Raw genomic sequence first — 57,671 nt, forward strand, 5'->3', positions numbered from 1 at the left:
ACAGGCCAGACTGGTGCGACCGGCTCGAACAGGCCAGACTGGTGCGACCGGCTCGACCGGAGCGACAGGAGAGACAGGAGCGACAGGTGAGACCGGAGCAACCGGACAGACCGGAGCGACAGGCCAGACTGGTGCGACCGGCCAGACCGGAGCGACAGGCSAGACTGGWGCRACCGGCCAGACCGGAGCGACAGGCCAGACTGGTGCGACCGGCCAGACCGGAGCAACCGGCCAGACCGGAGCGACAGGCCAGACCGGAGCGACAGGCCAGACTGGTGCGACCGGCTCGACCGGAGCAACTGGCCAGACTGGTGCGACTGGTGCGACTGGCGAGACTGGTGCGACCGGCCAGACCGGAGCAACTGGGTCGACCGGAGCAACCGGCCAGACCGGGGCAACCGGCCAGACCGGAGCGACCGGCCAGACCGGAGCAACCGGCGAGACTGGTGCGACTGGCGATACCGGAGCAACTGGCTCGACCGGAGCAACTGGCGAGACCGGAGCAACCGGCCAGACCGGGGCAACCGGCCAGACTGGCGAGACTGGTGCGACCGGCCAGACCGGAGCGACCGGTGCGACAGGCTCGACCGGAGCCACAGGTGCAACTGGCGATACGGGAGCAACCGGTTCGACCGGAGCAACCGGCCAGACTGGTGCGACCGGCGATACTGGTGCCACCGGAGCGACTGGCTCGACCGGAGCGACCGGCGATACCGGTGCGACTGGCGATACCGGAGCCACAGGTGCAACTGGCGATACGGGAGCAACCGGAGCAACCGGCTCGACCGGCGATACCGGAGCGACCGGCGATACCGGGGCCACAGGTGCAACTGGCGATACGGGAGCAACCGGCTCAACCGGGGCAACTGGCGATACCGGAGCGACCGGCGATACCGGGGCCACAGGTGCAACTGGCGATACGGGAGCAACCGGCTCAACCGGGGCAACTGGCTCGACCGGAGCAACCGGCTCGACAGGCGCAACGGGCTCGACAGGTGCGACAGGAGCTACCGGCTCGGACAGTGGGACCGGTGACCGCGACCATGGCAACAACGGCTTTGGCAATGGAGATCAGGATGCACCTGGTGGTTCCGGGAACAATAACAATGCCGAAAACGGCCCTGGTCACAAAGCCAACGTCACGGCCAATACGCTCGGACTCAAGGACTCCAAGCAGTTCCTGCAATCCGGCCCGACCAGTAGCGACACTCACGGCCATGCCTCGTTCCAGCAGCTCGTCGGCCTGGCTGGAGGTTCGGTGACGACCGATCTCTTGAACGTTCTCACCACGATCAAGGGCTTTGGTCAGAACCAGCACAAGACATCCGGCGCAACGTCCGACTTGACTTCGGACAAGGGCAAGCAAGGTGCCGGATACGCCAGCACCGACGACACGCTGAAGAAGGCAATGAAGGATATTCTGAAGCCGAATGACTGAGTGCAGGTTGAATAAAGAACGCGCGGACCTTGCGGGAACGCAAGGCCCGCGCGTTCACTATTTCCAGGCGGGCAAAGGGCTCGTACGGCCGGCCTGTTCGGAATATAGTGGGTTTTGCCGGAAGTCCCGGCTGGGACGGCTTGCGCGGCGAATACTTGAACCCTTGCTTGTGGGCCGGAGGGCAAGTGCATGGTGAACGTACCTCTGAACGCTGAAGCCGGGCCAATCCCGATCCGCGCAGACGTGGACGCGACTGGCAAGGTTGGCGGCGAGAGCGAGGCGGGGAGGATTCCCGGCGGACCCGCCGAGTTCGACCGGATCGCGCCGCGCCTCAAGGCGATGCTACGGGTGGCGCGCTATCATGGCGTCGAACTCGACCCGAACGAGTTCAGGGTGGCGAGCGCCAGCCCAATTCCAAACGCGGCTGATCTCTCGCAATGGGCCCAGAACGGCGGCATGTGGTCGCGCGCTCTTCGCATCCGCTGGTCGCATCTCCTGCGCTTCGAGCACACGGGGCCGGTCGTCCTGCTGTTCAATGACGGTGGCGCAGGTCTCCTCACCGGGGCCAGCCCGGAGCGGAATGTCGTCTTCCTCAAAAGCGCGGACGCGCCCGACGACGCCGAGCCCATCGCCATCGACGAGTTGAGGTTGTCGCAGGTGTGGGCGGGTGAGGCGGTGCTGTTGCGTCCGGCGCGATCCTACATCGCGGCCGATGCGCCTTTCACCCTCCGCTGGTTGATCGACCTGGTACGGTTCGAAAGCCGTTCCATGCGTGACATCGGCATCGCCTCGTTCACTCTCAGCATCCTTACCGTTCTGCCGCCTCTTATCGTCATGACGCTGGTCAACAAGGTGCTGCAGTTCAACAGCGTTTCGACCCTCGTGCTGTTGTCAGCCATAATTGCCGTCTTGTTCGTTTACGAGACGCTGCTCGGTCACGCCCGACGGCTGATCATCAACGTCGTCGGCGCCCGGTTGGACACCAAACTGAACTTGCATGTCTTCAGCAGGCTCCTGCGTCTGCCGCTCGACTATTTCGAGCGTCATCCGGCCGGCGAGACGATGTACCACCTCGCACAGATCTATCGCATCCGCGAGTTCCTGACCGGAAAACTCCTCTCCACGTTCCTGGATCTGATCACGCTCTGCGTGCTGATCCCGGTAATGTTCTACATCAACGCGACGCTCGGCTGGATGGTGCTTGCCTGTGCCGGCCTGATCATGTTGATCATCTTCGCCTATCTCGCGCCACTGCGCCGCAGGTACCAGCAGGTGGTCGACGCGGAGACCTGGAAGGCGGCGGCGCTCGGCGAAACCGTCGTCGGTATCAAGACGGTGAAGGCGCTCGGTCTCGAACCGCAACGCAAGGCGCTTTGGGACGAGCGGGTGGCGGATGCGGGCAGGGCGCGCCTTGCCTTCGGGCAGCTCGCCAACTGGCCGCAGACGCTTGTCACGCCGATCGAGCGTGCGATGGTCCTCGGCACGATGCTGATCGGAGCTTATCTCGCGATGAGCGACACGTCCGGCTACATGGTCGGCAGCCTGTTCGCATTCATGATGATCGCCCAACGCGTCGCGCAACCTCTCGTCGGCCTTGCGCGACTGGTCGAGGACTTCGAAGAGGTCGGCGCGGCAATCAGCGAAGCAGGATCCGTCCTCAACCGACCGCTGGAAAGCAGTTCGAATTCCACCGGCCTGAGGCCGAAGCTCGTCGGCGAGATCAGTTTCCGTGACCTGACCTTCACCTACATCGGCACCAAGACGCCTGCGCTTGACCGGGTCAGCTTCGACATTCCGGCAGGGACGATGTTCGGTATCGTCGGGCGCAGCGGATCAGGAAAATCGACAATTGCGCGGCTGCTGCAGGGGATCAATCGCGATTACAGCGGTTTTCTCAAATTGGACGGCGTCGACCTCAAGGAAATCAACCTGCGTCACCTTCGCCAGGGGCTCGGCGTGGTCCTCCAGGACAATTTCCTTTTCCGCGGGTCGATTCGTGACAACATCATCGCCGGGCGCCCCGGCTTGACTCTGTCCGACGCCATGCGAGCCGCTCACCTTGCCGGCGCCGAAGAATTCATCGAACGCATGCCGAACGGTTATGACACCTATATTGAGGAAGGATCGCCCAACCTGTCGGGGGGCCAAAAGCAACGGCTGGCGATCGCGCGCGCGCTCATCCACGATCCAACGGTCATGATCCTCGACGAGGCGACCAGCGCGCTTGACCCGGAGAGCGAGGCGGTGGTCAGCGCCAATCTCATGCGCATCGCCAAGGGGCGCACGATGATCATTGTTTCGCACCGGCTTTCCTCGCTCACCGAGTGCGACCAGATCCTGGTCATGGATCAGGGCAAGGTCCTTGATGTCGCGCCGCATGTAACCCTGCTCGAACGATGCGCGCTTTACCGCCAGCTTTGGTTGCAGCAGAACCGGCATCTCGACAGCCGTCACGGTCGTCTGGCGGCTGTGCCGCCGCGACTTGTTTGAGCATCGGCTTCGGGGCGCCCATGACCATTATCACCCATTCCAGCCTTCCCGCCCGACGGCGCCGGACAGAACCGAGCGATCCGACGATGCCCGTCATCCTGGAATTCCAGTGGCCGTCGACGGCTATCGCCAATGCGCCCGTTCCGCGGATGGCGCGCGGCATCGTCTGGATCATCACGAGCATGGTCGTCGCCCTGATAACACTTGCAGGGCTAATACCGGTTGATCAGGTCGTCACCACAAGAGGGCTCGTGGTCTCGCAAACGCCAAACATCGTGGTGCAGCCGCTCGAGACAGCGATCGTCCGCTCGATCGAGGTGCGCGAAGGACAGCGCGTGCGAGCCGGTCAGACGCTTGCTCGCCTCGATGCGACTTTCGCCTCGGCTGACCTCACTGCGCTGGCGACCCAGGTTTCGACGCTTGAAGCCGAAGTGGCGCGGTTGAAAGCAGAGGCCGACGGCAGACCCTTCAACTATGATGGCCTGGACCCGAGTTGGACCCTGCAGGCGTCGATCTTCGATCGCCGCAAAGCCGTCTACGACGCCAAGCTGGCGAGTTTTGACCGGCAGAGCGACGAACTCAGTTCGGTGATCTCGCGTTCCCAGTCCGATGCCGACGGCTACCGCCAGCGGCTGGCCGTCGCGGGCTCGATTGAACAGATGCGCAAGCAACTGGAAGCAAGACAGGTGGGGAGCCGCCTGAACACGCTCCTGGCCGAGGACAACTCGGCGGAAATGTCCCGAGCGCTCGGCAACGCCGAGCAGACATCGGAAGCCGCCAAGCGGCAGCAGGCGACGGTGGCCGCCGACCGCGATGGCTACATCCAGAGCTGGCGCGCGGAAGTCTCGCAGGGCCTGTCGGAGGCGGGCTCGCGTATGTCCGACGCCCGTGAGCTTCTCAACAAGGCGAAGCTGCGTAAACAGTTGGTCGAGCTGAAAAGCGAGGCAGACGCCATCGTTCAGTCGGTAGCGAAGGTCTCCGTCGGCTCGATACTGCAGTCCGGCGACCGATTGATCACACTGGTGCCGGACGACGCGGTGCTTGAGATCGAGACGAACATTGTCGGTCGGAGCAGTGGGTTCGTCCACGTCGGCGATCCGGTGGCCATCAAGTTCGACACCTTTCCATATTCGCAGTATGGCATCGCTCATGGGACTGTGCGCGCGGTCAGCCCGGATTCCTTCTCGGCGCGGGAACAAGCGCGCGACCCGAACAGCTCGTTGGCCATGCTGCCCCCGGACGCTGACCTGTTCTATCGCACGCAGATTTCCATCGATGAAATCGCCCTCCATGGCGTGCCCGCCAGTTTCACGATCAGCCCTGGCATGCCGGTGACCGCTGACGTCAAGGTCGGCCGCCGCACCGTGCTCAAGTACATTCTCGGCGCCATGCTCCCGGTAGGCCAGGAAGCGATGAGGGAGCCATAGGCTTGGGCAACCGTGCGCGACAAACGGAGGTATGAGTTCTCGCATCGATGGCAATCCTTGACCGGCTGACCGCCCTTGCCTCTCCAGCGCTGGCATTGCGCCGGGCGAACCAGCTTTCTGACAGTGGCAAGCCTTCAGAAGCCTTTCCGCTCATGGCAATTGCGGCACGCGCCGGGATCGCCGAGGCCGAATACCGGGTGGCTCGTTGCTATCTCGAGGGTTTGGGTGTGCCGCCAAGCCGGTCGGAAGGCGCGCGTTGGCTGCGGCGAGCGGCCGATCATGGCAACCCCGAGGCCCAGTCGCTTCTCGCCGCGCTTTACGTGGCTGGACTGGTGGCGCAGGAGCCCGACGGCAATCGCATCGGATCGGAAAGCTTGTTCGAACGGGATTCCTCGCGGGAACCGGAATTCGCGGCAGCGCTCGGTCTGGCGAAAAAAGCAGCCGAAGCCGGCTCCGCGACCGGGCAGGCAATCCTCGCCTATATCCTTAGCAGAGGCCCCGAAGCGCTGCGCGACCTCGATGCGGCGCATGGTTGGTATGAGAAGTCTGCGGCGGCCGGCTGCCCTGAGGGATGCCTGGGCCTTGCTCTTTCCCTCGCCCAGCGCAGGCAACCTGCGCAGACGGTCAAGGTTGCCACTGAGATTCGACGCGCTGCCGACGCCGGCCTGCCGACCGCAATCTACCTCCTTGGGGTCCTGACCGAGCATGGGCGCGGCGTGCCGGTTGATCGGGCGGCAGCCGCGCGACTGTATCAGCTTGCCGCGGAGAAAGGCCTTCCCTCGGCCCAGTTCCGGTTGGGATTGGGGCTCATCGATGGTGGCCTTGCAGATCAAGATATCGCAGCCGGCGAGGCGTGGATGCGGCGCGCCGCATTGGCAGGAAATATCGAGGCAGCCTATCGTCTCGGCGATCGGCATGTGAAGAGTTCGCAGCCGGACTATGCGGAGGCCGCAACGTGGTATCGGCGGGCGGCCGATGCAGGCCATCAGGCCTCCGCCCGTGCCTTGGCATCGCTCTATCTCTCGGGAAATGGTGTCGCCCAGGACGTCGAAGAGGGAGCGCGCTGGCTGCGCACTGCCGCAAATGGCGGAAATCAGGAAGCGCAGGTCGACTTTGCCAATCTGGTCCTCGGAGGAGCAGGCGAGCCGGACGACCGTACCAGCATTGCCGGATGGTTCGAGGCGACGGCCTCATCGGGCGATCTGATTGCAGCGTTCAACCTCGGGCTCTGTTTTGCCCAGGGTGTCGGCGTGCGAAAGGACGAGGAGCAGGCGGCGCAATGGGTGAGGCGCGCGGCCGAAGGCGTGGTCGAGGCGCAATATGCGTACGCGCGAATGCTTCAGGATGGGCGCGGCGTGGCTGCCGACCAGAAGCAGGCCCGTTTCTGGTTTGAGCGGGCGGCCGACGCTGGCATGGTCGACGCGCAAGTGGCGCTTGCCGAAATGCTCCTCAACGGGCGCGGCGGCGCATGCTTGCCCGTGGCTGCCGCGCAGTTGTTCAAACGGGCAGCCGCGGCCGGCCACGCCGGGGCTATGTTTGCGATCGGCGCGCAGTTCGGGAGCGGCCAGGGTCTGTCGCTCGACCCGGCGGCAGCGCAGAAATGGTTCACCGCCGCCGCCGAGCGGGGACATGGCCATGCCCAACTCATGCTCGGGCGCTATCTCTCCAATGGCCTTGCCGGGGAACAGAACCCGGTAGCGGGTCGCCTTTGGCTGGAGCGAGCGGCTGCACAGGGTATTCAGGAAGCCGCCGACGAACTCTCCGAGTTCGCCTCGGGTTGAGGCCGGCCCTGCTGCTGGTTGTCCAGGCTCCACTGTGGTGGCCCAACCGGTTCCGCTTGTCGGGCAGCATGCTATGGGGTATTCATTAAAGTGAAAATTGCGTCAACTTACTAGCCGAGGCGGCCTGCGATGGGTCGTTTGGAGCGGCTTGTTTTCGTCCGCAACACTCAACCGAGATCTGTCGAATTGGCTGGGGTGACGCTGGCTGCGAATCGCCGAAAAAGGGTTCAATCAATGAAGGCCAATAGCCGGGGCGCAAAGCAGAGCAGGGCCATGACCGACCAATCCGCGACCATAGCCGAGGCTGTCTCGACCAATGCCGTCTCTCTGGGCGAGCGGGTTCGCAGCCTCAGGATTGCAAGCAACCTCACGATTGCGGAACTTGCCGAGCGGGCCGGTTTGTCATCAGGCATAATCAGTCAGATCGAGCGGGGCCGATCCAATCCGTCAATCCGCACGCTGCAGAGCCTGCGCGCGGCGCTTGGCATGAACTTGTGGGAATTCCTGCAGTCGTCCGATCTCCCTGCGGCGAGCAGTGCCGAACGGGAAATTCCGGACTTCATTTGCCGCAAATCTCAGCGCCAGACGCTGATTGTGGGACAAACCAAGCTGGTCAAGGAGTTACTGTCACCGCGCAATGATCAGAATTTGCGCTTCATGATCGTAACGCTGCCACCGGGCAGCGAGAGCGAGGATGTCCTCCAGAGCCAGGGCCAAAAGGGTGGCTATATGCTCTCGGGGCGCGCTCGTCTGCAGGTCGGCGACAGGTCCGGCGACCTGGAAGAAGGCGACAGCTTTCAGTTCCCCGCCGACATTCCCCACAAGATCGTGAACCCGTACGGCGAACCCGCTCGTGTGGTGTGGATCATGAGCATCATGGATGCGCATCTCTGAAAAAGGCGTGCTCCTTCCGAGGCGCCTCTGCGAATCGAGCCGTTGCGTGCTTCTTCATTTTGTGCAATAAAATGAATACAACAATAATTTAATGAACAAGAGGGTTAGAATGCACAAGATCGGGACACAACTATCTCGGCGCTGTCTGCTTCAGCGGACCGCCATCGTGGGAGTGGGCATGATGGCCGCGCCTCTGCTCGGCCGGGCCGCCCTGGCGGCTGCCTCCAAGTTCAAGACGGTCGAAGACGGCGTCATTACCATCGCCATGAGCGGTGCCATGCCGATGACGGGCTATGAGGACGGGAAGATCATGGGTAGCGACGCCCAGATGATCGCCGCCATCGCCAACAAGCTTGGCCTCGGCGTGAAGCCGGCGATCATGCAGTGGTCCGCCACAATCGAGGCGATCCGGAGCGGCCGGGCCGACGTCATGGTCGGCAATATGTCATGGACGCCGAAGCGGGCGGACGCCATGCTGCTGACCGACGCAATCTATTATGCCGGTAACCTCGCAACCATGCGGCAGGATATGCCTTTCAAGGACTCGATCGGCATCGAGGACTTCAAGGGCTACAGCCTGGGCACCAGTGTCGGTTACAATTTCGTCCCCGATCTCAAGAAAATCCCCGACGCCAAGGAAGTGAAGCTCTATGACACCGACGACGCGGCGATCCGCGACGTGCAGGCGGGTCGGCTTGACTTCGCGTTCCTCGACGGTCCCGAGGTCGATTACATGGTGCTGAAAAATCCCGACCTCAAGCTGAAGCAGGTCCCGCTCCGGTCGACCGAAGGTTATCCGCTCCTGACCGACAAGGGCATCGCCGTGATGGGAATGAGTCTGGAAAACCCGGACCTGCTAGATGCTTTCAACGCCGGCATCAAGTGGCTCTGGTCGTCAAAGACCAATGCCGATATCCTTGCCAAGAACGGCATGACGAGCCCGGACTACCTCGTGGCGCCGGCTAAAAATCCCCGCGTTGGGGTGGACCGGGATGGCGGCGGCAATATCCTCGGACCAGCGGCGCATACGCCGAAAGACTTCACTTCACTGTTTGCGTGAGCTCGGTTGCCGGCGCCGGAGGGCCAGGTGAGCCCGCCGGCGTATCCACATCGATAGGCAACGGACGGCGCAGAAACCCGATATGCGCCAGTGCGGCCGAAGACGGAATTTGCGCTGATGCACGACCCAGTCCAGTCGATAGAAACCAACAATGCCGCAACGGACGGGGCTGCGGCGGATCAACCGATCGTCCGGATCCGAGGCCTTCGCAAGAGCTATAGCAGCCTCGATGTCCTGAAGGGGATCGATCTTGACGTGCGCCGCGGCGAAAAGGTCTCGATCATCGGGCCGAGCGGTTCCGGCAAAACGACGCTGCTTCGCTGTATCAACAGAATTGAGAAGCCGAGTGGGGGCCATGTCTACGTGGACGGCCAGCTCATTGGCGAGAAGCTCGTCGGCGACCGCTATATCGACATGGAAGACCGTGAGCTTGCTCGTCTCCGAGCGGGCATGGGGATGGTGTTTCAGCGCTTCAATCTGTTCCCGCATCTGACCGCGCTGCAGAACATCACGATCGGGCCGATGAAAGTCCTCAGGATGCCGGCAACGGAGGCGGAGGCAGCAGCCCTTGCGCTGCTGGAAAAGGTTGGGCTCGCGAACAAGCGGGACGCCTACCCGGAAATGCTGTCTGGCGGCCAGCAGCAGCGCGTCGCGATAGCCCGCGCACTGGCGATGCGCCCCAAGGTCATGCTTTTCGACGAGGCCACTTCGGCGCTCGACCCGGAACTCGTCGGTGAAGTGTTGAGCGTCATGAAGCAGCTTGCTTCGGAAGGCATGACCATGATCATCGTCACCCACGAGATGAAGTTTTCCGAAGAGATCTCGGACCGCGTGATCTTCATGGACCACGGTGCGGTGGTTGAGCAGGGATCGCCGGGGGAGATTTTCCGAACGCCCTCGCATCTGCGGACCCAGACTTTTCTGCGCGCAGTGCTAGGCCGGCAGGCATATCAATGACGGCGGCGGACTGGCCGGCCTGGATCACGCATCTGCCCCATTTCTTGGATGCGCTGCTGAGCGGGGCGGTCATAACTGTCATCGTGACGGTCGGCGGGTTCGTCGGGTCGGTTGTCTTGGGCATCCTGTTCGGCGCATTCTCGACGTCGCAGTCGTTGCTGCTGCGCACCATCGCCCATATTTACGTCGAGATATTCCGCGGTCTGCCTCTGCTCACAGTGCTCTTCATCATCTTCTTCGGCCTTGCGACCATCGGGATCCGGCTCGACCCCATCTCCGCGGCGATCACCGGCTTCAGCATAAATGGCGGCGCTTACCTTTCGGAAGTATTCCGCGCCGGCATCCAATCAATCCACAAAGGACAATCCGAGGCGGCGCTGTCCATCGGCATGACCCGGATGGTGGCATTCCGCTACATCATCCTCCCGCAATCGATCCGCGTCGTCCTGCCACCACTCGCCAATTTCGCGATCGGTCTTCTCAAGGATACCTCGCTGGCCTCGGCGGTGGCCGCGCCCGAGATGATGTTCAACGCCGGCAGGCTGGTATCCGAGACATTCTTTGCCACCGAGATCTACCTGCTGGTGGCGGCACTTTATCTCTGCATGAGCCTGCCGCTGTCATTGGCAACGCGGCTACTCGAGCGCCGCATGGCACGGGCGCACGCACAATGACCCTGGTCGAAGCCGAAACCCTCGCAACTGAGTGGATGCCTCAGCTCCTCGTGGCCGCCGGTTACACCTTGAAGATGGCAGCGGCAGCCTACATTCTCGGTGCTGTCGCGGGTTTGTTCCTGGCGCTCGCCAGACGATCTGAGCGGCGGATCGTCTCGATCCCGGCCTTGGTCTACATCGAGTTCGTTCGCGCAACGCCGACCCTGACACAGATCTTTCTGATCTATTTCAGCCTGGCGCTCGTCGGGATCGTGCTTCCGGCTTTCGAAGCCGCGGTGATAGCCCTCGGCCTTCACTATGCCGCTTACATGGCCGAGACCTACCGCGCGGGAATAGAGGCCATCCACCGCGGGCAGCACGAAGCCGCGCAGGCCATCGGCATGACCCGCGGGGAGACGATGCGCTACATCATCCTGCCCCAGTCCTGGCGGATCATTCTTCCGCCAATGGGCAACTCCGCCATATCGCTGCTGAAAGACACGTCGGTCGCCTCCCTGATCTCGGCGCCCGAGCTGATGCTGCGGGCCCATGACCTGACGAGCGAGTACTACATGCCGATGGAGCTCTATCTCACCGTCGGCGCCATGTACCTGATCATGACCTACCCGCTTTCGCTCCTGGTTCGTCGTCTGGAGCGGATGGCGGCGAAGGATCACAGGGCGTCGGGAAACTGACGCGTGCAGACACGATCCGACCGACGGGCTGCCAATCACACAGACGAGTAACGGCTACCGCACATGTCTCCAACAGTCCTGCGCATTTCGTGTGATGAGGTCTTGCCTGCCGCCATGGACGTCGTCGTGATCGGCGGCGGCATCGTCGGTTCGGCGGCCGCCTATTTTCTGGCCAAGCGCGGGATCTCGGTTGTGCTGGTGGAGAAGGGCTATATCGGTGCCGAGCAGTCGTCGCGGAACTGGGGCTGGTGTCGCCAGCAGAATCGCGATGAACGTGAGCTGCCTCTGGCCGGCTATGCCCTGCAACTCTGGAACCAGCTGCAGCAGGAGACCGGCCGCGATCTCGGTTTCCGACGGTGCGGGCTGACCTATGTGACCAACGACCCGCGGCAACTGGCGGACTGGGAGCGGTGGCGCGAGACCGCCCGCAGATTCGACGTCAATACACGGATGCTGAGTGCTACCGAGGCAACCGCCGCGACGGCGGGAACCGGTCGAAACTGGCTGGGCGGCGTGCACTCGATCGACGACGGCAAGGCCGAACCGGCGCTCGCCGCGCCCACTCTGGCGGAGGCTGCCCGCAGCCATGGTGCGAAAATCATCCAGCAATGCGCAGCCCGCGGGCTCGATGTCAGCAACGGTCAGGTGACGGGGGTGGTCACGGAGCGAGGCCTGATCAAGGCCGGTGCGGTGCTCTGCGCCGGTGGCGCCTGGGCTTCCACATTTTGCCGCCAGCAAGGCATTGCTTTCCCGCAGGCAAGCGTGCGTCAGAGCATTCTGCGAACGAAACCGGGGCCGCAGCTGCCGGAAGCGATCTATACCCCGGATTGCGCTCTCACCCGGCATCTCGATGGCGGCTACACCGTCGCGATCAGTGGGAAGGCAACCCTCGAGATCACACCGCAAGGCCTGCGCTACGCGCGCTCATTTCTGCCGATGTTCAAGCAGCGCCTGAAGTCCATCGAGATCGGCATCGGGCGCTCGTTCCTTACCGGGCCAGAGGCGCTCGCTAGCTGGCGGCTCGACGAGGTCTCACCTTTCGAGCGCATTCGCGTCCTCGATCCGGCACCCAACCCGCGCACGATCTCGAGGATTCTGGCCAGAGCCAGAGCCCTCTATCCCGGCCTTGCCAATGTCGAGATGGCCGAAAGCTGGGGCGCCTATGTCGACTGCACGCCAGATGCTGTGCCCGTCATCTCTCCAGTCGCCGCGCTGAAGGGGTTCTTTTTGGCGGCGGGGTTCAGCGGTCATGGATTCGGGATCGGACCAGCATCGGGGCGGTTGGCGGCCGACCTAATCGCCAACGACACACCCGTCGTCGATCCTGGTCCATATCGTCTGTCGCGGCTGTTGGACGGCTCCAAGGTCGAGGTTGGCGGCATCTGATGTCTGGAGTGCCCACTTCCACAGTCAGTTGGCGAATCATTCCGTATTGGAACGTACCCATTGCAGGACAGCGACCGGTCGAAAACAGGCGCCGACGAAGCCCCTAGCCCAGAAGTGGCCCGCAATGGGTCAATAGGCTTGGCACCGCAATTGCATTGAAACGTGTGGGGTGGGGTAAGAACCCGTCGCTTCGCAAATGGGGCGGCGGGCTTTCGATCAGTGAGCGATTTGGTTGGAGCGGCCCGGCACCCCTTGTTGGGATGGGCTAGGACGCCGGGCCTGACCGATGGGATGCTTGTGAGGACATGCCGCCGGCTGGAGAATTTATGCGCCTCTGCTAATGTAAAGTGAAGCATGGAATGAACGAGCGCAAAGGTCTGGCGACGACCGACAAACGATAACGACCTGCATCGTGAGCATGTTCGAGAAACCGCTCTGCCTCACCGCGCTGACGACCAGGGAAAAGGAAAGGCGCAAGCGCTCGCCAAGGAGATCGATGACCAAAGTCAGGATCCAGAAGATCACCCCAAGTAAGCGCTAGTTGCCCCCTGCTTGGCTGAATACAACCGTCCCGTCGTCTTTGCGAACTTCCACTGCGACGATGCCTTCATGCTGCTTTCGACCAGGAAACGTCGCCAGCGCATGATCTCTTGCGGCTTTCTCGGCATCGAAGGGCGTCTTTTCAACGATCCCCTGTTTCCCGTACCAGATCACTGTATAGGGCACCGCTGACACGCTCCTGCAAATCGACAGAATGCGCGCCGATGCCAGCACGTGCAAGCCTCGCCCCCGCAAGGGCGCACGTTTGACGTTTCAGCAGGAAGATAGCCGGCGCCGCTCGCTTGAGGTTGCTCGGCAAAAAGCTGCAGATCTGATGGGGCCGTTCAGTCGACTGCATGACGTGCCGCCGGCATGCCGATCTCGAGATTCAGGCGCTCGTTGCCGCCTGGGCGAAGACTACGGCTGCATGCATTGGGATCTGATCACGGTGCTGTACTGCCAGCCATGCCGCGAAGCCGGAGAACTTCGGGGCCTTGGCGTCGGACTCCGATAGGCCTTAGCTTTCGATATACTCGTGCTCGAATCCAGAAAATTTCGTCAAGGCCGGTTGATCGAGCACGTGAACATGGCCTTGGCGGAATTCTAGAAGCTTGCGCTCGCGCAGTTCCCGCAGCATTCGATTGACATGAATCGGAGTGAGGCCGAGAGCGTCCGCGAGATCGTACTGGGTGAGAGGGCATTCATAGCTGTTGCGGGTAACCGAGCCAATTCGTTCCAGGCGCGCCCTCAGTTCGAGGAAGAGATGCGCTGTCCGCGCCAGGGCGCTGCGTCGTCCTACATTGGTGAGATGTTGAGCAATGACCGCTCCGTTGTGCACGAGGGTTTCGAGAACAAGGGAGAAGAGATGGGGCGACTGCATTGCAGCAAGGGTAAACGTCTTGGTCGAAGCCACCAACACCGTAAGTTCGGTTTGAGCCACAAACGTTTCAAGAGCGCTGCCCGAGTACGACTGAGGCAGGACGATATCGCCTCTCAGTGCAAAATCCAGAATTTGTCGCTGCCCGCCCGCGAGTTCATGAGAAATGCACCCCCAGCCCGACTCGACTATGAACACGCGATCGCTGTCCTCGCCCTGATTGACGATGACCGTCTCCGCCAGATAGCGCTTTGGCGTGAATCCCAGCGTCTTGATAAGCGCCGTATCGTCGTCGTTAAGTCCGACATACGATGGACGATTTTCATTTCCGCGCAAAAATGGATGTGAAGCGTACGTCATCTACAACCCCGCCCGATATCTACCCCAAAATACCTCCCTCGGATAGAACATACATCAAATTTGATGTGATGAGTATCCGTTCAGTGGCCACTATCGATTGGTGTAGCGACGGCACTTTTCGTTGAAAATGTACAGGTTCCACCGGCTCGCCGACGCCACGATTCGAAATCGGCACAGGGCGGCACGGCTAAGTTTTGTTTCTCTTGAAATTTTCCCGCATGGACTCGACTATTTCGCTGGCAATGAGACAGCTGCGATTGTCCACTTGATCGGCGGCATTTCGTAACGTCGTCGACGCGTCCCTGAGCAATCCTCTGATCTCTGCTGCTGACAAAAGCTCGGATGCTTCGAGTTCCAGCAGCACGGATTCACTCACGTGCAGCGCAGCAAGCGCCACCGCTCTCGGCCTGGTAGCAAGCAGTTTTAGAAGGTCACCGCTGGGCTTGGTACGCGCTTTTTTTTTTGCCATCGTTGCGTCTCAACCGTTCGGAAGAAGATTCATAGGCTCAAAATTACAACGCCCCGACGAGTTAACCGCAGTTCCAAGATCGGAAGATGTCGTTCAATGCTTCTCTTTGGGCATATCCTACGAGCATACTATCCCGCTTTGCAGCCGCGACACAGAGGTATGGGATACCGAATTCGCCGTAGCTACTACTCCCTACCACCTCGGCCCCATGGCGACCGCCAGCACGAAAGCGACCGCTGCCGGCGCGCACGCCAAGGCCGCCACCTGGCGGCCATAAGGTGCCAGGAGCCCACTTTTTGCGGCCCACGGCAGCACGACCATCGTATCCCAAGATCGGCGCATTAGCGGCGACTCCGTACCTGCTTCAAACCTGTCTTGCTCACATCCAACGCTGGAAGCGGGAAAGGTTCGACCTGTCCTCCAGTCTTGTCCAGATACTGCATCAACGCCGTCACCAGGTGGTAGAAGATGCTCGCGGGGACCTCCGTCGCCTGTGACCTTCCGCGCTCGTCAATCCTGTCGACCCACAAGCCAAGCGGTGCGGGGTCGATATGCCATCTGAACAGGCGGGCGACACGAGCTTCGATCTCGGGTTTCAGATCAGGCCCGCCAATGCCGTCCAGGGCGACGGCTGCCTTGACGGCTTCGCATTGCGGCCAGCTGCGGGAGAGCCGGTCGAGAGGCATTCCCTGCCGCGATACGGCAGCGTAAGCCAAACCTGTGGCCCGGTTCAATCCGCTGGCGACAGCCGACGAATAGAGCTTCCTTGCGTAGGCGACCAGGTCCTTTTGCCCGCTCGCCCGCGCGAAGTCGACTAGCAGCGAAGCCCATTCGAAATGATGCCCTGGTTCGGTCCACTGTCCTTTGTCTCCCGGCAACGGCAGCCAATCGACGTCGAAATGTTCCCCGAGCGTCCAGCTTTCCTGGTCGAAGAAATGGCACCGGAAGAGATCGATGACGCGCGCCGCCCGACGCAGATATGCGCGGTCGCCGGTGACGCTGTGCCAGGCAAGAAAGGATTCCAGCATGTGCATGTGTGGGTTCGAAGACCGCACCCCGTTCCAGCCAGGGCTCTCGAGGAACCCGCTCAGACTGTCGTCCTCAAGATGGGTGTCGACGAAATGAAATGTCTGTTGTGCAAGCCGCAGGGCATCCTGATGGCCGCATCGATGAGCATGAGCCAGCGCCAGGAGTACGCAGGAATGGTCGTATGCGTCCTCGGTCGGGTCCGCCACGCTGCCGTTGGGATTAAGAGTGCGCACCCAGCCGCCACGGTCGGTGCGGCCGTATTTCGCGATGAAGTCGATCCCGTGGTCGATGAGTTTGTCGGCCGGTCCAGCCCAGCCGCGTTCCTTGGCGACGGCGAAAGCGTAAATCTGGCGAGCCATCGTGCGCATGCGCTTGGGTTTGCCCAACGGCCTTGCATCGAAGCCGAGAGCCTCGTGGAAGCCGCCATATACATCGTCGACACCTGCAGTGGACCACAGCGGCAGGGTTTCTTCGAAGAGCCAGTGTTCGACGCGCTTGCGCCATGAGCCACTGATGACGACCCGGTCTTCCGAGGCGGTGAATTTCGTTTCGAGGCGTCCGCTCTTCTCGAGCTGTTCGACGACTTTTTTCACGTTCTGGCTGTGGCTGACGGGGGCGACGAATACCGCGTCCGGCGTCGCCACTATCGCCACATCCTTCATCCCGACGACGGTCAGCAGTCTGCCCTGGCTTCTGAAGTAGGAGTTGTTGCAATCCATGGCGACGATGTCACCCATTACGACGTTGCCGTCGCAGTCCGTCGGGCTGGCTTCCAGCAGCGATTGCCACGATCCAAGGTCGTTCCAGCGGAAGGAAGCGGTGACCATCGCGATGTCGCGCGCATGCTCCATGACCGCGTAGTCGATCGACGTCGAGGGGACAGCCGAGTAGAAGCCCTGTGGCAGGTATAGGCCCGAGACGTCGGCCCGCGCGGCCTTATAGGCCCGTTCCGCCGCGTCCCAGATGTCTGGCTGGAAGTCGAGAAAAGCCTTCCGCATGGTGTCGGCACGAAACAGGAAAATGCCGGCGTTCCAGTAGAATCTTCCTGAAGACAGGTATTGGCAGGCCGTCTTGGCGTCTGGCTTTTCGACAAAGCGCGAAACTGAGGCTACTCCGTCGTCATTTGCCGTGGCCTCGATGTAGCCATATCCGGTTTCGGGATGCGTCGGCTTGATGCCGAATACGATGATACTTCCTGAGTCGGCGGCAGGTACGCCCGCCTCGACGGTTTCCCAGAATTGCGTTTCGGTCGTTATCTGATGGTCTGAGGGGACCACGAGCACAAGCGCGTCGGCGCCATGTTCGGAGATCGTTTGCAGGGTGGCTATGGCGACCGCGGCGGCGGTATTGCGGCCGACCGGCTCGAAGATGGGTCTGCCGCCGTTCAGGCCGAGCGGAACTATGTCCGAGATGAGGCGGTCGGCATGCCGTTCGGAGGCTATCAGGTAAACCGGCGTCTCGCCGTCCGGCCGCGCCTTGAGGCGCCGAACAGTCTTGGCAAGCATGGAGCCATCACCCGAGAGGTCATGGAATTGCTTGGGATTGTCTTCGCGCGAGAGCGGCCACAGCCGTGAGCCGACGCCCCCACTCATGACAAAACTTACGATCCGATCCGGCATGGTCCAATTCCTCTCAGCCAATTCCTCTCAGAATGTCTGGTTGTAGGCTCCGACCTCTGGATTGTGGCGCAGCACGGCATCGAGAGCCTCGAACATCTCGCGACGTCGCTCCGGCGAGACGGGGCTTTCCACCACCACGACGATTTCCGGTTTGTTAGACGAAGCCCTGACCAGACCCCATGTGCCGTCTTCGGCAACGACACGCACCCCATTCACCGTGACGAGATTGGCCAGCGGCTGGCCAGCGAACTCGATCCCGTCCCCCTTCATTTTCGTGAATTCCCCGACAACTTTCGCGACCACGCCGTATTTCACCTCGTCCGGGCAGTGGGGCGACATCGTCGGGGTACCGAAGGTCAACGGCAGATCACGGTAAAGGTCTGCGAGTGTCTTGCCTGGGTTGCGGTCGAGCATCTCGCAAACGGCGATCGCGGTGAGGAGCCCGTCGTCGTAGCCGCGTCCGATCGGCGGGTTGAAGAAGAAATGTCCCGACTTCTCGAAGCCAGCGATGGCGTTGAGTTCGGCAACGCGCCTCTTGATGTAGGAGTGCCCGGTCTTCCAGTAATCAGTCCTTGCACCGTTTCGCACGAGAACGGGATCTGTCATGAAAAGCCCCGTCGATTTGACGTCCACGACGAAGACGGATTTCGGATGCAGTCCGGAGATGTCTCGCGCCAGCATGACGCCGACCTTGTCTGCGAAAATCTCATTGCCCTCGTTGTCGACCACGCCACAGCGGTCGCCGTCGCCGTCGAAGCCGAGCCCGACATCGGCACCCGTCTCCAGAACCTTGTCCCGGATCGCGTGCAGCATCTGCATGTCTTCGGGATTGGGATTGTAGCGCGGAAACGTGTGGTTCAGCTCTACGTCCAGTGGGATGACTTCGCAGCCGATGCCTTCCAGCGCCTGCGGTGCAAAAGCGCCCGCTGTGCCGTTGCCGCACGCCGCCACCACCTTCAGCTTTCGGCCGAGGTTCCTTCCGGCTGTCAGGTCTTCGATGTATCTCTCGCGAAATCCGGGCACGAATTCATAGCTTCCCCCGCCTATGAGATCGAAATCGCCGTCCAGCACGAGCGCCTTCAAAGCGGTCATCTCCTCGGGCCCGAATGTCAGAGGCCGTTGCGCTCCCATCTTCACTCCGGTCCAGCCATTCTCGTTGTGGGAGGCCGTAACCATGGCCACCGACGGAGCGTCGAGCGCGAACTGGGCGAAATAGGCCGTGGGAGAAAGTGCCAGGCCGATGTCCTTGACGCGTGCGCCAGCCGCCATCAAGCCGGAGACCAGCGCCATCTTGATCGCCATGGAATAGCTGCGGAAATCATGGCCGGTAACGATGTCCGGCCCGACACCCATTCGGCGGATCAAGGTGCCGAGCCCCATGCCGATCGCCTGCACGCCCATTAGATTGAGTTCGGGTTCTTTGTCCGAGCCTGGCTGCCCGAACCACCAGCGCGCATCGTATTCCCGGAAGCCAGTGGCTTTGATCAGAGCACTGGTTTCGAAGGCAAATGTGTTTGGCCTGGCTTGGCCGACTATGGTCACGGTCACTGTTTCCGCTCTGCAGTTACAGGGAACAGTCGTAGCATGCTGTCGGACGCAGTCCCCTTCATGAATTCGAGTAGCCCTAACGCCCTGGTTTGCGCGCCCTCATCCAATAGGAGCATGCCCGCCGATGGCCGAAAGGATGTCTCGTCCAAGCACGGGGGTCTTGTATTCTGGAAGGTGCGTCCTGCTCGGGCGCTGACGAAAAAGGGTGGGCTGCAAGATGCCGCTGACCGCATTCAGGTTCCCGTTCCGCGAGGATGTCGACGAAAGGCGGTTCGGTCGCCTGGCTCGCCTTCTCGAGGTCATTCAAGTGGAAATCGAAAGGGAATCCGCGGCACTGCGTCCGTCCGTAGAAAGGATGACGGACTGCGCCGCGTTCGCTTTGGAGGCGATGGAAAATGGCGAGAGCCCCGAACGCATATCCGCGCGGATCGATGTCCTCGCGCGGAACCTGGCACTCAACCGCGGACGGCAGGCGTTGCTGGAACAGCAGATGTCATTTGTCGACAGGACGAGAGCAGGGCTGCCGCGCGTTCTCCCTTCCCATAGGGCGTAGGGTCCATACGCCAATTGGCGGCGTTTACCTTCCGGGGCGCAGGCGTAATCTTTCGCGGCAGTCTGGGATCGCGGGGCCTCGGCTTTCAATGAAAACATCGGCCGAATGCCATGGACCGCCTGCATGGGGACGGCGTGCGCGCAGGATTTCCCGGCACGCCTGCAGGAGAGTTGAATGAACCGCATGTTCCCCAATCAATGGCCCCCGACAACGGACCAGCAGGCTTCCGCCGGTCAGGAGTTTATTAGCCTCTCCGACATAACCGAATTTCTGCGGCACTACGTTGGAACCATCATCGCCTGCCTTGCTGCGGCTCTTCTGGTGGCCGGGTTCTACAATTCGACCACCGACCCAACTTACATCGCCAGCGCACAGATTCTGATCGAACCGAAATTGCCACAACACCTGCAGGAGGGTGGCGAAGTAGATTTGTCATTGGATACCGCCCAGGTGGAAAGCCAGATAGCAGTGATGCAGTCGGAAAAGATCGCCAATATGGTCCTCGACCAGTTGAAACTCGTCAACGATCCCCAGTTCAACCGTCCGCAGACTCCGATTTTTCTAGAAAGATTCAAGAGGATAGGAGCAATCCTGCTCGACGCTTTCGGGCTCAGGAAAGACGCCTGGTTCACGTCGCTTGGAGAGCATTTCGGCCTCGACGTGCCTGAAACACCTGCGAAGCTGACCGATTACCAAAAGTCCCGGCGCAGCATGCTGATTTTCCGCAACGGCCTCGACGTCCGCAGAGTCGGCGTTTCCTACGCGATAGACATATCCTTCACCTCTCTCGATCCCGAAGGTGCAGCCAGGGTTGCGAACGCCACGGCCGATGCCTTCGTGCGTGAACAGATCGAAACCAAGGCCGACGCGGCAAGGGAAGGCGGCGCGTGGCTCGAGATGCGCCTCAAACAGCTGCGCACCCAGATGAACGGGGCCATGGCGAAGGCGCAAGAGTTCCGGTCACGGCACGATTACAGCGTCGGCAATGAAGCCAACGAGGAAGGTGGGGCGAACGCGGTGCCGACGCTCGAAGAACTTGAGGTGACTGCTGAAACCTACCAGAAGATGTACGAGAGCTTCCTGCAAGCCTACACCAACTCGGTAAGCCAGCAGTCATACCCGGTCGCCGACGCAAGGGTGATCACAGCTGCGACGGCGCCGCTCTATCCGAGCACTCCAAGGCCGAAGTTGATGCTAGCCTTCGCGGCGGTCGCCGGGCTCATTCTCGGCATCGGACTTTCGTTTGCGAGGCATACGTTCGACTGGACCATAAGGTCGCCACGACACATCCGGGACAACCTGGATGTCGAATGTATCGGCGAACTGCCGCCCATCAGTTGGAGAAGCGAATCCGGCCACCTCGACGAAGTGGCAAAATATCCGCACTCCCGATACAGCCACAGTCTCAGAAAAGCGCGAACCGAAATCAGCCTTGCCGAAACCAGCCGCCCGATCAAGTTGCTTGGGTTGACGGCTGCATCCAACGACAGTTCGAAGAGTTCGGTCGCCAGCAATCTTGCCACGCTTTATTCGATGTCTGGCCTGAAGACGTTGGTAATTGACGCCGACGTCAGGCGACCGATCATGACCCACCGGCTGCTCGGCCCATCGAGCGCCCTCGATAAACCGGTCCAGGACCCTGTCCGGCTCAACATCGTCCGCGCTCCTGGGCGGCCCTTCGACTTGCTTCCAAGTTCGGTGGTGGACGCCGGGCACCTGCTGGCACCAGGCAACATGGAGGCGTTCCTCTCGGATCTGACCGCTCGCGACCTTGCCGGCTACGAACTTGCCGCCTACGACATCGTCATCCTGGACCTGCCGACGCTTGCCTCGGGAGCTGACGAACTGATTGTCGGATCCGTCCTGGATGGCGTCGTCGTCGTTGCCGAGTGGGGCAAGACACATGTCCAAACGCTGCGGGAATTCGTCAGGACGCTGCAGGCCAGCAGGACAACCATCCTGGGCGTGCTCCTGACGAAGGCCCGCGCGATGAAGTCCGAGCACCGCAGAGCATGAAACTAGTGGCGAGATATTCCTCCTTCGGAAGTCGCAAAAGCGTGAAGGGGGATCATTCCTTGGGATTAGGGGGATAGCCCCGGAGCGTCACGCTACCTCCTTTGCCTTTCTTGCCGACAAGCCCCGACCTTGGAAGACTGACTAGAACAATTCAAACAGCAACCGTCCCATGACAACAAACGCCTTCGAGTCGCATCAGGGAACCCCGATCTGGGTTCAGCCACCTCTATCCGTGGCGGCTGACAGCCGAACGGCAGTCATGCACGTTCTTCCTGCACCCGACCACAACAGTGCCGGGGCAGTGTTGACAGACCTGTCGCCCACCATCAGGGCGGGAACGACGAACCCTCCTATCGGAGGTCTCCTGAAGCGGATCATGGACCTGGTCATAGCGGGCACGGCCCTTATCATGGCAGCGCCAGTGATGATCGTCGTTGCCCTGCTGATCAGGATGACCGCAGGAGGCCCGGCAGTGTTCTCGCACCGCCGTATCGGGTTCGGCGGAAAGCCGTTCGATTGCTACAAGTTTCGCTCGATGGTTGCCAATTCGGAAGAAGTTCTGAAAGCATATCTCGATGCCAACCCTGATGTCTGCAAGGAGTGGGAGGAGACCCACAAGATCAGGAACGACCCGCGCGTCACCCTCCTTGGGTGGATGCTCCGCAAGTCGAGCCTCGACGAACTCCCCCAGCTCTTCAACATCATCCGCGGCGACATGAGCTGCGTCGGTCCAAGGCCCATCGTGAAGGACGAACTCAAACGCTACGGCGACCACCTGGGCGAATACCTTCGGACGAGGCCGGGACTCACCGGTCTCTGGCAGGTGAGCGGAAGAAGCAATATGGACTACGCCAACCGCGTGGCGCTGGACAGCCAGTATGTGCGGAACTGGTCTGTTTGGCTCGACATCGTGATCTTGTTCAGGACGGTTTTCGCAGTGATGCGCTTCGACAGGGCTTCCTGAAGTCCCGACCCGGTCACCCTTCCTTCCGCCTCCAGTGGGCGGACAGGGACAGGCCGATGAGATAGGCGCAAGCCAGCACGAATGCCAGGATCAGGAATTTGGTGACGGTCACATGACCTGGCAACCCAAGGCCATTCCAGGCAAAGCTTCCGATCACAAGCAGCGCAGTCGCCGCGATCAGGGCGGGAGCCTTGAACCGTAGTCCCATCAGAACGCCTGCCGCCGATACAGCCATTGCACTCATGAGCACCGACATCTCCAGTGATACCCGCAGGACTGATTGCCTCACTACGGCAGGGAAGGTTTCGTCAGCGTGTGCCCACTGATATGCGGCCTCAAAGTGCATGGCAAGTGCCAGGGTATTGCGTAGACGATCCGGTTAAGCGTCGCCCCCAGTTTTCTTGCGCCCTTGTGTTCTTCGTACTCCCAGGCGGCTTCCGGCCGGTTTCAGCCTCCGAAGTCCATGCCAATGGGGACAGCGAACTGCCGCCCTCGCTGAATCAATACAAGCTTGATCAGTTGGTGCCCTGAACCGGGATCGTCTCCGCCTGCACGCTGCCGCCTGCAGGTAGGGCAGCCAAGCCGGATTGCGGCGGCGGGATCTCGATCTTCACGGTATCGCCTGGCTCGATCGGCGTCGTTTCCTCGGCCGCGAGCTCCTCCGAGCCGCTGTCCGTCGTCCTCACGATCTTGAAGATCGGCTTGGCCCTTTGGGCGCGCTCTCTAAGGGCGAGCAGAGCAGGGGCCGTGACCTCGGTTTCGTGCAGCAACTGCACTGCGGTGTCGGCCTTGCTGGTTACTTCATTGAGCTGCAGCTGCGTCTCGCGCAAGGACGCGGCGACTTCGCTGGCTTGGGTGTTGCCGAGGTTGAGGATCTCGATGTCGGTCTTGCTTATCTCCTGCCTGACTCGCAAGACCGAGGTCTCGGCAGCCAACCTGTCGCTCTGCATCTGTGCGACCGTTCCCTGCAGAGAGAGTTCCCGCGGTGCAACCGCCAGCCCCTTCTGGACAAGGGCCGAAACACCCGCGAGTTCCTTCTGGATAAGTTCAATCTGTTGATCATGGAAGGCCAGCTGCTGGCCGAGCGAGGTCAGTTCCTTTTCCAGGAAATCCCTGAGTTCGCGGAGGGAACGGAGTTGCGTCGTCATCGCTTCCTTGCGGACGGCGAAGATCTTGCGCTCCTGGTCCATCGCCACCGCGACCGTCTCGTTCGAAGCCCTGTCTTTCAGTTGCACAGGGAAAGCGATGTCGTCGCTGCCAGCCAGTTCCGATTCCAGCCGCGCTTTGCGGGCGAGCAGACCGACGCTGCTCAGCGCCAACAGACCCACGTCGCCCTGGCCCGCGATGACTTCACGCTCGAGCCTCGACATGTCTTCCTCGCGTGTTCGCAGGCCGCCGGCGATTCCCAGCGCCTGCAAAACCGTCAGTCCGGGCCTGAAGGGAAACTCGCCAGGCTGCGTGACGTAGCCGACTATGTAGAACGGCCTGTACTGGACAATCTCGACGGCGACATCAGGCTGGCGGCCGAGGCCCATGTGCTGCATCAGGCGGTCGCCGATCGCGCGGGCGAGATCCCCGGGGGCGGTGCCCTGCGCCCGTATCTGGCCGACAAACGGAAGGAAGAGCGTGCCGTCGGCACCGACAACGAAACTGTCGTTGAGAGCCGTCCATTCGAAGATCACGTCGCGTGATGCGCGCCATTCGTAAACCTTGAGCCTGACCTTGTCCTGAGGTCCGAGGAGATACTCGGCAGCCACCGTCGGCAAGGGGCAGACAGCCGCCGCCGCCAATGAAGCCGCCGCCACCGTCACAAGCCATTTCCGCATTGTCTTTCCCGCTGTCAGATTTTCAGGATGTATTCGGGTTCGATTCGTCCGATGGCGATGTGCAGGATCGCCAGCATGTTGCCCCTGAGCCTGCCCCTGCGATCGATATACGGCTCGGGCCGCAGGCTCTTTGCGAGGTTGGCCGCAATATTCCTGAACATCAGGGGAAGCGCGAAAGAGGCCGGAACGGAGCCCTTCTTGATCAGGTAGATCGCATTCGCAACCTGGGAGTAGCCGAACCGTTTTCCGCTGACCCGCCCAGTCTTGATACCGAGGTGGACGCCCGTGATTGCAGTCACGCAGACGACGCGACCTTTGGATCTCATTTGGCTGGTGAAGTCGATGTCTTCCTGCCAGCCGTACAGGACCAGGCGCTCGTCGAAGCGCAAATCGCCCACAAATGAGGAACGGAAGGACATGTTGCATCCGTATGCACCGACATGGTCGACCACCGATGGTCCATCATGTTCCTTGCTCTTGGTTTCCCGCAAGGCGGCTTCGGCATCTTCCCAGGTGAGGCCGGCATTCGTGGCCCCGTCCCTGACGACCATGCCCATCACCACCGCCCATCCGTCATTTTCCACGAAAGCTTTCTCGACCTGCTCCAGGTATGCGGCGGACGGAACGAAATCGTCGTCGAAGAATGTGATGATGTCGAAGCGCCCCAGGGAAGGTACGAGAGCCCTGTTCCGCTGGGCAGCCAGTCCCTTCGGTCCGAAAACGAGCGACACCGGGAAAGGGCAGCTTTCCGGCAGTTCGACATGCGTGGCGTCGGGCGCCGACACTATGACCTCGTCAGGAAGCCTCGTCTGGCCGCCCAAATACCCAAGCAGGCGCGCGACCTGTCCGCTGCGGCCAAGGGTCGGGATGATCACTATGAGTCTCATGCTCGATCCAGTTTCGGTTCCGCCGAACCTAGACCGGCGAGTGGACCGAAACAGCCTGCATAAAAGGAGAGGGAGAAGCTTGGCCTACCGCCGGACACAGGCTTTCGGAGTATCCCCGGTCAACGACCACAGCCATAAGTATTAGACAGGCATGCGCCTGCAGCAGTCTGTAACCGATCGGACAACTTGCCGGAGCAATGACATGGAATGGAGACTGCCGGCCTGATGAGGCTAGGGGGATCCATGCTCCACGAACGCTCTTCCGATTTGGCCATCGCGGCCAAGGTCGATGTACCCATCGAGGAGTTGCCAGCGGCGACGGCGCTTGGCGTCGACAGGTACGCGAAGATAGCGATCGTTCATGACTGGTGCCCGAATTTCCGGGGAGGGGAAAGGGTTCTGGCGCAAATCTGCAAGCAGTTCCCCAATGCTGAAGTCTTCACGCTTTTCGATTTCCTGCCGCTCGAGGTGAAGGAGCAATATTTCCACGACGTGGAATTCCATACGTCCGCGGCCAACCGGATCCCGATGGTCCAGAAATTCTATCGATCCCTCTTCTTCTTTTGCCCCTTCCTGATCGAACAGTTCGATGTGACAGGCTACGATGCGGTGATCTCGTCTTCGGCCGCATTTTCGCGTGGCGTGATCACCAGGCCGGACCAGCCGCATCTCTGCTATGTGCACAGCCCCGTCCGCTACGCCTGGGACGAGCAGTTTTCCTATCTTCAGCAAGGACGGCTTGGCTTCGGCCCCAAGGGAATGCTCTATCGGTACATGCTCCATCGCCTGAGGACATGGGATACGAGAACCGCGCACGGTCCGGACCTGATGCTGGCGAATTCGAATTATGTCCGCTCCCGGATCCAGCATATTTACGGACGCGAGGCGCGCGTCGTTTTCCCACCGGTCCCACTGGCAGAACTGCCCTGTGTGGAGGACAAGGACGACTACTACGTTTCGGCGTCCTTCCTCGCCCCCTACAAGCGCACCGACCTTGTCATCCAGGCCTTCAACGAGATGCCGTCGCGGCGACTGGTCATCGTTGGCGAAGGGCAGCAGTCAGCCAGCTTGCGGGCGCTTGCTGGCCCGAACGTCACCTTCTCGGGTTACCTGCCCCGGAAAGACTATGTGGACACCCTGGCGCGAGCGAAGGCGATGGTCTTTGCGGGCTGCGAGGATTTTGGCATAGCGCTGGCCGAGGCGCAGGCCTGCGGCACGCCTCTGGTCGCCTTCGGCCGCGGCGGGGCCGTCGACATCGTACAGCGCCTGGGATCATCCCCCGAGCCGACAGGGGTATTGTTCAAGGCTCAGACCGTCGATCACCTCAAGGAGGCAGTCGAACGGTTCGAAGAGAACAGCTACGCCATCGCGCCCCGCGCTTGCGCCAAGAATGCTGGACGTTTTTCAGAAGAGAACTTCGACCGCGCGATCCTGGAATCACTCGGGGCCGTCCAGGCACTTCACGAGATCATGTGAATTCGCGCGCCCTGACGACCTTCGTTTCCGTATCGACGCCGTCTGCGGCCGCCATCGCCTCGAGATAACGCAAGGCAGTCGCCCTCCAGCTGTATGCCGAGGCTCTCCCCCGTCCCTTGCCTATCATCTGCAGTCGCAAGGCCTGAGAACCGCGAAGCTGCACGAAACTGTCGAACCATGCGTCCTGGTCGTCGGGAGGTGCAAACAGGGCTGCGCTTCCGCAGACTTCAGGCAGGCTGGCGCGGTCGGAAACCACCACAGGGCAGCCGACGGCCATCGCCTCGAGGGCTGGAAGACCGAAGCCTTCTGTGAGCGAGGGGAAAGCCAGGCATAGCGAGTCCCTGAGCAGGGCCGCCAATTCGCCATCGGAAATGCGGCCGAGCCAGTGGATGTTTTGAGCTTCGGTCCTGGCTGATCCTGACCTAAAGACGCGCGAATCCGACATGCCGACGATCGCGATTCTGAGTCCGGCTTCGCCAAGACGATCAGCCATGTTCAGGAGGAGATCCACATTCTTGTGGGGTGCGGCACTGCCGATCAGAACAACGGTTTCCCGCGAGGCCGCCAGCCGTGTCTGTGCCGAGTGTTCAGGCTTCCACGTCAAAGCATGCTCATGGCCGTTCGGCGCTACGAAAGCCCGCTCTGCCGGGATGACGCCGCGGCGAACCAGTTCATTCAACGAGTAGTTGGAAACGGTCGAGATACCGCACGCCGTCTTGCCGAGGCCGGGCAACAGGGTCCTGTAAAGAAGCTTAAAGGCAAGGGAATAGCTCTGCGGGGCATTCCAGACGTTTGCATCATGGACGCAGACGATATGCTTGCGGGAAAGCAGCGGCCCGGTGTTGCAGAGGCTGAGCAGTCCGCTGCCATCGAGGGATGAGGGGAGCTGTGCCTGCTCCCAGACATGCCCGCTCGTGCGGCCGATCTCGCGACGTTCGATGAAAGCCAGGGGGATGTCCCCGGACCCGGACGGACAGTGCAGTCTGAGCTCGAGGCCGCGGGCGAGAGGCTCCTGTTCGGCGATCAAGGCGTCGAGAGAACGCACGACCTCGCGTGCATAACGCTGGACGCCTGTTGTCGGCTGGGAAAGAAAACGGCCATTGATCGTCCAACGTCGCGCCATGCCGTCCCCCTTGAAACCTTTAGTGTGGAGCCGCGAAGAGGCCAGGTCACCATGGCCATCGGGTCATCCGGATAAGCGCGAATCATCCGGATAGGCGAGGTTGGACAGCGTGCCTACCTCAAATGTTTGAGGGCCTGAGTGCTCCCGGGAATGCTAGTCTGGCCCAGGGTGCCGAAAGGACCGGGGAAGGGTGGACATGGGCAAACTCGAGTTCGACACGACAGAGTCGCCACCACCAAGACCGGCCAGACAGGTGAATGGACACCGAGCCGACACACTCCTGGCCAGATCTGCTGCCGACGGCGCCGAATTCCTGATCGGGCATTCCGCTCGGGTGTGCGTGGACCGGGAAGCGCCGAGGCGACGCTGGACAATAAACGGAGACTTCACGACGCTTCGGCCGACCGGAGTAGCCCGTTACGCCCGCGAGGTCACCTTGGCTCTCGACGCCCTCATTTCGGAAGGGCATCCCCTCGGTCGCGACCTGGAGATCGATCTCGTGGTGCCGCGCCCGCTTTCCGAACCTTTCGGCCTCAATGCCATCTCCGTCCGGGTCGTTCCCGAGTTCAACAGGCCGCGACTTCCCCAATTCTGGGTGCAGGCGCAGTTGCCCTGGCATGTGCCCGGAGGATTGCTGAGCTTCTGCAATCTCGCTCCGGTCGTGCTGAGGCGCCAGATCGCGTGCATCCACGACATGCACACTAGGCTCATGCCGTCGAGCTACGCGCGGGGGTTCCGGTGGGCGCACCGTCTGATCCTGCCGGCACTTGGCAGGCGGGCCGCCCGCATCACCACGGTCTCGCAACTCTCGCGCAGCCATCTGGTCGAGTTCGGGATCGCGCCAGAGGAAAACATCGTCGTCACCTACAACGGCAGCGACCATGCGAAGAGATGGGATTCAGCGAGATCGTCTCTGGCCGTCGACCGGGGCAGGCCGTATGTCCTTTGCCTTGGAAGGCGGGACCAGGAATACAAGAACATGGGGCTTCTCGCCAGGCTGGCCCCACTCCTCGACGCGATGGGTCTCGACCTCTGGATGCCAGGCGATGTCGACGAGACCACGGTCCTGAGGTACGTCCCGGAAATGCCCGGAAACATCGTCCTCCCTGGCCGAATAGGCGATGACGACTTCAAGAAGGCGCTCGAAGGTGCCCTGTGCTTCCTGTTCCCGTCACGGATCGAGGGCTTCGGGCTGCCCGCTGTCGAGGCGATGGCTTCGGGCTGCCCGGTCGTGGCCTCGACGTCGCCGTGTCTTCCCGAAATCTGTGGGGATTCGGCCCTTTATGCCGATCCCGACGACGTCCAGTCGTGGGCCGAAGCCATCCGCCTGCTGGCGCTTGCTCCTGACTTGCGGGAGCGGTTGGTCACCAAGGGGCACGCGAGGGCGAGCAGTTATTCCTGGCGCTGGATCGCGTGGAAATACCTCGAACTCATGATTCAGGTCGACGCCGATTTCGGAGAGTTCGGCAATTGACCGGCAGCCAGTCTGCGGCACGAAGCCTCTGAAGGACCGACCCTGCCGAGCTATTCAAAGCAGTCGCCGGAAGCTTCGACTAACCTGAAATAAGAGGCCTCCCAAAAGCACTGGTTCAGCCAAAAGGGTGTGTTGTTCTGCCCATAAGTTGAAGCGAGGAAACGCGGACGAGATTCTATATTAGGGTGACTAGCATTCATGCAACGAGGGAGGTGTTGGCACCGTCGTCCGAGAATGAATGTGGATTTTTACTCACCGAAATTGAGAGTGAACGGTTCGTTTATGCAGTCTCAAAATGCACAAGTTGAAACCGCGCTTGAACGTCATGTCCAAGAGCAACGACGGACCAAAGGCCGCGACCTTGCGCATGCAGCGCGAAGCACAAGGCGACTGCGGATCGCCCTGATAGGGCAGTTCGGTGTCGGCAACTTCGGCAATGACGGCTCGCTTGAGGCAATGATCGCTACGCTTCGGCGGATTTGCCCCGAAGCCGAACTGGCCGTGATTTGCACATCGCCCGAATCCGTCGCGAAAGCGTTCGGCGTGGAGACCATCAAATTGACGCGGCCGGAGATCACGTCGCGTTGGTTAAAACGAGCGAACCGCATGCTCGGTCGAGTCCCATACAAGATGTTGGGACCGATCCGGGCCTTCCTCAAACTCCGCGGCTTTCATGCTGTTGTGCTACCCGGAACCGGTGCGTTCGATGATTTTGGCGACACACCATTTGGAATGCCCTACCTTTTTCTTAAGTGGCTGCTGATGGCCAGGTTACGTGGCTGTGTCGTCGCATTTGCGAGCATCGGCGCCGGGCCTGCTTACCACCCTCTCAGTCGTGTGTTCTTTGCCTGGGCTGCCCGATGTGCGTCATACCGTTCGTTTCGTGACGGAATTTCACGAGACTTCATCCGATCCCTGGGAGTCAATGTTGCAAACGATCGGACTTTCCCCGACCTTGCTTTTGGCCTTCCAATCCCAACCGTCAAGCGCGAGATTTCGGAGGCCACTGTCGTTGGCGTGGGCGTCATGAACTACCGCGGCCGCACAGGTCGAAGTGAAACAATTTATGACACTTACATTTCCAAGCTCGCGGAGTTTGTCGCACGGACTGTGATGCGAGGCTTTGCCGTTCGGCTGATCCTGGGCCAGGACAATGACGAGGTTGCGGTGGTGGATGTCATCGAACGGCTCCGCGGCCGGCTTTCCGACGCTGAATTGGCCCGGGTCGTTTTTCGTCGGTCTGCATCGCTCCACGACGTCATGGCGCAAATGCAGACGACTGACGTCGTCGTCGCCACCCGATTTCACAATGTTGTTTGCGCCCTCCGGGTGGGGCTCCCTGTCATATCTCTCGGATACCTCGAAAAGCACGACGTGCTAGCGGCCGACACGGGTCTATCGGCCTTTTGCACCAGCGTCGAAACTTTCAGCGTCGAATGGCTTGAGTCGCGGCTGGACGCGCTCCTTGCAGAGCGGGAGGTGCGAGCGCAGCAAGTGCGCGAAACCGTTTTGCGGTACAGGCAACAACTCTTGGACCAAGAAGCCCTTCTTCGAACACAGGTTTTCGCTCAGGCGGCGTCTCGTCCGAGTCAACGTGAAGCTGGGGAGACCGACATGAACGGCGCAAGGATTCGCGAAATCGACACCGAAGATCGGATCGCAATCTCGAGTAAACTGATGGATAGTCGTGTCAAAGCGTCCAACAATTGTTGCAAGGATTGATCAATGCCACTGATTGACGTCGTTATTCCAAACTACTGCTACGGGCGTTACTTGCCTCAGTGCGTCCAGAGTATCGTGCGGCAGCAGGTGGATGATATCAGGATTTTGATCGTAGACAACGCTTCAACCGATGACAGTGTCGATGTTGCAACAGAATTGGCAAGACGGGACAAGCGCATAACAGTTGTCGCACGTGAAAAAAATCTCGGTTTGCACGCATCGTGTAATGAAGGTGTGGACTGGGCCAGATCTAAGTATTTCTTGATACTTTGCGCCGACGATTTGCTTGTCGAGGGCTGTTTTCGCCGAGCCCTTTCGGTTCTTGAACGAGAACCCGATGTTTCCTTTGCGTGTGGAGCCGAGTTGGTTTGGCATGAGGACCGTCCCTTTCCGGCATTGGAGAATTCGGCCCTCAATGCTTGGCGATTTCTGTCCATGGAATCGTTCGTTTTGGAGCGGTCGCTTCCAAGCGAGGTTCTATTTGGGAGCGGCGCAGCGCTGATCAGAACCTCAGAGCTCAAACGGGTCGGCCATTTCAGGTCGGAGGTATCCTATCTTGAGGATTTGGAAATGTATTTGCGTCTCTCGCTGGATCGCAGAGTGGCGATAACAGAGGCGATCCATGGGATAAGGCGGGTACACGGCGCGAATCTATCTGCGATATTCTGGCAGGACTTCAGGCGCGACATGATCGAGAAGAAGCTCACCTTCGATAGTTTTTTTTCGCACGAAGCAGCCGGCGTACCTGGGGTAGAAAAGCTGCGGCGGAATGTGTATCGAAACCTTGGAAAGCGTGCATACTGGTCTGGCTTGTCACACATCGCGCGCGGTCAGAGGGCAGCTGGCTTTGATCTCCTCAGGTTTGCCGCTGAGCTCTCGCCCAGCCTGGCCTACATCCCGCCGGTCGACTACCTGGTCCATCTCCCCAATCCGCTAAGCCACATCCGCTCGCGCCTGGCGGAAGCATGGAGCCGGCATTGATGACGACACAACCAGCATGTGGTTGCCGGCGCACAGGCGTCGTCTCGGACAGGATGCCTTCTTTCATCCGCAGAGAGGATAATCGATGACTGAAAAGCGGATCGGTGTCGTTTACCTGACCGACGGCAGGCGCGACGACCTGACGTATACCAGCGTCGTGGCGTTGGGATTGAGCCATGCGCGGGAAATAGACATCCATATCGTTCAATCCGGATTCCGTTCTGCTCCCCCGCCGATGGTGCTGAGGGTCCTCCAGGCGAAAGGTCATCGGCTGGCGACCCACACCCTTTCGACGGTCGACCGGGGTTTTTCCGGTCATGGCCACATAACTTCGACGACATGTGAAAAAGCCGAAGCGATCGCTGCGGTTTCGGGCGAACATGATTTCGTCTGTTACATCGACAATGATACGCTTGCCATGCGGTCTCTTGATCTGGCCGCTTTCGCCCCGAAAACACAACCTCTCGCCGCCGTCCCCGATCTCTCCATATCCACAGGTTTCGACGATCCTGCATTCTTCGAAAACTGCGACAAACATGGCCTCGCGCGGCGCTACTTCAACGCCGGCCTGCTGGCCATCAATGTCTCCAGATGGATCGACTCGGGAATTCCCGAAAGGTACGATTCCGTCATCAAGACACATGCGGACTTTTGTCCCTATCGTGACGGGCCGTGCACCCATCTCGACCAATGTGTCTTCAACATCGCCGCCAATGGGGCATGGGAGACGCTTCCTCTGGAGTTCAACGTGCAGAAATCCGCGTTCCAGACAGCCCTTTGGGATCGGGCGTTGATCCGCCACTACACCGGGCCGGAGAAATTCCTTCCGGTAAAGGCGTACCGGATAGACAGGAAGGAGCGGTCCGTGCTCAGCCGCGTATCGCGTGACTGCGGGGAACTCGGTTTGGAAATTCCTCCTGCGTATCTAGGGCTGCCTTACTGGGCCAATGCGTTGCGCAGGAAAGCAGTCCGGAGCAAAATTTCGCGGCTGATTGGCCAGTTGCCTGCAGTTTGAGGCCCTCGGTCGCTGCCTGCATTCAGGCGGTTACCAGGGCTGCTTCTCCATGGAAATCTGCGAAACAAACGAGAGGCAAACGCTCGATGCCTCCGCAATGTCGCCGGTTACCTTTTCGGAGGTCTCCAGCCAGGCCGAAGATTCGTGGCGGCGCGGGCTCGCAGATGACGGGCCAAGATCAACCTGCCGAAGCCCATGCCCGCCGGAGTGCCGGCAAAATCTTGATGATCTCGTCAAGCAGGGGATGCCGGGTGATTATCAATCCGGCCGACCATCCCCCGAACGCCAACAATCCCGCTCCAGTGGCTTCCATGTTGGAGAGGCCGAAGCCGGAACCGGAAATCCCGATTGCTGCGAGGGGAGGGACCGCGCTCGCGAAGGCAACGACTGCACTTTTCCATAGCGCCGCAGCGATGTCCCTGCGTCTCAGTCCTAGCCTACGCCGGACGAAGCTCAAGGCAATATATGCCTGGAAGGGAACAGTCACCAGCATGCACCAGGCGGCCGCGTGCAATCCGCCGAAGACGACGGCTACGGAGAGGAGAATGCCGGATAGCGGGAAGACGATCAGTGCCCGGATGAACAAGTCGCGGATTGCTCCCAACGCGACCATTACGGGGTAATTGAGTTCGAAACTGAAGGAGAAAAGGAGGGCGACCCCAACGATTTGCACGAGCGGCGCAGCCTCGGTCCACTGGTGACCGAGCACGATGTCCACGATTGGGTATGCCAGAACCGACAGTACGAGGAGGGCGGGCCAGTGGAGCGCGGTGATGAGGGAAAGGGCGGATAGATAGGGACGTTTCAAATCCCTGCCTTGCCTGACCTCGGCCGAGAAGGCGGGCAGCACGACCGCCATGGCGCCTCCGATAACCAGCTTGTCGGGTATCTGGCCAATCCAGAGCGTCCTGCTGAAGAGGGCTGCAGCATTCGGCGATATGAAGCGGCCCAGCAGGAGTAGGGGCAGGGCGTCAAAGATGCGGAAAAGTATGGCCATAACGCCGTTGTATCCACCGAATGAGATCATTCCGCGCCAGTTGGCCAGGGACGGCTTGAACATCCAGAAATTGGGGCATAGGGCGAGGGCGAGGCCTGCGGCAAGCCCGCTGCCGATCAGCCATGCCCAGGCAAAGCTCATGTAGCTGAAGCCCGCCAATGCCAGCGCCATCGTTGCTGCAGAGTTTGTCACCGCTCCCGTTATGTCGATGGCGGCTACTTTGCCGAAGGACATTTCCCTCCGCAGGAGAGCGTTGATCAGGGTGAACAAGGCGTCGAGGAAGAGGCAGGCCGAGACAACCCTGAAGTAGGGAACGAGGTTCGGCTCGCTGTAGAACGAGGCCAGGAAAGGGGAAGCGACGACGAGAGCGGCGGCGACGATCCCGGTGAGGATGAACGTCACCGTGAAGGCGCCGCGGATATCCTCGCGGCTGAGTTCCCGGCGCTGGATGAGGAAGCTCGCACTTGAGAACTCCCTTAGGGACAGGGCTATCGCCATGATGGCCATGCCGATCACCGACACCCCGATCTCTTTGGGCGTCAATATCCGGGAGACCAAGGCTGCGGTGGCAAAATTCGTCACGAGCAGGACGTAGCGTTCGCCCACGCTCATCAGGAGTGCGCGTTTTACCGAAAGCATGCGTGTCCTTCCCGATCGGGGCGGCCCGGCCGCCTTGCATCCCGGACGGATAGTCCGACAAAGCGGGTAGAAGGTCATGACGTCCAATAGGCGAGGGAATGAGCACCGACTAAAGCGGTAGCAGGGAGATGGCAGCTCGAGTCATCGGACTTTCTGACCAGTTCAGGCCCTTTGGACCGGTCCCCTCCACCAGATGGATGCCTTGTACTACTACGGGACGCAATTACGGTGTGTCACCTTCTTCTCATACGGCGGCAATGGGATGAACCGGCAAAATCGCGATCTATATGGGCTTCAAATGCTTCGCGCTATCGCGGCCTTTGCTGTCATAGTTCGCCACACACTCGACATGTCGAATGGATCGGAAGCTGGGCGGTTCAGTCCTGACTGGATGACAACATCTGGTGCCGCAGGAGTAGATCTGTTCTTTGTAATCAGCGGGTTTATCATGGTCTATGTGAGCTTTCCGCCTGGTCAGCCCCCGGACTCGCCGATGCGTTTCATTGTCAAACGGGCAACGCGCATATTCCCTTTGTATTGGATTTGCAGTGCAGCCATTGCCGCAATCTGTGCAATCGGCTTCCTGAAAAGCAAGCATATAGACTTGCATACTATATTGAACTCGATATTGATACTTCCTGGAGACAAATTGATTTATGTCGCGTGGACACTTTCGTTTGAGATATATTTCTACATTGCTTTTTCAATATGCCTCAATTTTGGTAAGATGTTTATAACGTCGGTCTCGGTGATATTGCTGATGATCAGTGGAATTTTTTTCGGAAGAGAAATTCAGAATTCGACACTCGCTGATTTCGTCTCTAGTCCCCTCGTGCTGGAGTTTTGTTTCGGTGTCGTTTTGGCACTGTTGTTTTCTGCCAGCAGGAAATGGAGAGTCCCGTCAGCTCTCGGCGTGCTCGGGTTTCTTATAATAATTGTGTCCCCGATTTTCGTACCCCATCCCGATACTTTGTCCGACGCTTCGCGGGTGATCGTATGGGGTCTTCCGGCAACTTTGATAGCGGCCGCATTTCTCGAGGCTAAGCGACCGCAATCGAAAGCCGGGCGCGTAGCTGTCCTACTCGGCGATGCATCTTATGCCCTCTACTTAACACACGTCTTCGTCATGATAGCATATGGCTGGGTAATCAAGTCGACTTTTGTGGGAGGAATGTCACAAGTTGTATTCGCCCCGGCAATTATATTCTTGTGCCTTATTGTCGGAGTTCTGACGCACGTATTTGTGGAAAGGCCAGCCCTCGACTTGGTCCGGAAGGTCACAAGGCGCCAGCCGGCGCGGCGGCCGCTAGAGGCTAGCTAGAACCCTATCGAGCTGATCCGGTGCACAGCCGTCATGAACTTGCAGAACCGAGGAGCGGACCGAATGGGTTGGTCCGGCTTTCGTCCCCTCGACTACACAATGGTGCGCGCCTGTCAGGGTAGACGCCGATTAAAGGCGTGATTCCCAATGGTTAGGTAGCGCCCTCCGAAAGGGGTAGCGCCAGCACTCCGTTCACCCGTATGGGCAAATTGCTTCCAGCGGCCGTAGTCTCGACTATCCAGCCTGAATCTGAAGCCCCACTGGGAGGCCCTTGCCATGTCGTTTCGTTTCGCGGTCGCCACGGCCTGCCTGCTGGCGACAGCCCTGCCTGCGTCCGCCGATCTCCTCTGGGGCGTCAACGGCCATCCAATAACTGCCTATCCGGGCATCCCGATTGAAAGGCAGCTCGATTTCATCAAGGATCTCGGCCTGAAGTCATACAGGATCAACGTCACGGGCGAGGACAACGCAGATATGCTTGCCGACCTTGTCGGTGCCGGAAAGGCGAGAGGGATCGAGATTCTGCCGGTTCTTACGCCGGCCATCGATCTGGACAAGGACAGCCCGGACGAGCTCTATGGGAAGACCCGGAAACTGGCGATCGCCCTCGGCACCAGGTTCAAGAACGACATCCGCGTTTGGGAACTCGGCAACGAGATGGAGAACTACGCCATCATAAAGCCGTGCGAGAAGCGCGACGACGGTTCGAAATATCCGTGTGCATGGGGACCCGCGGCGGGAACGGGAGCGCTCGATTACTACGGCCCACGCTGGGTAAAGGTGAGCGCCGTCCTAAAGGGCCTGTCCGAAGGTATGACAGAGGTCGATCCAGGCATCAGGAAAGCGATCGGCACAGCCGGATGGGGTCACACCGGTGCGTTCGCGCGGATGAAGCAGGACGGGATCGTCTGGGACATCTCGGTCTGGCACATGTACGGCGATGACCCGGAATGGGCTTTCCGCGAAATCTCAGGCTACGGCAAGCCGATCTGGGTCACCGAATTCAACAATCCCTATGGAAGTCAGCGCAGCGAGCGGCTGCAGGCCGACGGCATCAAGCAGACAATGGTGCGGCTTCGCGGACTCAGTGAGAAGTACAAGGTCGAGGCCGCGCAAATCTACGAACTGTTCGATGAGACCTACTGGGCACCCAGCTTCGAAGCCAATATGGGGCTGGTGCGGCTCACCGCCGCATCCGATGGTAAATGGAGGGTCGGCGAGCCGAAGCCTGCTTATAGAACGGTACGTGACTTCACCCGTGGCCCGCAGCCGCTGCCCAAGCCGCATCGGAAGTGCGACCCCGAGACCACGGCCGCAAATAAGTCCGTATATGTGCGGCAGGCGAGCTTCGCCTATTGCCTCGTACTGGGGCATGAGGGGGACTCCGACAGCGTGAATCAGTGGTCGACAGCTCTTGAAAGCGGTGACAGGACGATCGCTGGAATGGTCGTGGAACTGATGCGCGGGGACGAATTCCAGTCCAGCTATGTTACGATCGGCCTGACCGATCGCGCCTATATCAGTTTCCTCTTCCTGCTGCTGCTGGACCGTCCCGCAGACGACTACGGGATTGAAACCTATGCCCGACAGCTGCGCGCGGGGACCTTGACACGCGAAGACGTGGCCTTCGGCATCATCGATTCTAGCGAGTTCAAGTCCAAGCACGCTGCCACCCGTGAAGTATCCACGGTGCCGACACCCGGGTGAACGAGAGGAGCGTCAAAGCAGTGCGCCTCGCGTCGGTTCTGATGGCCGGTGCCCTTTTGGCGGCTATGGCGACCGGAAGCTTGGCCTGTGAGCGCAGCGGTGGGACAAAGTTCCCGCTGCGGATCGAATCCGGGAAAAATTATCCGGTCGACAGGGAAGGCCATCCGTTCTTCATGCACGGCGACTCGCCCTGGTCGCTGATCGGCGACCTGACGGACGAGGATGCTTACTTCTACCTTGAGGACCGCAAGGCTCGTGGGTTCAACACCGTGCTGGTCAACCTCCTCGAGCACCGGTTTTCCCGCAACGCGCCCGCAAACGCCTATGGAGCGAGACCATTCGCCGACAACGAAGATTTCGTCGTTCCGAACGAGGCATATTTCGCCCATGCCGATCGCATCCTGCAGAGGGCTTGCGAGCTTGGTTTCCTGGTGCTGCTCGCTCCGGCATATCTCGGATATGGCGGTGGTATTGACGGTTGGTATCAGGAAATGGCGGCTGCAGGGGCAGGGAGGCTTGCCGCCTATGGCCATTTTGTTGGACGCCGCTACCGACACTTCGATAACATCATGTGGGTCAACGGCGGCGACTACAATCCTGCGGACAAAGATCTGGTCAGGGCTCTCGCCAAAGGCATCTTGGACGAGGATCCCGATGCTCTCACCACTGTCCACGGCCCCTCCGATTCGGCGCCGCTCGATTTCTGGGGTCACGAAACCTGGCTGAAGGTGAACAACGTCTTCACGTATGGCCCGGTCTATAAGGCAGCGATCAGGGAGTACGATCTCGGCAGGGGTATGCCTTTCTTCCTGATCGAGACTGCCTACGAATTCGAATACGATGCCGACGAGTACCGGATCCGCATCCAGGCTTACCAGGCGATCCTCTCGGGCGCTTTCGGGCATCTCTATGGCAACAACCCGATATGGCATTTCGGGGGGCCTGGTCTCTTTCGGCAGACTATGGAGTGGAAGGAGGCCCTCGACAGTCCCGGCGCAAAGAGCATGGAGGTGCTTATCGCCTTCATCTCGTCGATAAAATGGTGGCTGCTCGAACCCGATAGCAAGAACAGATTGCTTGTCGATGGCATAGGCAAGGACATGGGAAGGGCGGTCGCCGCGATGGCCAAGGACGGCTCCTACGCCGTCGTCTACATGCCCAGCAACGAAGGCGTCACCGTCGACCTCGCGCAGCTTTCGGCGACTTCCGTCCACGCCCGCTGGCGCGATCCCGCAAGCGGGGAATTGACGGACGTTGAAGGTTCCCCTTTCAAAGCGGAGCGCACAGCTTTCAAGCCGCCAGAGCTCAACAGCCGGGGATACCCGGACTGGATTCTGGAACTCATGCCTTAAGATCTTATGGAGTAATGCCAATGAACGCCGTGCACGACCTGCGCGCAGTCACTGAAGGCCAGGTGTGCGCCAAGACCGCACGGCCAGCGGTGATCGCCGACTGGTGGGGCCCGGCCCATCGCCGATTCGGTTTGTTCAGCTGCGGCAACCTTTGCCAGCAAATTCTCAGCGCATCATTCGCCACGGTTCGCAACCGGCTAGACGAAAGTAAAGGAGAGTCTCGCAGCCCAGAATGGATTCCTGCTCTCGACGGAGTTCTGACGGAAAGTCGCCGAAAGGATTAGGCGCGCACCACCCCAAAGAGGTAGCGGGCGGCAAGGCTTCGTCCAACGGGGCATCCTGATCGCCTATTGGCGTTCTCCCTCACTGTTTTCAGCCCAAGTAGCCTCTGCGCGATTGTATCCGCTTGAGAAAAGGTGTGCGATGAAAGTCATGGTAACCGGCCATCAAGGCTATATCGGCTCGGTGATGGTGCCTATGCTGCTCCGCGCGGGGCATTCGGTGACAGGTTACGACAGCGATCTCTACCGGCGCTGCACCTTTGCTTCGGGCGGAGAGCAGGCTTCCGTTCCTTCTATCCAAAAGGACGTCAGGGACGTGCATGCGCGCGACCTCGAAGGGGTCGATGCCGTCATCCACCTGGCGGCTCTTTCCAACGACCCGCTGTCCGATCTCGATCCGGATATCACCTACGAGATCAACCACAAGGGCAGCGTTCGTTTCGCGAAGGCGGCCAAGGAGGCCGGCGTCTCGCGCTTCCTCTTCGCCTCGTCGTGCAGCAATTACGGACAGGCGGGCGAGGGGATGGTCGACGAAACGGGCGAGTTGAACCCGGTCACGCCCTACGGCTGGTCGAAGGTGCTTTCGGAGCGGGATATTTCCGAATTGGCCGACAGCAGCTTCTCTCCCACCTATTTCAGGCCCGCCACGGCTTACGGCGTGTCGCCCCGGCTCCGCTTCGACATCGTGCTGAACAATCTGGTCGCCTGGGCTGTTACGAAAGGCGTGATCCTCCTGAAGTCGGACGGGACGCCATGGCGGCCGATCGTCCACATCGAGGACATCTCCAGGGCGTTCATCGCCGGACTGGAAGCACCGCGCGAGACCATCCACAACGAAGCCTTCAATGTGGGACGCACGGATCACAATTACAGGATCCGCGACATAGCCGAAATCGTCGCCGAGGTCGTGCCGGGATGCCGGCTTGAATTCGCGTCCGATGCCGGGCCCGACAAGCGGTCCTACCGGGTCGACTTCGGCAAGATTGCGCGCGCTCTTCCTGCCTTCAGGCCGCAGTGGGATGCGCGCAGGGGTGCCGAGCAGCTTTACCGAGCCTACGGCAAGTCGAATGTCACCCTCGAGGAATTCGAGGGTCCGCGCTTCCAGCGTATCGGCCACATCCGGTATCTTCTGGCCAACCGGCTTCTGGATGAGCGGATGCGGGTCACTGAACCTTCGCGAAAGCTGGAGGCAGCGGCGGGTTAGCCGCAATGGAACACATAACCCCCGAGGGACTCGGCCCGCCTCCTTCTTCCACCGGCCTTGGCCAGGAAATCTATGCGTTGGCCGAACGTCTCTTCCCGATTTGCAGGAGCATCACCGGAGAAGGTGTGCGACGAACGCTGGATATCCTGTCGGGGCGCGTTGACCTGGAACGGCACGAGGTGCCTACCGGGACGCAGGTTCTCGACTGGACCGTTCCAAAGGAATGGAACATTCGCTCGGCCAGCATCACAGGCCCGGACGGGCAGACGGTCGTGGATTTTGCCGACTCCAACCTGCACGTCGTCAACTACAGCGTACCCTTCAAGGGGATCCTGCCGCTCAACGAGTTGAAGGCGCATATCCATACCCTGCCTGAACAGCCGCAAGTGATCCCCTACCGCACCAGCTACTATGCTCCGACATGGGGCTTTTGCGTAGCCTACGACCGTGTGGCCAAAATGCCCGACGGTCTCTATCGCGTGGAGATCGATGCCGAACTCAAGGACGGCAGCCTCACTTACGGCGAATACCTGCACCGCGGGCAGACCGAGCGGGAATTTCTTCTTTCTGCGCACATCTGTCATCCGTCACTGGCCAACGACAACTGTTCAGGCCTGGCCCTGCTGGCAACCCTTGCGCAAAGCCTGAAGGCAAGAAAGACACGATACAGCTACCGCTTCCTGTTCGCTCCGGGCACGATCGGTTCGATCGCATGGCTGTCTCGCAACGAGGACCGGACACATCTCATCGACCACGGTCTGGTGCTGTCATGCGTGGGGGACGCGGGAAGCCCTGCATACAAACGCAGCCGCCGTGGCGACGCCTTCATCGATCGCGCCATGGCTCACGTGCTGGGGCGTGAAGCCGGTGCAAAGTTGATGGATTTCTCCCCTTACGGCTATGACGAGAGGCAGTATTGTTCGCCGGGCTTCAACCTTCCGGTCGGCATGTTCCAGCGGAGCGTCCACGGCACTTTCCCCGAATACCACACGTCGGCTGACAATCTCGACTTCATCAAGCCGGAGCACCTTGAGGATTCCTTCCGGATCCTGACGGACGTGATCGACATCGTCGAAGAGGATTGGACGCCTTTGAACCTCTCTCCCAGGGGCGAACCACAACTCGGCAGGCGCGGCCTCTACGCCGCCCTGGGCGGGCAGGCGTCTTCGGGAGCAACCTCGATGTCCCTGCTTTGGGTGCTTAATCTGGCAGACGGCCAGCATTCGCTGCTCTCGATGGCGGAACGCTCGGGTCTGCCATTCAGGGAATTGGCCGCTGCCGCGAGATTGCTGTCGGATCACGGTCTGCTGGCCTCGGCTTCATAAGGCTGCAGCGGCCGTTCGCTGCTTGAGCAACGGCCACGTCCTGTCCCTTTCCGACATCGCCGTCGGCATCAAGGGCCAGGCTATCGAAAAGGCAGGGTCGTTGTAGCGGACGCCCGTCGACGCATGGGGCGTATAGAACTGCGATATGAGATACGCGACCTCGGCATCGTCCGTAAGGGTCTGGAGCCCGTGGGCGAACCCGGCAGGTATGTAGACCTGCCTCATGTTCGAGGGCGTCAGCTCGAAGCCCAGCCAGCGGTGGCGTGTCGGCGAGTTCGGGCGCAGATCCACGACGACATCGAAAATCGCGCCGCGGACACAGGAGACGAGCTTCACTTCGGCGTACGGGTCGTCCTGGAAATGCAACCCCCGGAGTGTTCCCTTTTTGACCGAATGTGCGCGGCTGTGCTGGACAAAGCGCGTCGCCAGCCCGCAATCGGCCATCTCTTTTTCACAGAATAGGCGGGTGAAGGAACCGCGATCGTCAACCACCGGTGTCGGCTCGATCAGCCAGACACCCTTCAGCTCCGTTTCGGTAAACTGCATGTCTCCCTAAATCCCCAGTAGCCGGGCCCAGTAGTCGGGCAAGGATCGGCAGTCCGATTGTCGGCACCGCGTGCTCGGGCTGGAAGAGCTACCTAAGCCTTAGGTGACCTCTCCGATCGCGGTATGCCGGGCCGACCGCATTACCCCGTTCGGGGGTCTTTGCGGAGTCATTGCCCCTGCCGTTTCCCTATAAGGATTAAGGCACCCAACGGATTGGCAAATCGAACTCGGGGCGCGCCCCGTCCTAACCTGCGTTGCACTCCATACGGAGGCGTGGCGGGCACAGGTTCATCGTCAAGCCACTGCGTCTCCGTTTTTCAAACCAGCGCGACAGGAGTAAGGAATTGAATATTCAGGCCGTCGAAATCGCTCGCGACCAGAACACGGCACGCCGCAATGTCAGCTGCAGGCTGTGCGGATCTCGCCTGCGTCACACCCTGGTCGACCTGGGCATGTCGCCTCCTTGCGAGAGCTTCCTGCAGGCAGACCAGCTTGACCAGATGGAACTCTATTATCCGCTCAATGTCCTGGTCTGCCACAGCTGCTACCTGGTGCAGCTCAAGGAGTATGTGAGCCCCGAGACCATCTTCAGCGAGTACGCCTACTTCTCTTCCTTCTCGACAAGTTGGGTGGCCCACGCGAAAGCTTATTGCGGGGCGATCACGCAGCGACTTGGGCTTGGCGCCCACAGCTTCGCGGTGGAACTCGCAAGCAATGACGGTTATCTGCTGCAGCACTTCCTGCCGCTCGGCGTTCCCGTGCTTGGCGTCGAGCCGGCGGCCAACGTTGCGCGCGCTGCGGTCGAGAAGGGCGTGCCCACCCGGGTCGACTTCTTCGGGGTGCGGCTGGCACTTCAGATGGTGGCCGAAGGACTCCGCGCCGATCTGATCATTGGCAACAACGTCCTGGCGCAGGTGCCCGACCTCAACGACTTCGTCGCGGGAATAAAAATTCTGCTCAAACCAGAGGGCGTAGTCACTCTCGAGTTCCCGCACGTCGAGCGGCTGATGACGGAGAACCAGTTCGACACCATCTACCACGAGCATTTTTCATATTTCTCACTGCTGACGATCGACCTGATGGCGGCCCGCCACGGGCTGCGGTTGATCGACGTCGAGGAGCTGCCCACCCATGGCGGCTCGCTGCGTGTTTATCTTGCCAACGAGGGCAGCAGCTGGGCCACGGATGAAAGTATCGCCGAACTCCTAGACCGCGAAAAGAGGCATGGGCTTACGGAAGTGACGACCTACACCTCTTTTGGCTACAAGGCGCGGCGCGCGAAGCGCGACCTCCTCGCGTTCCTGATTGCGGCCAAAGACGAGGGCAAGACGATTTGCGGTTACGGCGCGCCTGGCAAGGGCAACACGCTGCTCAACTACTGCGCGATCGGCACCGACTTCCTCGACTTCACGGTGGACCGCAATCCTTACAAGCACGGCCGCTACACGCCGGGCATGCACATACCGATCAAGCCCATCGACGCGATCGACCAGGCCAAGCCAGACTACATCCTGATCCTTCCGTGGAACCTGAAGGACGAGATCATTCAGCAGATGCATCATGTCGCCGCCTGGGGCGCGAAATTCGTGGTGCCAATTCCTTTCGTGACAGTGCTCGATCCATCGGAGTTACGGAGATGAAAGTCGTCCTTTTTTGCGGCGGCCGCGGGACCCGGATCCGCGACTATTCCGAAAGCATACCGAAGCCGATGATTCCGCTCGGCCACCAGCCGATCCTGCGCCACGTCATGCAGTGGTATAGCGACTACGGGCATGACGAATTCGTGCTGTGCCTGGGCTACAAGGCCAACGTCATCAAGGATTTTTTCCTGAACACCCGGCCACAGACCTTTTCCGATTGCGTGGTTACGCATGGAGGCCAGGACGTGAAGCTGCTCGGTGACACGGTCAAGGACTGGAGCATCACTCTGCTCGATACGGGCATCTGGCGCAACATCGGAGAACGCCTCTGGGCTGCGAAGGATCACGTCAAGAACGAGAAGATGTTTCTGGCCAACTACTCCGATGGCCTGACCAATGTCGACCTCGACGATGTGATCGCGAAGTTCGAGGCCAGCGGCAAAATCGGCTGCTTCCTCGCCGTGCGCGCGCCGTTGACATACCATTTGGCCGACATCGCTGAAGACGGTCGCGTGCGCGAGTTCCGTACGACGGAGACGTCCGAGATCTGGATCAACGGCGGGTACTTCGTGTTCCGTCCCGAAATCTTCGACTACATGCGTGACGGCGAGGAACTCGTTCTCGAACCTTTCAAGCGATTGATCGATGACAACATGCTGATGGCGTACAAGCACGACGGGTTCTGGCGTTCGATGGACACGCTGCGTGATTGGCAATCGCTCGAAGACATGGTCGAAAAGGGTGACATGCCCTGGAATAGGAGGGTCACCGCAGAGAAAATCAGGCGCAGCATGGTAATGGCTGCATCATGAGAGGACTTGGCCTCGCACGTCGCGGCGAGGAACTCTCGATCCTCTGTCTTGGCGCCCATTCCGACGACATTGAGATCGGCGCGGGAGGCACGATACTCGGCCTGATCGCGTCGGGGGTCAAACTGGACGTCCACTGGTGCGTGCTGAGCGCAGCTGGCGAGCGGTCGGCAGAAGCCAAGGCTTCGGCCGAGGCCTTCCTCGAAGGGTCGCGCTCGTCCACGGTCGACGTTGCGGATTTCGAAGACAGCTACTTCCCCGCCCATAGCCGATCGATAAAGCAGTGGCTGATCGATCTAAGATCGCGGGTTCATCCCGACGTGGTGTTAACTCACGCCAGGTTTGATGCCCATCAGGACCACCGGGAGGTCAACCAACTGACCTGGAACGTCTTCCGTGATCACCTAGTGCTCGAATACGAGATTCCGAAATGGGACGGCGATCTTTGCCAACCCAATGCCTACGTGCCGCTTGCCGCCAAGGTGCTGGAACGCAAGATCGAACTCCTCCAGGAGCACTTCGGGACGCAGCGCTCCAAGGACTGGTTCGACCGGGAGACATTCGCCGGGCTTGCGCGGTTGCGGGGGATGGAATGCCGGGCGCCCGAGCATTTTGCCGAGGCCTTCACGCTTCGAAAGGCCAGAATTCTATAGCGGTTTGCCCGTATTTTCTCGCCAAGAAACGAACGGTGGATGACCGAATGAAACGGGTGAAAGGGAGTTGCACTGACCGGGCGATCTGTTACTAAATTCGCTGCCGCTGGGTGAAAAACACCGGCTTTTCCTGTCTGCCTTTTCTGTCATCCATTTTGAAGTTGGAGGGATTTTTATCAAAATGGGGAATGCAAACATTGCGCCTGAATTCTCTTTCAGCGAAGCTCGGATCGGAACGGTCGAGGGCGGAGAATCCGGGGTTCTGGTGTGGAAATCCGACCAATTGGTCGCCGTCCTTACCCGGATCGACGAGGAAGCCTACTCCACGAAAGGCAAATGGTTCCTAGAGACAGGCTTCGGGCTGCTGAGTGGGCAGCACAAGAACTTCGATACGATCGAGGAAGCCGTTAGATGGGTGGGCATTTACACCTTCCCCGAGCCTGTTCCCACTGCGGATTGATCAGCGGATTCCGCGGCAGCAAGGCGCCTGTGCAAGCCAGCGATGGCTTTCCGCCGTGTCCTGTATCTCCCTCGCCTGAAGAGCTTTGACAGGCTGCACTGTGCTGCTTCCGCAACCGTGAGATCCTGTCCCATGGCCCCATGCGAAAGCAATACAGGATTCCCGTATGCGGGGCCTTCTTTGGTCCAAGAGAACGAGAAAGCAACGCCTTCGTGGCGTCAGGATGTTGCCGCGAGCCGGGTTTCAGATTGCCCCATGGTCGCATTATTCGCGGCTTGAGGGTTCTCTGGAGTCGTCATATCAGCCCGGCCATCGCCATTGTTGAAACGGCGGAAGACAACCTGCGTGGGGCGGCCTACCAAGAAACGGCTCGTTCCCGATTCCAGGGCCTGCGCATACACCGCCAGTGCACCGTCGACGGCCTCTATCGTCTTCATGACGGCCGTGTCGTCGTGGGTGTAGCTGACGACGAGAGACGGCATGAGCACTCCACGCCTGATCGTCTCTTGCAGGAACAGCGAGCGGTATGTCTGCGACGGCTTGCCGTTGGGATCGAGCGTGGCATATGCCAGGCAGCAGGGACGGCCGACAACCTTGAAGTGCCCATCTACCCCATGCCGTCTAGCAGCCTCTGCGATCCCCTTCCTCAGTTTCGTCCCCTGACGGTGCAGGTGTTCGATCACGGCCTCGTTCTGGTAAGTCCGCATGGTCGCGATCGCTGCCGCAAGCGCATGGGTCTCCGCGCCGTGCGTGGTCGACAGCAGAAACACCCTTGGGCGGTCCGTATGCTCGAGCCCGCCGAGCCGCATGTATTCGCGTTTGCCCGCCAGGGCCGAGACCGAAAACCCATTGCCAAGCGCCTTGCCGAATGTCGACAAGTCCGGTTCTATGCCATAGAGCTTCTGCGCCCCGGCCGCATGCCATCTGAACCCGGTGATCATCTCGTCGAGAATGAGCAGTGCGCCCTTTTCCCTGCAGAGACGCTGGACTTCATGCAGGAATCCGTCCACCGGATCGTCGCCGCGGGAAGGCTCGAGGATCAGGGCGGCCAGCCTGCCCGGGTGCCTGTCGAACAAATCCTTTACGCTGGCAATGTCGTTGTACCGGAAAGTGACGGTGAGCTTTCGGACCGCCTCCGGAATTCCGGCATTCATCGGTGTGGTCCCGATGAACCAATCGTCTGTCGAAAAGAAGGGATGGTCGGCGCAGCAGGCAACGAGATCGCGACCCGTGTAAGCGCGGGCAAGGCGAACGGCTCCCGAAGTCGCATCCGATCCGTCTTTGCAGAACTTCACCATCTGCGCGCCGATGAGCTCCAGGAACGTCTCGGCGCAGTCGACCTCGATCTTGGCGGGCCGCGTGAAATTAGACCCACCTTGGAGGGCCGTCTCCACCGCTCTGACCACGGTCGGGTAGGCGTGCCCCAGCCCGACGGAACGGTTGCCCATGCCGAATTCGATGTACTCGTTCCCATCGACGTCCCAGACATGGCATCCCAACCCACGCTCGATGAACCCCGGCGCGAGGATGGGATACTGGTCTTCGCCTTTTGCGTAGGTGTGGCTACCGCCCGGGATCAGTTCACGACCGCGTTCCTGCAGGCGGACGGATTTGCGAAAACGAAGGCTTTGCTCAGACATGCCGACCACTCCATTCCGGCAGCAAGTCTACATGCTCGGCTCAGGATTTCGCGTTCTCCATAAGGTCATCGGTTAGCACTTATGGTGGATACACAGGCGGGCGCTGACGCGGGCGCTGACTTTGATAGCGAGTAAAAGGAACAGCTTTTCACGTGCTACAGATATAGATCATCGCTACGGGTCCAGACGTTGCGGAGCACTCCGCAACTATCCACTTGCGGCACACTGTCAGGAGTTCGGGGCAACGAATCGCGTCGGAGGACGGCCGTGTGTCTTCGGCGGCTCCCGACGCCATTCGTGGCAACGGAAATCAATCGACCTTCACTGAATGAATGTGTAGTGCGGTACAAATACGACCCGCCAGGATTCACCCAAGGCGGGTCGTTTATTCTTTGCGATCACTCTTCGGCCAGAGCTCCTTCTGCGAAGAGATCATTGACCTTGTAGGCCACTTCCGTGCGGTTGCTCGCCTTCAACTTCTTCATGATGTTTCGGATGTGGACCTTCACGGTGCTTTCGCGCAGGTTCAGTTCGTAGGCGATGATCTTGTTCGCCTTGCCGCGCCGTAGTGCCTGGGCGACCTCTGCCTGCCTGAGCGTGAACATGCCCGTCAATGGCTGCGTGTCGCGGCTACCTGAACCTATAAGGTGCCGCATGGAAAGGACACTGCTCGCCGGGACGAAGATGCCTCCCGCTGCCGCAAGGTTGATCGCCTCGACACAGACGTCGATCCCGACCGAGGTTGGAATGTAGCCGCGTGCGCCGCATTCGAGAGCCGTCAGTATCTGTCCAAGGTCTTCGGTGTCGGCCAGGATGACCACGGGGACTGACTTGAACTCGGACGAAATATGCCTGATCTCGTCGGCTATGCCGTGATCGGTGACCTTCCGGCCGCCAAGGTTGAAGAGTATAGCTGCAAGTGGAGGGGCCGCCCCCTTTTTCATGCGCCAGTCTTCGATCGAACCCATGGCGACGACCGCCATGCCCAGTTCGTGGTCCTCGAGGGCCGATGCCAGACACTCGCGGTCTAGCGCCCTTCCGTCGAGGATGAGGAGGCTTTGCCTGCCTGCTTGTCGGTGGACATTTTCCGTTCCGCCGGATGGAACTCCTGACGGATTTGTTGAAGTGTAATTCTGCAGTTCTACTGAGGAACCCATACCTATACCCACCCTTTCCCACACACGCCGCCCTACGGCGGCAAATACAGCCCCCTGAAGTCTCTGGAGTTTTGAAGTTTGATACCCAGCCCGTTTGAAAGCTTGCGATCTGGATTGCCCAAATCGAAGCCTTCAGCAGTTCTTCGCTTCTGCCACTTAGAACAGCTTGGCCAGTCTATGGTCTATTTATAAGCGGTCTCTAACTTAGGTTAATTTTTGGTAAATTTTTGAGCCTGCCAAGAGACCGGAGCCAAGCCGGACCCTAAGCGCTGCGATCCGCCTGAAGACACAGGGATGGGGACCGCTTGGCCATTCTGCAGCGCAGCCCGTGATATCAGTGGCCCTGCGCCTTTTTTGTGGATGTGCTGTAGTATGTGGGGCGTCCCGTATTTCGGCAGCACGTTCCCGCCGTGCGATAGACGGAGCTGCCGTCGGTCACGACGCGAACGAACCACCAGATAGGTTAAACCAGAGCGAGAGGAATAACCCTTACTTGAGGTACTCAATGTCGAATCCGGCTGTGTTCACCAGCTTCTTGCGGTTGATCACCTCTACATGGCCTGCCCTGAAAGAGACGAGATCGGCCTTGCGAAGTTCCCTCAACGTCCGGTTGACGTGAACGGTGGTCAATCCAAGAATGTCGGCCAATTCGTGCTGGGTAAGGGGACACTCATATCTTCCATGGGTCGACAGACCAGCCTTGGAGAGCCTCTCATCCAGTTCGAGCAGGAAATGGGCGGTGCGGCTCATCGCGTTCCGCCGCCCCACATTCACAAGATGTTCGGCAAGGATGGCGTTAAGGCGGGCCAGGGAGCCGGCGATCTTGTTTCCGAGACGGCCTTCCGACAAGACGGCCTCGACCAGTTCCTTCCTGGAAGTTTCATAAACAGCCAGTTCGGTTATCGAAGCCAGCGACGCGAAACGGGGTCCGTCCATTGAACGGAAACCGACAATGTCCCCTCCGAGAGGAGTGTCGATGATCTGCCGCTCTCCGCTCGGTAACTCGCGGTAGAGGAGGGCCCAACCCGACTTTACGAAGAATATCCTGTCGTCGTCGTCATCCTGGCGACATATGACTGAGTGGGGTTTGTAGATTCTTGCGGCAACACCGAGAAAATCGTTGTTGCCCCAATCAGTTTTCGACAATGCCCCGCCCACGGGTTGCGAGCGTATGAACTGCAACAGCGTCTGCATGAAACTCCGCAGGATTGCGTCATTTTCCTGCAACCTATAATGGTTTCCGTCGAAAGGCCAGTTGTAGCCCGACATTTACTTTTGTCGGATACATCATGCCATCAGACAAGCCAATCACCCAGTTGCGGTTAGTTCGGCCGGCCCTCATCCGATAGGCGGAAGTGCCATCCGCCTGCATCCCCTGATAACACTACATCTTACCCCCAAAAGCTTGGTTGACCCTCCAAAAGCTTCGTTGACGGCATATGTTGCCAAGGCTGAACATTGGAGTGCCGGCGTCTGCTCAAGGCTTACGCGGCCTGTCCGTGGAGAACGCGTAGACAGGGTAGGGGAGTCACTGCCCGCCCCGGTGACTCCCCTGCCGCCCTGCGGCGAATACGCCGTCAGGCCAATTCCAGGACAAGTTGGTTTGGAACAAGCAGAATCCGCCTGCAGCGCGTGGCTGACGTCGACAGGAACTATGAAGGCGTCACTGCAAGCCTTCGAGGACGCCCGTAAAGGCCTGGTCTCAGGCGTTTCCCTGGGGATCAGCCTCGCTCAGCCACTGCACGTCCAGAACCGTTCCGTCAGTCTGGATCACGACTTCGAAGGCGTCGATCAGCCTTTTGGCGGCTTTGCTGGCAATGTGGGACTCGGGGTACTTGGCCTTCACGGCCCGCGCGCGCTCGTACACTTCCTTGAGTTGTCTGAACTGCTTTGGCCCGAACGTGCGAAATACAACCTGAGTGGTCATACCGCTTCTCCTCCTCACGGACAAACTCTAAACAACCCGCCCGTTGCCCAGCGCTCCCACCTTCCCATGTTTATCACAGAGTTTCGCGATTGAAAGCAAAACATGTCTGCAATTGCGCAGTATAAGGTGACCATATCCTTGATCTAGACGTTCTTTGGTAGGTGTTGCGGATCAAGGGTTAGCCATTTGCAGGAGGCGTAGCCAGATTGCGAAAAGGCCGCCGTCGCGTGCCGCCGTGCATTTTACAACGCAACGGCCGTGACCGGGACATGCAGCCATTCAGCCTTAAAGCGTACTCCGTGTCCTGCGGATACGGTGTCAGGCTACGTCCTTTGGCTCTCTTGTCCGGGATATCCATCTGCCGAAAAATGAGCGGTCGGACAGCTTCCTGCGTCCGCACAGTCCGGGGCCAAACCAAACGGAAGGCTCGATCGACAATGCAGGTCTCGTTGGTGGGGCTGCTGGTGTGCGCGGCCATTTTGGTCGTTGCCCGCTATTCCAGGGGAATGCTGATCATCGGCCTGATCGCTTCCCAGGCGTTCGGTGCGACGGCCATCGTCACGCTGACCTTCTTAGGTGGGTCGTCCCCGCTGATCTACACCATGTTTGCGGCCCTGCTCGTCATGGCCGCCACGGTCAGGCGTCGCATCTGGTTCGACCTTGGAAGTGTGTTCGGGAGCATCCGCCCGGTCTGGGTTCTCACAAGCCTCATGGTTTATGCAGTCATCGGGGCATGGCTGTTTCCAAGATTTTTTGCAGGACAGACCACCGTCTTCGTGCAGTCGAAAACCCGAGACGCCGTCGTAGAGGCGTCCTTGGCCCCGGTTTCTGCCAACATTTCACAGACGGGCTACTTCATCCTTGGCGGGCTCACCGCCATCGCGCTTTGTGTGCTGCTGCTGCACTCCCAAAGGATCGACCAAGTCCGCCGCGGCTTCTTCTTGTGGTGCGGTCTGCATACGGGCATGGGGCTCGTCGACTTTATCGGCAAGAATGCAGGACTGGGAGACTTGCTGGCCCCGATCAGAACCGCCAACTACGCGATCATAACGGGATCGTACGAGGCAGGATTCGTGCGGATCACGGGACCTTTTTCGGAGGCCTCTTCGTTCGCCGCCGTTTCCCTCGCCTGCCTGGCATTCTGCTACACGTACTGGAGAAAGACCAAGTCACGCCTTGCCCAGTGGCTGGCGGGCATCCTGCTCTTCCTGACCATTCTGTCGACTTCATCGACCGCTTACATCGGTCTTGCTCTCCTGTGCCTCCCGGTCGCCTTCTCGATGTTGGTTTCAGTCCTCAGGGGGCGGGTTGAGCGCGAGGACATACTGGTAACCGCTCTGATGGCGATAGGCGTGGTCGCCATTATGGGCATCAGCCTCTACCACGCCGGAGCCTTGGAGCCTTTCGTCAGGCTGATCAACAGCACCATCATCAACAAAGCGGATTCTGCCTCGGGCCATGAGCGCACCTATTGGAACCTCAAGAGCCTGCAGTCCTTCCTCGACACCAGTGGCCTTGGCGTCGGTTTCGGCAGTTCGAGGGCGTCGAGCTGGCCGATCGCGATCCTTTCCCAACTTGGCTTGTTCGGATCGCTGATGATGGCGATCCTGCTCGGCGTCCTGGTCAGCGGAATAGGACGGATGCGGGAATGGGTGGACCCAGAAACTGATGCGGTCGTGACGAGCGTCAGGAACGCTTCTCTCGCTGGCATAATCGCCAGCTCTGTGTCCGGCGGCAGCGCCGATCCAGGCATCCTCTTCTTCATCGCACTTGCCGTCGTTTCCGCCACGAGGGTCCGTGCTCAGCGTACCATGGCAGCGTTTGGGCGAACCACCTGGCATCAGACAACGGCAGAGGCAATATGAAGGTCTGGCCGTGGAGGCAGAAGCTCGAAATGCTGTTCGCCATCGCCCCAAGGTACGTTTTGTCGCGCCGGCGGGCCTGTGCAGCCGCGCGAAAGTGGCAGCACCATAGCCGAAGGTTGTGGCTTCAGCCTCCCTCATCATGCCGCCACTGGTCGCTTGAAAACAATGGTTGTCCACTCCCCTTCGCCAGGAACGGAACTCCCCTCCAACTGGGTTTCGCATTCTCGGCCAGGGATTGTACGGTCGGCGCTTCGGGCCTGCCGCGCTCTAGCCAGGTTTCGGCTTCAGGCAGACCGACGTCGTCATAGGCTACAACAACGCGACCGCTATTTATCGAATTATCAGTTCCAAAACCAAAACATTGTCTTGCCGGCGCAACACCAGTCGGAGTGCTTTGGGCTTGTCACTCAGGATCGTCGTCCAAAAGGATTCTCTGCGCCGCTCCGTCGAGGTCGTCATACTGTCCGGACCGCAAGGTCCACATGAAGGCCGCAAGTCCGGCGAGCCCCATCAAGACTGCGACCGGCACCAGAACAGTCAGGTAACTCATGATCCCATACCTATCGGCTGCAGGTCCGGATGAACGGATGCGGCTTGCCTGGCGGGCAGGTTTCCAGCGGGGGCATGACCCAAACGCAGGGCATTGGCCACCACCAACACAGACGAGAGCGACATTGCGGCTGCCGCAACGAGCGGAGTGATATACCCGCACACGGCAAAAGGCACCGCAATGGCATTGTAGCCGACTGCCAAGGCGAAATTCTGCCGGATCAGTTTTCCCGCATTGCGTGAAATCTCGTAGGTGTCGGCGACGCTCGCAAGGCTTTCCTTCAGGAACACGAAGTCGGCAGCATTGCGGCCGACATCGGCCGCCGTCGCCGGGGCCATGGAGACATGCGCGGCGGCGAGGGCTGGCGCGTCGTTAAGTCCGTCTCCCACCATCAGCACCTTGGAGTCGGCAGCGGTGAGAGCCGCGATCCGCTCAACCTTGTCGGATGGAAGCATTTCCGCCGTGAAATCATCGATGCCGAGGTTCAAAGCCAGGTCTGCCACCGCAGACCTGCGGTCACCGGACAGGATCCCGACACCGAGGCCCTGCCGACGCAATCGCTCGATCGTCGAACGCGCGCCGCCTCGCAGGATGTCTTCAAACACAAGCCGCGCCAGTTGCTGCCCGTCCTGGACCAACAGCGACACCGAAAACCAACCGTCCGCGCCATCCGGCATCTTGCGGCCGAGCGCCCACTCCGGCCGGCCCAGGCGGTAGACGGAGGTTCCCATCCTGGCTTCGAGGCCGCGGCCCGGGTATTCGACGAGATTGTTCATCGGGGCCGCTCCAACCTGGCCCGGCGATGCGGCAGCGAGAATTGCGACGGACATCGGATGCCTCGAACCCGATGCTATCTTGGCCGCAAGCGCGAGCGCACCGGGGTCAACGCTGGCGCTGTTGACGAGATGTGGACGGCCGAGCGACAGCGTGCCGGTCTTGTCGAACAGCACAGTGTCGACTTCGGCGAGGCGCTCGAGAGCAGAGCCATCCCTGACCATGACGCCTTTTTCGAAAAGGCGCCGGGCGGCAACGACCTGCACGATCGGAACCGCAAGGCCGAGCGCGCACGGGCACGTTATGATCAGAACGGCGATGGCGATCGAAACCGATGCGTGCCAATCCCTGGTGATGGAGAGCCAGCCCAAAAAAGACAGCAAGGCGATGGCGTGTACGACAGGCGAATAGAGCGCCGAGGCACGATCCGCCAGTCTGCGATAGCGCGCTCTGCCCCCCTCGGCGGCTTCCATCATTCTGATCATTTCCGCCAGAAATGAGTCCTTTGCCTCGGCGGCGGCTCTTATCGTCAGCGGCCCCGTCAGATTGAGAAGCCCGGCCTGGACCAGCGTTCCCACAATAGCGGGCCTGGGTGCCGATTCCCCGGTGACGACCGAACAATCGAGTTCCGAAGCACCGTCCATGACGATCCCGTCGACAGGGACCCTGTCGCCGGCGGCAATGAGCACGGAGGTTCCCGGCCGGATCTCGGCAATCGGGACATAGTGCCGGCCGTCGGCATCTACCACGATCGCTCCCCTCGGTGCGAGGCTCGCAAGCCCTGCCACGGCCGAACGCGCCTTTTCCCGCATCACATGGTCGAGGGTGCGGCCGATGAGCAGAAAGAACAAAAGCGATGTCGCCGCGTCGAAATAGGCATGCGGCCCGCCGTGAATCGTATCGTAGAGGCTGAGTCCGAACGCCATCAACACGCCGATGGAAATCGGCACATCCATGTTTGTCCGGCCGTTTCGCAAGGCAGCCCAAGCCGAGGAAAAGAATATCCGCCCCGAATAGACAATTGCCGGTAAGGCGAGCGCCGCGGAAATCCAGTGGAACGCTTGGCGGGTTCCGCCTTCGGCTCCGGACCAGACCGAAACCGACAGCAGCATGATGTTCATGGCGCAGAAGCCCGCGACCGCGAGCGCCTTGATGAGTCGGGAATATTCGGGACTGCGCTGGTCGGCGTCCGTGGTGAAGACATGCGACTCGTAACCCGCAGCTCCTAGCGCGCCGATGAGATCGGGCGCCTTGTCGGCGCCCGGACGCCATTTCACGACGGTCCGTTTCATGGAAAGGTTGGCTCGGGCATATTCGACGCCGGGCAAGGCCGACAAAGCGCGTTCGACCGTGGCCATGCAGGATGCGCAATGAATTTCGGGGACCGACAGGTCAGTTTGAAAAAGGCCACCGCCAAGATCGCGACTGACAAGCAAAAGCTCTTCGCGTGGACTGGCAACCCCACCCGCCGGGCCGATCTCCAGGGCGGCTTCGGCTCCGGGTGCGCAGCAACTCACGACCGCTACTCCTTCAGCCCCGGTTCAACCGATATCGTCCTGTAGGCGTGCCATGTGGCATGCCCGAGCAGGGGAAAGGTGACAATCAATCCGACCAGCCCGGTTCCAAGACCAAGAAGGGTCAGCAGCAGTACGATTGCACCCCAGGTGATCATCACCGGACGATTGTTCCAGACCAGCGAAATGCTGGTGCCCATCGCGGTAAACGCGTCCGTACGCTGGTCGAGGAGCATGGGCACCGAAAAGGCGCTGATGGCGAAGGAGAATGCGGCGAACACTCCGCCAACCGCTGTACCGACAACCAACATTGCCCAGCCGATGGTGGTTGTGAAAAGCATCGGGGCAAGATGATCGAAACCGGGGAAGGGCCGCCAGCCGAAGAACAGGGCGTATATGATGACCGCGGCACGCATCCACAGCAGCGCCAGGCCGAGCATGATGAAGCCGACGAAGAGAATCTGGGCGCCGGAAGCCGGCCGCACGAAGATCATCCTGGCCAGAGAGATGGCCCTGCCCTGTTCCAGCGAGCGGCTTTTTTCATAGAGGCCGACCGCTATGAGTGGGCCGACCACCATGAAGGCGGCGGTAGCGGGAAACAGGATGTAGTCGAGCCGAAACAGGAAAAGGCCGCCAACGATCAGCGCGGAAACGGCAAAGACCGCCAGCCCGTAGGCGAGACTAGGGGCCGGCGTCGACATCAAGTCGTGCCAGCCGGCGCGCAGCCAGCCGAACGCGGCGTTGGCCGGGAGACCGCGGTTGCGCGATCCGACGTGCACGAACTCTTGGTCATTGGCGAGATGGAGATCACTCATTTCCATGATCCTTCCTGTCGTTTCGTCGTGCCGCGCCTCTCGAGCGTCAGCACGACGAACTGGCCGCAGCGTAGCTGTTCTTCGCCGGGTCGCCGGGGTCCTTCAAATGCGGCACGCAGTCCGCTTGCGACGCGAAGGACACGTACACCAGATGGAAGTTGGCGGCGGCGACCAGCGCCAGTCCCGCCGTGACCAGGATGAGCGCGACAGTTCGCGAGCGCGATCGCGGCCTCGACGGCAGGGCGGGATGGAGGCTCACTGGGGCACACTCCGGAGGGAAAGCACATAGAGAGCGAGTATCTTGCGCTGGGTCGCGGTGAGGCGCTGTTCCCAATGAGGCATGGTGCCCTGCCGGCCGCCATAGACTGTCGTGGTGACGGACTGGAGGTCGCCGCCATAGATCCAGTTGCTGTCGGTCAGGTCAGGCGCACCGAGGTCGTGCTTGCCTTTGGCATCGTCACCATGACAGGCGATGCAATTCTGTTTGAAGACGTCCTGTCCTGCGGCAATGCTTTGCGGATCGGCATCGAGGCCGTCGGTGGTGCCGCCGAGTGACCGCACATAGGCGACGACGTCGGCCAGTTGCTTGCTCTCGATCACCCCATCGCGGCCAAAGGCCAGCATCTGCGAGGTCCGCGTATCGGGGTGGGTCGAGTTGATGCCGACACGCAGTGTTTCAACGATTGTTTTGGGATCTCCGCCCCAGAGCCAGACGCCGGCGGTGAGGTTGGGAAATCCGGGGCCGCCCGTCGCTTTGGTGCCATGGCAAGCCGCACAATTGTCGCCAAACAGCGTGTGGCCGGTTTCTTCGACTGTCTTCATCATCGATGGATCGGCCTGAATCGCCGCAAAATCCATTTGATCGATCTTTTGGGTCCAGGCCGCACGCTCCAGCGTCGCGTCCTTTACCAGGCGGTCGACGCTGGTTTTCTGGTCAATTCCAAGCAGACCCTTGGTGTAGGTCTTGCCCAATGGCCAGGCGGGCATGAGGACCCAGTAGCACACGGCAAAAAGGATGGTGGTGGCCAGGAAGAAGAACACAATACGCGGAACCGGCGTGTAGAGCTCCTTGATGCCATTCCACTCATGACCGGTCGTGGCCTGTCCCGTGACGGGATCGCGCTCGCCTATTTCCATGGCTTGTCGTCTCCGTCGAGAATGCTGTCTTTCGCCCTTTCGAACCGCTTCTTGTTCGACGGCCAGAACGTGTAGACGAGGACGCCCACGGCCATCGC

50 protein-coding genes (1 of these 50 running past the window's edge) are annotated in these 57,671 nt (G+C 60.3%); 29 read left to right on the top strand and 21 right to left on the bottom strand.

Features of this window, described 5'->3' with window-relative positions; genetic code table 11:
* From AC1D10_RS15305 to AC1D10_RS15350, 10 genes are all read left to right on the top strand, one after another.
* On the top strand, window positions 1-1,438 hold a 1,438-nt coding region (locus tag AC1D10_RS15305), incomplete at its 5' end, for a beta strand repeat-containing protein (RefSeq protein WP_477273126.1).
* A gap of 189 nt (window positions 1,439-1,627) precedes the next feature.
* The gene (locus AC1D10_RS15310) at window positions 1,628-3,928 is read left to right on the top strand and encodes a peptidase domain-containing ABC transporter (protein ID WP_477273128.1); all 2,301 of its coding nucleotides are present in this window, start codon (window positions 1,628-1,630) and stop codon (window positions 3,926-3,928) included.
* 20 nt (window positions 3,929-3,948) lie between these two features.
* On the top strand, window positions 3,949-5,355 hold the full coding sequence (locus AC1D10_RS15315) for an HlyD family type I secretion periplasmic adaptor subunit (RefSeq protein WP_477273130.1): 1,407 nt from the start codon (window positions 3,949-3,951) through the stop codon (window positions 5,353-5,355).
* 47 nt (window positions 5,356-5,402) lie between these two features.
* Window positions 5,403-7,136: a tetratricopeptide repeat protein gene (locus AC1D10_RS15320; RefSeq protein WP_477273132.1), complete on the top strand. Its 1,734-nt coding sequence runs from the start codon at window positions 5,403-5,405 to the stop codon at window positions 7,134-7,136.
* 273 nt (window positions 7,137-7,409) lie between these two features.
* Window positions 7,410-8,030, top strand: a complete 621-nt coding sequence (locus tag AC1D10_RS15325) for a cupin domain-containing protein (RefSeq protein ID WP_477273134.1) — start codon at window positions 7,410-7,412, stop codon at window positions 8,028-8,030.
* Window positions 8,031-8,208: 178 nt separating this feature from the next.
* Window positions 8,209-9,090, top strand: coding sequence for a substrate-binding periplasmic protein (locus tag AC1D10_RS15330; protein ID WP_477273136.1), 882 nt, complete (start codon window positions 8,209-8,211; stop codon window positions 9,088-9,090).
* A 117-nt stretch (window positions 9,091-9,207) separates the two neighbouring features.
* Window positions 9,208-10,047 (top strand): amino acid ABC transporter ATP-binding protein, encoded by an 840-nt coding sequence (locus tag AC1D10_RS15335; RefSeq protein WP_477273138.1) that lies wholly within the window; start codon window positions 9,208-9,210, stop codon window positions 10,045-10,047.
* On the top strand, window positions 10,044-10,721 hold the full coding sequence (locus tag AC1D10_RS15340; protein WP_477273140.1) for an amino acid ABC transporter permease: 678 nt from the start codon (window positions 10,044-10,046) through the stop codon (window positions 10,719-10,721). The genes AC1D10_RS15335 and AC1D10_RS15340 overlap by 4 nt, the downstream gene beginning before the upstream one ends.
* Window positions 10,718-11,395 carry an amino acid ABC transporter permease gene (locus tag AC1D10_RS15345; RefSeq protein ID WP_477273142.1) on the top strand — a complete coding sequence of 226 codons (678 nt, stop codon included), beginning with the start codon at window positions 10,718-10,720 and terminating at the stop codon, window positions 11,393-11,395. The genes AC1D10_RS15340 and AC1D10_RS15345 overlap by 4 nt, the downstream gene beginning before the upstream one ends.
* 63 nt (window positions 11,396-11,458) lie before the next feature.
* Window positions 11,459-12,781, top strand: coding sequence for an NAD(P)/FAD-dependent oxidoreductase (locus tag AC1D10_RS15350; protein ID WP_477273144.1), 1,323 nt, complete (start codon window positions 11,459-11,461; stop codon window positions 12,779-12,781).
* 537 nt (window positions 12,782-13,318) lie between these two features.
* Here AC1D10_RS15350 and AC1D10_RS15355 read toward each other — a convergent pair.
* From AC1D10_RS15355 to AC1D10_RS15375, 5 genes are all read right to left on the bottom strand, one after another.
* Window positions 13,319-13,561 carry a hypothetical protein gene (locus AC1D10_RS15355; protein ID WP_477273146.1) on the bottom strand — a complete coding sequence of 81 codons (243 nt, stop codon included), beginning with the start codon at window positions 13,559-13,561 and terminating at the stop codon, window positions 13,319-13,321.
* A gap of 277 nt (window positions 13,562-13,838) precedes the next feature.
* Window positions 13,839-14,558 (bottom strand): Crp/Fnr family transcriptional regulator, encoded by a 720-nt coding sequence (locus AC1D10_RS15360; protein ID WP_379092791.1) that lies wholly within the window; start codon window positions 14,556-14,558, stop codon window positions 13,839-13,841.
* A gap of 187 nt (window positions 14,559-14,745) precedes the next feature.
* Window positions 14,746-15,027 carry a hypothetical protein gene (locus tag AC1D10_RS15365; RefSeq protein ID WP_477273148.1) on the bottom strand — a complete coding sequence of 94 codons (282 nt, stop codon included), beginning with the start codon at window positions 15,025-15,027 and terminating at the stop codon, window positions 14,746-14,748.
* 341 nt (window positions 15,028-15,368) lie between these two features.
* Complete coding sequence (locus AC1D10_RS15370; protein WP_477273150.1) at window positions 15,369-17,675, bottom strand: mannose-1-phosphate guanylyltransferase/mannose-6-phosphate isomerase; 2,307 nt, start codon at window positions 17,673-17,675, stop codon at window positions 15,369-15,371.
* Window positions 17,676-17,702: 27 nt separating this feature from the next.
* Window positions 17,703-19,223 carry a phosphomannomutase/phosphoglucomutase gene (locus AC1D10_RS15375; protein ID WP_477273152.1) on the bottom strand — a complete coding sequence of 507 codons (1,521 nt, stop codon included), beginning with the start codon at window positions 19,221-19,223 and terminating at the stop codon, window positions 17,703-17,705.
* Window positions 19,224-19,440: 217 nt separating this feature from the next.
* Between AC1D10_RS15375 and AC1D10_RS15380 the strand changes: the two genes are divergently transcribed.
* The 3 genes from AC1D10_RS15380 (at window position 19,441) to AC1D10_RS15390 (ending at window position 22,756) form a co-directional block, all read left to right on the top strand.
* Window positions 19,441-19,776 (top strand): hypothetical protein, encoded by a 336-nt coding sequence (locus AC1D10_RS15380; RefSeq protein WP_379092779.1) that lies wholly within the window; start codon window positions 19,441-19,443, stop codon window positions 19,774-19,776.
* A 174-nt stretch (window positions 19,777-19,950) separates the two neighbouring features.
* The gene (locus AC1D10_RS15385) at window positions 19,951-21,792 is read left to right on the top strand and encodes a GumC family protein (protein WP_477273155.1); all 1,842 of its coding nucleotides are present in this window, start codon (window positions 19,951-19,953) and stop codon (window positions 21,790-21,792) included.
* A gap of 169 nt (window positions 21,793-21,961) precedes the next feature.
* Complete coding sequence (locus AC1D10_RS15390) at window positions 21,962-22,756, top strand: sugar transferase (protein ID WP_477273157.1); 795 nt, start codon at window positions 21,962-21,964, stop codon at window positions 22,754-22,756.
* A gap of 13 nt (window positions 22,757-22,769) precedes the next feature.
* On the opposite strand, the gene AC1D10_RS15395 is transcribed toward AC1D10_RS15390, so the two are convergent.
* The 3 genes from AC1D10_RS15395 to AC1D10_RS15405 all read right to left on the bottom strand — a co-directional run bounded on the left by AC1D10_RS15395 (window position 22,770) and on the right by AC1D10_RS15405 (window position 25,469).
* Entirely contained in the window at window positions 22,770-23,006 is a 237-nt protein-coding gene (locus AC1D10_RS15395; RefSeq protein ID WP_477273159.1) for a hypothetical protein, read from the bottom strand.
* A 265-nt stretch (window positions 23,007-23,271) separates the two neighbouring features.
* Window positions 23,272-24,582: a polysaccharide biosynthesis/export family protein gene (locus AC1D10_RS15400; protein ID WP_477273161.1), complete on the bottom strand. Its 1,311-nt coding sequence runs from the start codon at window positions 24,580-24,582 to the stop codon at window positions 23,272-23,274.
* A 14-nt stretch (window positions 24,583-24,596) separates the two neighbouring features.
* Entirely contained in the window at window positions 24,597-25,469 is an 873-nt protein-coding gene (locus tag AC1D10_RS15405; protein WP_477273163.1) for a glycosyltransferase family 2 protein, read from the bottom strand.
* 243 nt (window positions 25,470-25,712) lie between these two features.
* On the opposite strand from AC1D10_RS15405, the gene AC1D10_RS15410 reads away from it, so the two are divergent.
* A complete protein-coding gene (locus AC1D10_RS15410; protein ID WP_477273165.1) occupies window positions 25,713-26,945 on the top strand; it encodes a glycosyltransferase in 1,233 nt (410 codons plus the stop codon).
* Here AC1D10_RS15410 and AC1D10_RS15415 read toward each other — a convergent pair.
* Complete coding sequence (locus AC1D10_RS15415) at window positions 26,938-28,068, bottom strand: glycosyltransferase family 4 protein (RefSeq protein ID WP_477273167.1); 1,131 nt, start codon at window positions 28,066-28,068, stop codon at window positions 26,938-26,940. The genes AC1D10_RS15410 and AC1D10_RS15415 overlap by 8 nt on opposite strands.
* 196 nt (window positions 28,069-28,264) lie before the next feature.
* Here AC1D10_RS15415 and AC1D10_RS15420 point away from each other — a divergent pair, with 196 nt between their 5' ends.
* The 4 genes from AC1D10_RS15420 to AC1D10_RS15435 all read left to right on the top strand — a co-directional run bounded on the left by AC1D10_RS15420 (window position 28,265) and on the right by AC1D10_RS15435 (window position 33,260).
* Window positions 28,265-29,542: a glycosyltransferase family 4 protein gene (locus AC1D10_RS15420; RefSeq protein ID WP_477273169.1), complete on the top strand. Its 1,278-nt coding sequence runs from the start codon at window positions 28,265-28,267 to the stop codon at window positions 29,540-29,542.
* Between the two features lie 267 nt (window positions 29,543-29,809).
* Window positions 29,810-31,264, top strand: a complete 1,455-nt coding sequence (locus AC1D10_RS15425; RefSeq protein ID WP_477273171.1) for a polysaccharide pyruvyl transferase family protein — start codon at window positions 29,810-29,812, stop codon at window positions 31,262-31,264.
* Window positions 31,265-31,267: 3 nt separating this feature from the next.
* Window positions 31,268-32,245 carry a glycosyltransferase family 2 protein gene (locus AC1D10_RS15430; RefSeq protein ID WP_477273173.1) on the top strand — a complete coding sequence of 326 codons (978 nt, stop codon included), beginning with the start codon at window positions 31,268-31,270 and terminating at the stop codon, window positions 32,243-32,245.
* An 85-nt stretch (window positions 32,246-32,330) separates the two neighbouring features.
* The gene (locus tag AC1D10_RS15435; RefSeq protein ID WP_477273175.1) at window positions 32,331-33,260 is read left to right on the top strand and encodes a glycosyltransferase family 8 protein; all 930 of its coding nucleotides are present in this window, start codon (window positions 32,331-32,333) and stop codon (window positions 33,258-33,260) included.
* Window positions 33,261-33,438: 178 nt separating this feature from the next.
* Here the strand turns inward: AC1D10_RS15435 and AC1D10_RS15440 are convergent, their stop codons facing one another.
* Entirely contained in the window at window positions 33,439-34,896 is a 1,458-nt protein-coding gene (locus AC1D10_RS15440; RefSeq protein WP_477273177.1) for an oligosaccharide flippase family protein, read from the bottom strand.
* A gap of 262 nt (window positions 34,897-35,158) precedes the next feature.
* Between AC1D10_RS15440 and AC1D10_RS15445 the strand changes: the two genes are divergently transcribed.
* The 6 genes from AC1D10_RS15445 to AC1D10_RS15470 all read left to right on the top strand — a co-directional run bounded on the left by AC1D10_RS15445 (window position 35,159) and on the right by AC1D10_RS15470 (window position 42,086).
* Window positions 35,159-36,217, top strand: coding sequence for an acyltransferase family protein (locus tag AC1D10_RS15445; RefSeq protein WP_477273179.1), 1,059 nt, complete (start codon window positions 35,159-35,161; stop codon window positions 36,215-36,217).
* Window positions 36,218-36,493: 276 nt separating this feature from the next.
* Entirely contained in the window at window positions 36,494-37,924 is a 1,431-nt protein-coding gene (locus AC1D10_RS15450) for a DUF4214 domain-containing protein (RefSeq protein ID WP_477273181.1), read from the top strand.
* 41 nt (window positions 37,925-37,965) lie between these two features.
* A complete protein-coding gene (locus AC1D10_RS15455) occupies window positions 37,966-39,276 on the top strand; it encodes a glycoside hydrolase family 140 protein (RefSeq protein ID WP_477273183.1) in 1,311 nt (436 codons plus the stop codon).
* 20 nt (window positions 39,277-39,296) lie between these two features.
* Entirely contained in the window at window positions 39,297-39,560 is a 264-nt protein-coding gene (locus AC1D10_RS15460; protein WP_477273185.1) for a hypothetical protein, read from the top strand.
* A 139-nt stretch (window positions 39,561-39,699) separates the two neighbouring features.
* A complete protein-coding gene (locus tag AC1D10_RS15465; RefSeq protein WP_477273187.1) occupies window positions 39,700-40,761 on the top strand; it encodes an NAD-dependent epimerase/dehydratase family protein in 1,062 nt (353 codons plus the stop codon).
* Between the two features lie 5 nt (window positions 40,762-40,766).
* Window positions 40,767-42,086 carry a DUF4910 domain-containing protein gene (locus tag AC1D10_RS15470; protein ID WP_477273189.1) on the top strand — a complete coding sequence of 440 codons (1,320 nt, stop codon included), beginning with the start codon at window positions 40,767-40,769 and terminating at the stop codon, window positions 42,084-42,086.
* Here the strand turns inward: AC1D10_RS15470 and rfbC are convergent.
* Window positions 42,081-42,632: a dTDP-4-dehydrorhamnose 3,5-epimerase gene (rfbC, locus tag AC1D10_RS15475; RefSeq protein WP_477273191.1), complete on the bottom strand. Its 552-nt coding sequence runs from the start codon at window positions 42,630-42,632 to the stop codon at window positions 42,081-42,083. The two genes, AC1D10_RS15470 and rfbC, sit on opposite strands and share 6 nt — an antisense overlap.
* A 344-nt stretch (window positions 42,633-42,976) precedes the next feature.
* Between rfbC and AC1D10_RS15480 the strand changes: the two genes are divergently transcribed.
* The 4 genes from AC1D10_RS15480 (at window position 42,977) to AC1D10_RS15495 (ending at window position 46,194) form a co-directional block, all read left to right on the top strand.
* Window positions 42,977-44,272 carry a methyltransferase domain-containing protein gene (locus AC1D10_RS15480; protein WP_477273193.1) on the top strand — a complete coding sequence of 432 codons (1,296 nt, stop codon included), beginning with the start codon at window positions 42,977-42,979 and terminating at the stop codon, window positions 44,270-44,272.
* A complete protein-coding gene (locus tag AC1D10_RS15485; RefSeq protein WP_477273195.1) occupies window positions 44,269-45,084 on the top strand; it encodes a sugar phosphate nucleotidyltransferase in 816 nt (271 codons plus the stop codon). The genes AC1D10_RS15480 and AC1D10_RS15485 overlap by 4 nt, the downstream gene beginning before the upstream one ends.
* Window positions 45,081-45,734, top strand: a complete 654-nt coding sequence (locus AC1D10_RS15490) for a PIG-L deacetylase family protein (protein WP_477273197.1) — start codon at window positions 45,081-45,083, stop codon at window positions 45,732-45,734. The genes AC1D10_RS15485 and AC1D10_RS15490 overlap by 4 nt, the downstream gene beginning before the upstream one ends.
* A 181-nt stretch (window positions 45,735-45,915) precedes the next feature.
* Window positions 45,916-46,194, top strand: a complete 279-nt coding sequence (locus AC1D10_RS15495) for a hypothetical protein (RefSeq protein ID WP_379092710.1) — start codon at window positions 45,916-45,918, stop codon at window positions 46,192-46,194.
* A gap of 218 nt (window positions 46,195-46,412) precedes the next feature.
* On the opposite strand, the gene AC1D10_RS15500 is transcribed toward AC1D10_RS15495, so the two are convergent.
* From AC1D10_RS15500 to AC1D10_RS15515, 4 genes are all read right to left on the bottom strand, one after another.
* Window positions 46,413-47,834 carry a glutamate-1-semialdehyde 2,1-aminomutase gene (locus tag AC1D10_RS15500; RefSeq protein ID WP_477273200.1) on the bottom strand — a complete coding sequence of 474 codons (1,422 nt, stop codon included), beginning with the start codon at window positions 47,832-47,834 and terminating at the stop codon, window positions 46,413-46,415.
* Between the two features lie 398 nt (window positions 47,835-48,232).
* A complete protein-coding gene (locus AC1D10_RS15505; RefSeq protein WP_477273202.1) occupies window positions 48,233-48,991 on the bottom strand; it encodes a LuxR C-terminal-related transcriptional regulator in 759 nt (252 codons plus the stop codon).
* Between the two features lie 489 nt (window positions 48,992-49,480).
* Window positions 49,481-50,185: a Crp/Fnr family transcriptional regulator gene (locus AC1D10_RS15510; protein WP_477273204.1), complete on the bottom strand. Its 705-nt coding sequence runs from the start codon at window positions 50,183-50,185 to the stop codon at window positions 49,481-49,483.
* 508 nt (window positions 50,186-50,693) lie between these two features.
* Window positions 50,694-50,918: a hypothetical protein gene (locus tag AC1D10_RS15515; protein WP_477273206.1), complete on the bottom strand. Its 225-nt coding sequence runs from the start codon at window positions 50,916-50,918 to the stop codon at window positions 50,694-50,696.
* A gap of 437 nt (window positions 50,919-51,355) precedes the next feature.
* Between AC1D10_RS15515 and AC1D10_RS15520 the strand changes: the two genes are divergently transcribed.
* Window positions 51,356-52,783: a hypothetical protein gene (locus AC1D10_RS15520; protein WP_477273208.1), complete on the top strand. Its 1,428-nt coding sequence runs from the start codon at window positions 51,356-51,358 to the stop codon at window positions 52,781-52,783.
* Window positions 52,784-53,186: 403 nt separating this feature from the next.
* Here AC1D10_RS15520 and ccoS read toward each other — a convergent pair whose 3' ends face one another.
* The 6 genes in view from ccoS to AC1D10_RS15550 are tightly spaced (at most 46 nt apart) and all read right to left on the bottom strand, a layout consistent with a single transcriptional unit that may run on beyond the window.
* Entirely contained in the window at window positions 53,187-53,333 is a 147-nt protein-coding gene (gene ccoS / locus AC1D10_RS15525; RefSeq protein WP_477273210.1) for a cbb3-type cytochrome oxidase assembly protein CcoS, read from the bottom strand.
* Entirely contained in the window at window positions 53,330-55,624 is a 2,295-nt protein-coding gene (locus tag AC1D10_RS15530) for a cation-translocating P-type ATPase (protein WP_477273212.1), read from the bottom strand. Before AC1D10_RS15530 ends, ccoS begins: the two co-directional genes overlap by 4 nt.
* Before the next feature lie 5 nt (window positions 55,625-55,629).
* Entirely contained in the window at window positions 55,630-56,436 is an 807-nt protein-coding gene (locus AC1D10_RS15535) for a DUF2189 domain-containing protein (RefSeq protein ID WP_477273214.1), read from the bottom strand.
* Window positions 56,437-56,482: 46 nt separating this feature from the next.
* The gene (locus AC1D10_RS15540; RefSeq protein WP_477273216.1) at window positions 56,483-56,695 is read right to left on the bottom strand and encodes a hypothetical protein; all 213 of its coding nucleotides are present in this window, start codon (window positions 56,693-56,695) and stop codon (window positions 56,483-56,485) included.
* Window positions 56,692-57,573 (bottom strand): cytochrome-c oxidase, cbb3-type subunit III, encoded by an 882-nt coding sequence (gene ccoP, locus AC1D10_RS15545; RefSeq protein ID WP_477273218.1) that lies wholly within the window; start codon window positions 57,571-57,573, stop codon window positions 56,692-56,694. The genes AC1D10_RS15540 and ccoP overlap by 4 nt, the downstream gene beginning before the upstream one ends.
* A protein-coding gene (locus tag AC1D10_RS15550) for a cbb3-type cytochrome c oxidase subunit 3 (RefSeq protein ID WP_379092680.1) crosses the window boundary here: on the bottom strand, window positions 57,564-57,671 show its 3' portion. It continues 63 nt past the right edge of the window; 108 of the gene's 171 nt are visible here — the last part of the coding sequence; its start codon lies beyond the right edge, outside the window — the gene reads right to left on this strand; the stop codon is at window positions 57,564-57,566. The genes ccoP and AC1D10_RS15550 overlap by 10 nt, the downstream gene beginning before the upstream one ends.

The organism is Mesorhizobium sp. P2_A8 (genome assembly GCF_056404935.1).

Excerpts from the sequence above, each read along its gene's own strand:
- AC1D10_RS15310 (WP_477273128.1), top strand. The coding sequence starts at position 1,628 with ATGGTGAACGTACCTCTGAACGCTGAAGCCGGGCCAATCCCGATCCGC.
- AC1D10_RS15315 (WP_477273130.1), top strand. The coding sequence starts at position 3,949 with ATGACCATTATCACCCATTCCAGCCTTCCCGCCCGACGGCGCCGGACA.
- AC1D10_RS15320 (WP_477273132.1), top strand. The coding sequence starts at position 5,403 with ATGGCAATCCTTGACCGGCTGACCGCCCTTGCCTCTCCAGCGCTGGCA.
- AC1D10_RS15325 (WP_477273134.1), top strand. The coding sequence starts at position 7,410 with ATGACCGACCAATCCGCGACCATAGCCGAGGCTGTCTCGACCAATGCC.
- AC1D10_RS15330 (WP_477273136.1), top strand. The coding sequence starts at position 8,209 with ATGATGGCCGCGCCTCTGCTCGGCCGGGCCGCCCTGGCGGCTGCCTCC.
- AC1D10_RS15335 (WP_477273138.1), top strand. The coding sequence starts at position 9,208 with ATGCACGACCCAGTCCAGTCGATAGAAACCAACAATGCCGCAACGGAC.
- AC1D10_RS15340 (WP_477273140.1), top strand. The coding sequence starts at position 10,044 with ATGACGGCGGCGGACTGGCCGGCCTGGATCACGCATCTGCCCCATTTC.
- AC1D10_RS15345 (WP_477273142.1), top strand. The coding sequence starts at position 10,718 with ATGACCCTGGTCGAAGCCGAAACCCTCGCAACTGAGTGGATGCCTCAG.
- AC1D10_RS15350 (WP_477273144.1), top strand. The coding sequence starts at position 11,459 with ATGTCTCCAACAGTCCTGCGCATTTCGTGTGATGAGGTCTTGCCTGCC.
- AC1D10_RS15360 (WP_379092791.1), bottom strand. The coding sequence starts at position 14,558 with ATGACGTACGCTTCACATCCATTTTTGCGCGGAAATGAAAATCGTCCA.
- AC1D10_RS15365 (WP_477273148.1), bottom strand. The coding sequence starts at position 15,027 with ATGGCAAAAAAAAAAGCGCGTACCAAGCCCAGCGGTGACCTTCTAAAA.
- AC1D10_RS15370 (WP_477273150.1), bottom strand. The coding sequence starts at position 17,675 with ATGCCGGATCGGATCGTAAGTTTTGTCATGAGTGGGGGCGTCGGCTCA.
- AC1D10_RS15380 (WP_379092779.1), top strand. The coding sequence starts at position 19,441 with ATGCCGCTGACCGCATTCAGGTTCCCGTTCCGCGAGGATGTCGACGAA.
- AC1D10_RS15385 (WP_477273155.1), top strand. The coding sequence starts at position 19,951 with ATGAACCGCATGTTCCCCAATCAATGGCCCCCGACAACGGACCAGCAG.
- AC1D10_RS15390 (WP_477273157.1), top strand. The coding sequence starts at position 21,962 with ATGACAACAAACGCCTTCGAGTCGCATCAGGGAACCCCGATCTGGGTT.
- AC1D10_RS15400 (WP_477273161.1), bottom strand. The coding sequence starts at position 24,582 with ATGCGGAAATGGCTTGTGACGGTGGCGGCGGCTTCATTGGCGGCGGCG.
- AC1D10_RS15405 (WP_477273163.1), bottom strand. The coding sequence starts at position 25,469 with ATGAGACTCATAGTGATCATCCCGACCCTTGGCCGCAGCGGACAGGTC.
- AC1D10_RS15410 (WP_477273165.1), top strand. The coding sequence starts at position 25,713 with ATGCTCCACGAACGCTCTTCCGATTTGGCCATCGCGGCCAAGGTCGAT.
- AC1D10_RS15415 (WP_477273167.1), bottom strand. The coding sequence starts at position 28,068 with ATGGCGCGACGTTGGACGATCAATGGCCGTTTTCTTTCCCAGCCGACA.
- AC1D10_RS15420 (WP_477273169.1), top strand. The coding sequence starts at position 28,265 with ATGGGCAAACTCGAGTTCGACACGACAGAGTCGCCACCACCAAGACCG.
- AC1D10_RS15430 (WP_477273173.1), top strand. The coding sequence starts at position 31,268 with ATGCCACTGATTGACGTCGTTATTCCAAACTACTGCTACGGGCGTTAC.
- AC1D10_RS15435 (WP_477273175.1), top strand. The coding sequence starts at position 32,331 with ATGACTGAAAAGCGGATCGGTGTCGTTTACCTGACCGACGGCAGGCGC.
- AC1D10_RS15440 (WP_477273177.1), bottom strand. The coding sequence starts at position 34,896 with ATGCTTTCGGTAAAACGCGCACTCCTGATGAGCGTGGGCGAACGCTAC.
- AC1D10_RS15445 (WP_477273179.1), top strand. The coding sequence starts at position 35,159 with ATGAACCGGCAAAATCGCGATCTATATGGGCTTCAAATGCTTCGCGCT.
- AC1D10_RS15450 (WP_477273181.1), top strand. The coding sequence starts at position 36,494 with ATGTCGTTTCGTTTCGCGGTCGCCACGGCCTGCCTGCTGGCGACAGCC.
- AC1D10_RS15455 (WP_477273183.1), top strand. The coding sequence starts at position 37,966 with ATGGCCGGTGCCCTTTTGGCGGCTATGGCGACCGGAAGCTTGGCCTGT.
- AC1D10_RS15460 (WP_477273185.1), top strand. The coding sequence starts at position 39,297 with ATGAACGCCGTGCACGACCTGCGCGCAGTCACTGAAGGCCAGGTGTGC.
- AC1D10_RS15465 (WP_477273187.1), top strand. The coding sequence starts at position 39,700 with ATGAAAGTCATGGTAACCGGCCATCAAGGCTATATCGGCTCGGTGATG.
- AC1D10_RS15470 (WP_477273189.1), top strand. The coding sequence starts at position 40,767 with ATGGAACACATAACCCCCGAGGGACTCGGCCCGCCTCCTTCTTCCACC.
- rfbC (WP_477273191.1), bottom strand. The coding sequence starts at position 42,632 with ATGCAGTTTACCGAAACGGAGCTGAAGGGTGTCTGGCTGATCGAGCCG.
- AC1D10_RS15485 (WP_477273195.1), top strand. The coding sequence starts at position 44,269 with ATGAAAGTCGTCCTTTTTTGCGGCGGCCGCGGGACCCGGATCCGCGAC.
- AC1D10_RS15490 (WP_477273197.1), top strand. The coding sequence starts at position 45,081 with ATGAGAGGACTTGGCCTCGCACGTCGCGGCGAGGAACTCTCGATCCTC.
- AC1D10_RS15495 (WP_379092710.1), top strand. The coding sequence starts at position 45,916 with ATGGGGAATGCAAACATTGCGCCTGAATTCTCTTTCAGCGAAGCTCGG.
- AC1D10_RS15500 (WP_477273200.1), bottom strand. The coding sequence starts at position 47,834 with ATGTCTGAGCAAAGCCTTCGTTTTCGCAAATCCGTCCGCCTGCAGGAA.
- AC1D10_RS15505 (WP_477273202.1), bottom strand. The coding sequence starts at position 48,991 with ATGGGTTCCTCAGTAGAACTGCAGAATTACACTTCAACAAATCCGTCA.
- AC1D10_RS15510 (WP_477273204.1), bottom strand. The coding sequence starts at position 50,185 with ATGCAGACGCTGTTGCAGTTCATACGCTCGCAACCCGTGGGCGGGGCA.
- AC1D10_RS15515 (WP_477273206.1), bottom strand. The coding sequence starts at position 50,918 with ATGACCACTCAGGTTGTATTTCGCACGTTCGGGCCAAAGCAGTTCAGA.
- AC1D10_RS15520 (WP_477273208.1), top strand. The coding sequence starts at position 51,356 with ATGCAGGTCTCGTTGGTGGGGCTGCTGGTGTGCGCGGCCATTTTGGTC.
- ccoS (WP_477273210.1), bottom strand. The coding sequence starts at position 53,333 with ATGAGTTACCTGACTGTTCTGGTGCCGGTCGCAGTCTTGATGGGGCTC.
- AC1D10_RS15535 (WP_477273214.1), bottom strand. The coding sequence starts at position 56,436 with ATGAGTGATCTCCATCTCGCCAATGACCAAGAGTTCGTGCACGTCGGA.
- ccoP (WP_477273218.1), bottom strand. The coding sequence starts at position 57,573 with ATGGAAATAGGCGAGCGCGATCCCGTCACGGGACAGGCCACGACCGGT.